The organism is Paenibacillus rubinfantis, from assembly GCF_001486505.1.
Lineage (GTDB): Bacteria > Bacillota > Bacilli > Paenibacillales > Paenibacillaceae > Fontibacillus > Fontibacillus rubinfantis.
In genome coordinates, this window is the sequence record NZ_LN909066.1 from 190,224 (window position 1) to 247,894 (window position 57,671).

Annotated in this window: 50 protein-coding genes and 1 pseudogene (2 of these 51 cut by a window edge); 1 reads left to right on the forward strand and 50 read right to left on the reverse strand. The window is 52.5% G+C overall.

Going from position 1 to position 57,671, the window contains the following annotated elements; all coding sequences use genetic code 11:
• The 12 genes from ymfI to dpsA form a co-directional block, all read right to left on the reverse strand.
• Nucleotides 1–564 carry the 5' portion of an elongation factor P 5-aminopentanone reductase gene (gene ymfI, locus BN3277_RS18420; protein ID WP_392396639.1) on the reverse strand. 204 nt of this gene lie to the left of the window's left edge, so the window shows 564 of its 768 coding nt (coding positions 1–564); its start codon is at nucleotides 562–564; its stop codon lies beyond the left edge, outside the window.
• Nucleotides 565–1,845, reverse strand: a complete 1,281-nt coding sequence (gene yfmH / locus BN3277_RS18425; protein WP_059045235.1) for an EF-P 5-aminopentanol modification-associated protein YfmH — start codon at nucleotides 1,843–1,845, stop codon at nucleotides 565–567.
• Between the two features lie 4 nt (nucleotides 1,846–1,849).
• Complete coding sequence (gene yfmF, locus BN3277_RS18430) at nucleotides 1,850–3,130, reverse strand: EF-P 5-aminopentanol modification-associated protein YfmF (RefSeq protein ID WP_059045237.1); 1,281 nt, start codon at nucleotides 3,128–3,130, stop codon at nucleotides 1,850–1,852.
• Between the two features lie 102 nt (nucleotides 3,131–3,232).
• Nucleotides 3,233–4,087 (reverse strand): spore cortex-lytic enzyme, encoded by an 855-nt coding sequence (gene sleB / locus BN3277_RS18435; RefSeq protein ID WP_059045239.1) that lies wholly within the window; start codon nucleotides 4,085–4,087, stop codon nucleotides 3,233–3,235.
• 140 nt (nucleotides 4,088–4,227) lie between these two features.
• A complete protein-coding gene (locus BN3277_RS18440) occupies nucleotides 4,228–6,915 on the reverse strand; it encodes an FtsK/SpoIIIE family DNA translocase (RefSeq protein ID WP_059045242.1) in 2,688 nt (895 codons plus the stop codon).
• Nucleotides 6,916–6,995: 80 nt separating this feature from the next.
• Nucleotides 6,996–7,220, reverse strand: coding sequence for a YlzJ-like family protein (locus BN3277_RS18445; RefSeq protein WP_059045244.1), 225 nt, complete (start codon nucleotides 7,218–7,220; stop codon nucleotides 6,996–6,998).
• Nucleotides 7,217–7,966, reverse strand: coding sequence for a ClpP family protease (locus BN3277_RS18450; RefSeq protein WP_059045246.1), 750 nt, complete (start codon nucleotides 7,964–7,966; stop codon nucleotides 7,217–7,219). Before BN3277_RS18450 ends, BN3277_RS18445 begins: the two co-directional genes overlap by 4 nt.
• Nucleotides 7,967–8,193: 227 nt before the next feature.
• On the reverse strand, nucleotides 8,194–9,873 hold the full coding sequence (locus BN3277_RS18455) for a ribonuclease J (RefSeq protein ID WP_059045248.1): 1,680 nt from the start codon (nucleotides 9,871–9,873) through the stop codon (nucleotides 8,194–8,196).
• Between the two features lie 467 nt (nucleotides 9,874–10,340).
• Nucleotides 10,341–11,207, reverse strand: a complete 867-nt coding sequence (gene dapA, locus BN3277_RS18460; protein ID WP_187380105.1) for a 4-hydroxy-tetrahydrodipicolinate synthase — start codon at nucleotides 11,205–11,207, stop codon at nucleotides 10,341–10,343.
• 93 nt (nucleotides 11,208–11,300) lie between these two features.
• Nucleotides 11,301–12,521 (reverse strand): aspartate kinase, encoded by a 1,221-nt coding sequence (dapG, locus tag BN3277_RS18465; protein WP_059045249.1) that lies wholly within the window; start codon nucleotides 12,519–12,521, stop codon nucleotides 11,301–11,303.
• 265 nt (nucleotides 12,522–12,786) lie between these two features.
• Nucleotides 12,787–13,380, reverse strand: coding sequence for a dipicolinate synthase subunit B (locus tag BN3277_RS18470; RefSeq protein WP_059045251.1), 594 nt, complete (start codon nucleotides 13,378–13,380; stop codon nucleotides 12,787–12,789).
• Nucleotides 13,377–14,276: a dipicolinate synthase subunit DpsA gene (gene dpsA, locus BN3277_RS18475; RefSeq protein WP_059045253.1), complete on the reverse strand. Its 900-nt coding sequence runs from the start codon at nucleotides 14,274–14,276 to the stop codon at nucleotides 13,377–13,379. The genes BN3277_RS18470 and dpsA overlap by 4 nt, the downstream gene beginning before the upstream one ends.
• 170 nt (nucleotides 14,277–14,446) lie before the next feature.
• Between dpsA and BN3277_RS18480 the strand changes: the two genes are divergently transcribed.
• Entirely contained in the window at nucleotides 14,447–15,880 is a 1,434-nt protein-coding gene (locus tag BN3277_RS18480; RefSeq protein WP_059045255.1) for a S41 family peptidase, read from the forward strand.
• Between the two features lie 191 nt (nucleotides 15,881–16,071).
• Here BN3277_RS18480 and dut read toward each other — a convergent pair whose 3' ends face one another.
• From dut to flhA, 38 genes and pseudogenes are all read right to left on the reverse strand, one after another.
• Entirely contained in the window at nucleotides 16,072–16,527 is a 456-nt protein-coding gene (gene dut / locus BN3277_RS18485) for a dUTP diphosphatase (RefSeq protein WP_059045257.1), read from the reverse strand.
• Nucleotides 16,511–17,764 carry a M16 family metallopeptidase gene (locus BN3277_RS18490; RefSeq protein ID WP_059045258.1) on the reverse strand — a complete coding sequence of 418 codons (1,254 nt, stop codon included), beginning with the start codon at nucleotides 17,762–17,764 and terminating at the stop codon, nucleotides 16,511–16,513. The genes dut and BN3277_RS18490 overlap by 17 nt, the downstream gene beginning before the upstream one ends.
• An 86-nt stretch (nucleotides 17,765–17,850) precedes the next feature.
• A complete protein-coding gene (locus BN3277_RS18495) occupies nucleotides 17,851–18,897 on the reverse strand; it encodes a polysaccharide deacetylase family protein (protein ID WP_059045260.1) in 1,047 nt (348 codons plus the stop codon).
• Nucleotides 18,898–19,065: 168 nt separating this feature from the next.
• The gene (gene pnp / locus BN3277_RS18500) at nucleotides 19,066–21,171 is read right to left on the reverse strand and encodes a polyribonucleotide nucleotidyltransferase (protein WP_059045262.1); all 2,106 of its coding nucleotides are present in this window, start codon (nucleotides 21,169–21,171) and stop codon (nucleotides 19,066–19,068) included.
• A gap of 246 nt (nucleotides 21,172–21,417) precedes the next feature.
• On the reverse strand, nucleotides 21,418–21,687 hold the full coding sequence (rpsO, locus tag BN3277_RS18505) for a 30S ribosomal protein S15 (RefSeq protein WP_018752384.1): 270 nt from the start codon (nucleotides 21,685–21,687) through the stop codon (nucleotides 21,418–21,420).
• 168 nt (nucleotides 21,688–21,855) lie between these two features.
• Nucleotides 21,856–22,803 (reverse strand): bifunctional riboflavin kinase/FAD synthetase, encoded by a 948-nt coding sequence (locus BN3277_RS18510; protein WP_059045264.1) that lies wholly within the window; start codon nucleotides 22,801–22,803, stop codon nucleotides 21,856–21,858.
• 51 nt (nucleotides 22,804–22,854) lie between these two features.
• Complete coding sequence (truB, locus tag BN3277_RS18515; protein WP_059045266.1) at nucleotides 22,855–23,772, reverse strand: tRNA pseudouridine(55) synthase TruB; 918 nt, start codon at nucleotides 23,770–23,772, stop codon at nucleotides 22,855–22,857.
• Nucleotides 23,769–24,749 carry a DHH family phosphoesterase gene (locus BN3277_RS18520; protein ID WP_059045268.1) on the reverse strand — a complete coding sequence of 327 codons (981 nt, stop codon included), beginning with the start codon at nucleotides 24,747–24,749 and terminating at the stop codon, nucleotides 23,769–23,771. Before BN3277_RS18520 ends, truB begins: the two co-directional genes overlap by 4 nt.
• A 76-nt stretch (nucleotides 24,750–24,825) precedes the next feature.
• On the reverse strand, nucleotides 24,826–25,179 hold the full coding sequence (rbfA, locus tag BN3277_RS18525) for a 30S ribosome-binding factor RbfA (RefSeq protein ID WP_059045270.1): 354 nt from the start codon (nucleotides 25,177–25,179) through the stop codon (nucleotides 24,826–24,828).
• A 14-nt stretch (nucleotides 25,180–25,193) separates the two neighbouring features.
• A complete protein-coding gene (gene infB, locus BN3277_RS18530) occupies nucleotides 25,194–27,842 on the reverse strand; it encodes a translation initiation factor IF-2 (protein WP_059045272.1) in 2,649 nt (882 codons plus the stop codon).
• Entirely contained in the window at nucleotides 27,835–28,164 is a 330-nt protein-coding gene (locus tag BN3277_RS18535) for a L7Ae/L30e/S12e/Gadd45 family ribosomal protein (RefSeq protein WP_082691523.1), read from the reverse strand. Before BN3277_RS18535 ends, infB begins: the two co-directional genes overlap by 8 nt.
• Entirely contained in the window at nucleotides 28,157–28,477 is a 321-nt protein-coding gene (gene rnpM / locus BN3277_RS18540) for an RNase P modulator RnpM (protein WP_059045276.1), read from the reverse strand. Before rnpM ends, BN3277_RS18535 begins: the two co-directional genes overlap by 8 nt.
• A gap of 15 nt (nucleotides 28,478–28,492) precedes the next feature.
• On the reverse strand, nucleotides 28,493–29,590 hold the full coding sequence (gene nusA, locus BN3277_RS18545) for a transcription termination factor NusA (RefSeq protein ID WP_059045278.1): 1,098 nt from the start codon (nucleotides 29,588–29,590) through the stop codon (nucleotides 28,493–28,495).
• A gap of 86 nt (nucleotides 29,591–29,676) precedes the next feature.
• Nucleotides 29,677–30,138, reverse strand: coding sequence for a ribosome maturation factor RimP (gene rimP / locus BN3277_RS18550; RefSeq protein WP_059045280.1), 462 nt, complete (start codon nucleotides 30,136–30,138; stop codon nucleotides 29,677–29,679).
• A 414-nt stretch (nucleotides 30,139–30,552) separates the two neighbouring features.
• Nucleotides 30,553–34,866: a PolC-type DNA polymerase III gene (locus tag BN3277_RS18555; protein ID WP_059045282.1), complete on the reverse strand. Its 4,314-nt coding sequence runs from the start codon at nucleotides 34,864–34,866 to the stop codon at nucleotides 30,553–30,555.
• Between the two features lie 178 nt (nucleotides 34,867–35,044).
• Nucleotides 35,045–36,496: a proline--tRNA ligase gene (proS, locus tag BN3277_RS18560; protein WP_059045284.1), complete on the reverse strand. Its 1,452-nt coding sequence runs from the start codon at nucleotides 36,494–36,496 to the stop codon at nucleotides 35,045–35,047.
• A gap of 78 nt (nucleotides 36,497–36,574) precedes the next feature.
• The gene (gene rseP / locus BN3277_RS18565) at nucleotides 36,575–37,849 is read right to left on the reverse strand and encodes an RIP metalloprotease RseP (RefSeq protein WP_059045286.1); all 1,275 of its coding nucleotides are present in this window, start codon (nucleotides 37,847–37,849) and stop codon (nucleotides 36,575–36,577) included.
• Nucleotides 37,850–37,968: 119 nt separating this feature from the next.
• Nucleotides 37,969–39,108 (reverse strand): 1-deoxy-D-xylulose-5-phosphate reductoisomerase, encoded by a 1,140-nt coding sequence (locus BN3277_RS18570; protein WP_059045289.1) that lies wholly within the window; start codon nucleotides 39,106–39,108, stop codon nucleotides 37,969–37,971.
• A 597-nt stretch (nucleotides 39,109–39,705) separates the two neighbouring features.
• On the reverse strand, nucleotides 39,706–40,506 hold the full coding sequence (locus BN3277_RS18575; RefSeq protein ID WP_059045291.1) for a phosphatidate cytidylyltransferase: 801 nt from the start codon (nucleotides 40,504–40,506) through the stop codon (nucleotides 39,706–39,708).
• 19 nt (nucleotides 40,507–40,525) lie between these two features.
• The gene (locus tag BN3277_RS18580; RefSeq protein ID WP_059045293.1) at nucleotides 40,526–41,293 is read right to left on the reverse strand and encodes an isoprenyl transferase; all 768 of its coding nucleotides are present in this window, start codon (nucleotides 41,291–41,293) and stop codon (nucleotides 40,526–40,528) included.
• A gap of 71 nt (nucleotides 41,294–41,364) precedes the next feature.
• Nucleotides 41,365–41,919 (reverse strand): ribosome recycling factor, encoded by a 555-nt coding sequence (gene frr, locus BN3277_RS18585; protein ID WP_059045296.1) that lies wholly within the window; start codon nucleotides 41,917–41,919, stop codon nucleotides 41,365–41,367.
• The gene (gene pyrH / locus BN3277_RS18590) at nucleotides 41,919–42,647 is read right to left on the reverse strand and encodes a UMP kinase (RefSeq protein WP_059045298.1); all 729 of its coding nucleotides are present in this window, start codon (nucleotides 42,645–42,647) and stop codon (nucleotides 41,919–41,921) included. Before pyrH ends, frr begins: the two co-directional genes overlap by 1 nt.
• Before the next feature lie 93 nt (nucleotides 42,648–42,740).
• Nucleotides 42,741–43,391, reverse strand: coding sequence for a translation elongation factor Ts (tsf, locus tag BN3277_RS18595; protein ID WP_059045301.1), 651 nt, complete (start codon nucleotides 43,389–43,391; stop codon nucleotides 42,741–42,743).
• A 202-nt stretch (nucleotides 43,392–43,593) separates the two neighbouring features.
• Entirely contained in the window at nucleotides 43,594–44,292 is a 699-nt protein-coding gene (rpsB, locus tag BN3277_RS18600) for a 30S ribosomal protein S2 (protein WP_059045303.1), read from the reverse strand.
• Between the two features lie 227 nt (nucleotides 44,293–44,519).
• On the reverse strand, nucleotides 44,520–45,134 hold the full coding sequence (locus BN3277_RS18605; RefSeq protein ID WP_059045305.1) for an MltG/YceG/YrrL family protein: 615 nt from the start codon (nucleotides 45,132–45,134) through the stop codon (nucleotides 44,520–44,522).
• Nucleotides 45,131–45,748: a hypothetical protein gene (locus BN3277_RS18610; RefSeq protein ID WP_059045307.1), complete on the reverse strand. Its 618-nt coding sequence runs from the start codon at nucleotides 45,746–45,748 to the stop codon at nucleotides 45,131–45,133. Before BN3277_RS18610 ends, BN3277_RS18605 begins: the two co-directional genes overlap by 4 nt.
• Nucleotides 45,749–45,784: 36 nt before the next feature.
• A complete protein-coding gene (locus tag BN3277_RS18615; protein WP_316244814.1) occupies nucleotides 45,785–46,099 on the reverse strand; it encodes a hypothetical protein in 315 nt (104 codons plus the stop codon).
• A gap of 68 nt (nucleotides 46,100–46,167) precedes the next feature.
• A complete protein-coding gene (locus BN3277_RS18620; protein ID WP_059045311.1) occupies nucleotides 46,168–47,577 on the reverse strand; it encodes a FapA family protein in 1,410 nt (469 codons plus the stop codon).
• Nucleotides 47,578–47,622: 45 nt separating this feature from the next.
• Nucleotides 47,623–48,411 (reverse strand): FliA/WhiG family RNA polymerase sigma factor, encoded by a 789-nt coding sequence (locus BN3277_RS18625; protein WP_059045313.1) that lies wholly within the window; start codon nucleotides 48,409–48,411, stop codon nucleotides 47,623–47,625.
• A gap of 15 nt (nucleotides 48,412–48,426) precedes the next feature.
• Entirely contained in the window at nucleotides 48,427–48,849 is a 423-nt protein-coding gene (locus tag BN3277_RS18630; protein WP_059045314.1) for a hypothetical protein, read from the reverse strand.
• Between the two features lie 2 nt (nucleotides 48,850–48,851).
• Nucleotides 48,852–49,349: a chemotaxis protein CheD gene (locus BN3277_RS18635; RefSeq protein WP_059045316.1), complete on the reverse strand. Its 498-nt coding sequence runs from the start codon at nucleotides 49,347–49,349 to the stop codon at nucleotides 48,852–48,854.
• Nucleotides 49,339–49,935: a chemotaxis protein CheC gene (locus tag BN3277_RS18640; RefSeq protein ID WP_187380120.1), complete on the reverse strand. Its 597-nt coding sequence runs from the start codon at nucleotides 49,933–49,935 to the stop codon at nucleotides 49,339–49,341. The genes BN3277_RS18635 and BN3277_RS18640 overlap by 11 nt, the downstream gene beginning before the upstream one ends.
• 36 nt (nucleotides 49,936–49,971) lie before the next feature.
• Nucleotides 49,972–50,433, reverse strand: coding sequence for a chemotaxis protein CheW (locus BN3277_RS18645; protein ID WP_059045320.1), 462 nt, complete (start codon nucleotides 50,431–50,433; stop codon nucleotides 49,972–49,974).
• 32 nt (nucleotides 50,434–50,465) lie between these two features.
• Nucleotides 50,466–52,538 (reverse strand): chemotaxis protein CheA, encoded by a 2,073-nt coding sequence (locus BN3277_RS18650; RefSeq protein ID WP_059045322.1) that lies wholly within the window; start codon nucleotides 52,536–52,538, stop codon nucleotides 50,466–50,468.
• 125 nt (nucleotides 52,539–52,663) lie between these two features.
• Nucleotides 52,664–53,787: pseudogene (locus tag BN3277_RS18655) on the reverse strand (protein-glutamate methylesterase/protein-glutamine glutaminase).
• Between the two features lie 30 nt (nucleotides 53,788–53,817).
• Nucleotides 53,818–54,705 (reverse strand): MinD/ParA family protein, encoded by an 888-nt coding sequence (locus BN3277_RS18660; RefSeq protein WP_059045324.1) that lies wholly within the window; start codon nucleotides 54,703–54,705, stop codon nucleotides 53,818–53,820.
• Nucleotides 54,702–56,126, reverse strand: coding sequence for a flagellar biosynthesis GTPase FlhF (gene flhF / locus BN3277_RS18665; RefSeq protein WP_059045326.1), 1,425 nt, complete (start codon nucleotides 56,124–56,126; stop codon nucleotides 54,702–54,704). Before flhF ends, BN3277_RS18660 begins: the two co-directional genes overlap by 4 nt.
• Nucleotides 56,123–57,671, reverse strand: the 3' portion of a protein-coding gene (flhA, locus tag BN3277_RS18670; protein WP_082691524.1) for a flagellar biosynthesis protein FlhA. Its footprint extends 488 nt past the window's final position; only the last 1,549 of its 2,037 coding nucleotides appear in the window; its start codon lies off the right edge, out of view; it ends in the stop codon at nucleotides 56,123–56,125. The genes flhF and flhA overlap by 4 nt, the downstream gene beginning before the upstream one ends.

A 57,671-nucleotide genomic window follows, 5' to 3' on the forward strand; every position in this document is an offset into this window, starting at 1 on the left:
GACGGTAACGCCCGAAGGAGCCAGTTCTTTGGCCAGCGCTTTGGTAAACGCGTTAACTCCACCTTTGGCTGCCGAATAGACCGCCTCGCAGGATCCCCCCGAAATCCCCCAAACGGAGGAAACGTTAATAATCCGGCCAAAGCGCTGACTGATCATATACGGCATAAATAATTGGCTGCAGAGAAACACGCTTTTTAAATTGACGTTCATGACGTCGTCCCATTCCGCTTCGGTCACATCGGACAGCATGGCATAATGCGAAATCCCGGCATTATTCACCAGGATGTCGGGATACAGGCCGTAATTCTCCAGCCTTTCTTTCATTCGCAGGATTTGCTCCTTGCTGCGCAGATCCGCTGAGACTGTGTAAGCCTTAGCCCCAAGATCCAGACACTTGCGTGCAACCTCGTTCGCCGCCTCGTGAGAGTTCATATAATGAATCACCACGTTCATGCCGACCGAAGCAAACCGCAGCGCCACCTCGGCGCCGATCCCCCGGCTTGCTCCGGTAATGAGTACGGTCATGTCCGCGATATTTTTACCTATCCCATGATCCATTGCCATTTACGGGCTCACCACAATCGATACGGCCAGCTGTTCCCAATCGATATGTTCACGCAGCCGAGCATTGATGTCCTCCAAAGTCAGTGACTCATAAATCGGAAGCACCGCAAACAGGTCGCCGCCGCGGAAATTATATCGAGTGAACTCGTGGGCGATGTTCTCCGGCGAGTTCAGCATGCGCAAATACCCGCCGATTTTCTTCTTGCGCGCCCGTTCGAAATCTTCCTGACGGAAACCGGAAGCGAGCAGCGCTTCAGTTTCTTCCTTGATCACAGCCAACATCCGATCCGGATCCTTCGTGTCCCCGCCAATCGCCGAAAACGCGTAATTCGGGTTGCTGTTGTATTCATGACCAAAGCTGTCGGAGATCAGATCCAGGTCATAGAGCTTTTGGTACAGCTTGGTGCTGGCACCAAACAGCAGATCGAGTGCCAGCTTCGTGGCGAGATCTCGGCGCAAGAGCTCCTCCCCGGTGAAACCCAACCGCGTCTCTTTAAAACCAAACAAGCATTTCGGCTGGGATACCGGCAAACGCGATTCCCGCCGTTTCTCGGAAACCTCTTGCGGCTCTGTCTCAAACAAACGATCGATCGTGCCTTGCGGTTTATAGTCCTTTTTGGCTTGATTATCCCGGACCAGCTTAAATACTTCCTCCGGATCAACGCCGCCAACGACGAACAGCAGCATGTTGCTCGGATGATAAAAAGCGTTGTAGCACGTATACAACGTCTCTTTCGTAATCGTTCCGATCGACTCCACCGTACCAGCGATGTCGATGTGGACAGGATGTACTTTGTACATCGCTTCAATCAGACCGAAATACACCCGCCAATCCGGATTATCCCGGTACATCCCGATCTCTTGGCCGATAATTCCTTTTTCCTTCTCAACGTTCTGGTCGGTAAAGTAAGGATGCTGCACGAAATTAACCAGCGTCTCCAGGTTAGCCGGAATGTTCTCCGTAGCGGAAAACAGATAAACCGTCTGGTCGAAGCTGGTAAATGCATTAGCGGAAGCACCTTGGGAAGCAAAGGTGGCAAAAATATCCCCCTGCGGTTCCTCGAACATTTTATGCTCTAAAAAATGGGCGATGCCGTCCGGAACCGAAATGTCCTCCTGCCCTTCGACCCGGAAATGGTTATCGATCGAGCCGTATTTGGTCGAGAACGTGGCGTACGTTTTCTGGAAGCCCGGTTTGGGCAGTACGTAAACCTGGAGACCGTTCTCCATCGTTTCGCGATACAGCGTTTCCTGCAAAGCGTCGTAACGTATCGTTTCCATCCGCCTACCCCTCCTTCTGGCCTGTCAAAAAGTATATCGTATCGAGCTGGACGGTTTCCGCGGCGGCGACGACGTCCTGCGGTTGAACCTGCTCCACTTGGCGGAGCAGTTCTTCCGCCGGCCGGTCTTTGCCGGACAAGACGCGGTTGAAATCATACGCGATCATCTCAAAGGCGGAGTCCTGCATCTCCAACAGGCTGTTGCGGATCATCGCTTTGGTCTGGGACATCTCCAGCTCGCTGATTTCCCCGGCGCGCATGCTGGCCAGCTGCGCTTCGATAATGCGAAGGGCCTTCTCGTAATTGGCGATTTCGATACCCGACTGAATGCCCACAATGCCTTTATGGCCGTCGTAACGGGAGGCGGCGTAATAAGCCAAGCTTTCTTTTTCCCGAACATTGATAAACAGCTTGGAATGCGGGTAGCTGCCGAGAATGCCGTTGTACAGCAGCAACGAAGCATAACGGTCATCGCCGTAGGTGATCGGTGTGCGGAGGCCTAAATTCAACTTGCCTTGATTGACATCAAGGGCTTCCTTAACCGTACGGACCTCGCCGCCCCGAATTTGAACCTGTTCCGGCTCATAATCCGGCGAAGTTGATCGATTGAGGCTAAAATGCTTGGCAACCAGCTCTTCCACCTCGGCCAAGGTCGTATCGCCTACCACATACAAGTCCAGGTGGGCTTGCTGCAACCAGCTTTGATAGGAGGCGTACAAAGCTTCAGGCGTAATTTCATCCAGTTCGCTCCGTTCCCCCAGCGGGTGCAGGCGATACGGATCGTCTTTAAACATCTCCTCCGTACAGCGCTCAGCGGCATATCGGATTTTATCGTTGATGATCCCTTCCAGCTTCTTGCGAACGGACTCCCGTTCGGAATTGACGTAGGCCGTACGGAAAACGCCGTTTTCCTTCGCCGGTTTGGTTACGACTTCACCGAGAAAGGCGAAGCTTTGTCCCAGTAGCGATTCGTTGCTCTTCACGAAGGAATCGTTGATGGTATCCATACGGAACTGAACCATCTGATAGTTGCCTCTTTTATATACATCAAAGCCAAAGCCTGCCCCGTACATATGCTCCAGCTGCTCGCGGAACTGCGTAGTTTCAGGGTAGGATTCCGTACCCCGGCGCAGCACGAAGGGAGTCAGGGCCGTTGCGGTTACCGTTTGCTCTTGCAGCGGCAAGCCCGCATAGAGAGATATCGCAAAAGTTTTGAATCGGTTGGTCGGCAGGACGTGCAGCCGAATATGGCCTACGGAGCCGCGCTCAAATCGCGTTTTGTTCAAAACCAAAACTCCTTTACAAGAAAGTCAGTTCCATTCTATACCAATTCAAAGGAAAGAAGCAACCTGACGAACAAGCGGCTGCTCCTTGATAAAATCAGCTATTTACATACAGAATATATGCTCCCCGATCGTCTTCACCTGCGGACGTGACCAAATCCATTTCGACGTTGCCGTTCTCGGGTTGAAATAGTAGATGCAGCCCCCTGTAGGGTCCCAACCGTTTAACGCCTGCTGCACAGCTTTGCGTGCTTGCTCGTTGGGCTCTAGCCAGATTTGTCCATCCGCAACGGCCGTAAAGGCTCCGGGTTGAAAAATGACGCCGGAGACGGTGTTTGGGAAGCTCGGGGATTTAACCCGGTTCAAGATGACCGCCGCGACAGCAACCTGACCTTCAAACGGTTCGCCGCGCGATTCCCCGTAAACGGCATTCGCCATGATGCGCAAATCGTTCTCCGATAGCCCCATAGCGTTGGAGGCGGACAGATCCGTAGCTTCCGCTTTGACTTTATCGCCGCCGCCAGTTCCGCCACCACTTCCGGTTTTATTGGTCGTCCCGGTTTGCGGTTTCGTATTCCCGCCGGCATTCGCATTCTCCATGCCCGGTTTCCAATTTTTCGTAGCGTTATAAAGCTTTAGTTTCGTTTTGGGGCCGGCTAAGCCGTCTACCTCCATCCCAAACTCCGACTGGAACCACTTAAGAGCATCCCGCGTCTTGGGGCCAAATGAACTGTCCAACTTGCCGTGATAAAAACCCAGATAAGCCAGACGGCCCTGCAATTCATACACGTCCTTGCCGTATGCTCCGTAATCGATCACCTGCTCACTAAATGCGGGCTGCGCTTTATAGGTATTGACTTTGCCTTCGTCAAGCGTATGCCGGAGCGTGTTCGCTCCATATCCGATTCCGAACAAAAGCAGCACTAAACCGGAGGCAAACCAGATCTTTGCTTTCTTCATACGTTTAGCTCTACCTCTCTTTTTAGAAGTTGTTCAACATGGATGGGTGACTTTAGTATGACAAGCGCTGTCCCTTCCTATGCACCCTAAGTTCCGAGCCACTTCTAAAAAGAAAGGGAAGGACTCCCCCGATCCGTAGATCAGGAAGAGATCCTTCCCATCTTGTATTGCTCAATCGACATAAGCACTTCCCGCGGCTTACTGCCTTCATACGGCCCAACGATCCCACGCGCTTCCATGGAATCGATCAAGCGTGCAGCTCGGGTATACCCGACGCGCATGCGACGCTGGAGCAGCGAGACGGAGGCCTGCTTCGCCTCCAGTACGATTTGGACAGCCTGGTCGTATAGCTCGTCCAGCACCTCTTCCGTCTCCTGCACTTCGTCATCCACCTCGGGAACCAAGCTCTCATCGTATTCGGCTTGTCCTTGTCCGCGCACATAACTGACGATGGCCTCGACCTCTTGGTCGCTCATAAATGCCCCCTGTACCCGCATCGGCTTGGAAGCGCCCATCGGCATGTAGAGCATGTCCCCCCGGCCCAGCAGCTTCTCGGCGCCCGCCATATCGAGGATCGTCCGAGAATCGACCTGGGACGATACGCCAAATGCGATCCGAGACGGGATGTTGGCCTTGATCACCCCGGTAATAACATCGACCGACGGCCGCTGCGTGGCGATGATCAAGTGGATGCCTGCGGCACGAGCCATCTGCGCGAGCCGCGCAATCGCATCCTCGACGTCGCTGGCCGCAACCATCATCAGGTCGGCCAACTCGTCCACGATAACTACAATGTACGGCAAGATCGCATCCGGATTCTCCGCCATCATGTGATTATAACCTTCAATGTTCCGCGCTCCCGATTTGGAGAACAGTTCATACCGTTTCTCCATCTCTACGACGATTTTCTTGAGCGCCAGCGAAGCACGCCGTGGATCGGTTACAACCGGGGTTAACAGATGCGGTATTCCGTTATAGACATTCAATTCGACCATTTTGGGGTCGACCATCATAAATTTGACTTCATCCGGTTTGGCCTTGAACAGGATGCTGGTAATGATGCCGTTAATGCACACCGACTTCCCGGAGCCCGTCGCCCCGGCCACCAGCAAGTGAGGCATCTTCGACAGGTTGCCGACGATCGTCTGGCCGGAGATATCTCGCCCGAATGCGATGCTCAGCTTGGACTCTGCATCCATGAACGTCGGCGTCTCCATCACTTCGCGCATCGTGACCAGCGAGACCTCGTTGTTTGGCACCTCGATGCCGATCGCGGATTTCCCCGGGATTGGGGCTTCCATCCGAATATCCTTCGCCGCCAGCGCCAAGGCGATGTCGTCCGTCAGATTGACGATTCGGCTGACCTTTACGCCGATATCCGGTTGAATTTCGTAGCGGGTTACCGCCGGGCCACGCACAACCTCCAGGACCCGGGCCCGCACGCCAAAGCTCTCGAGCGTTGCCTCCAGCTTGCGGGCGGTTTGCATGTAGTCAGCTTGGTCGCCGGATTTGCCCGCGCCAGCTGGTTTGGACAGAAGCCGGAACGAAGGCAGCTTGTACGGCTTAGGAGCCGGTTTCGGCGGAGGTGGCGGAGGAAGTTCCTCGCCATTCCCCTCTATCGTTCCTGCCGAAGGCTCCCCATTTCCAGGCTCACCGCCTTCTACTCCGGCGTTATCCCCATCCGGGAAGCCGGCTAATGCAGCATCAGAAACCTCGTAATTTGTTCCCTCTGGAAACCCATCGCCATGAAAGCCGGGAGATCCAAGTTCGCCCTCTTCCCCATCCTCATCCTGATGCAGGCTTTCCCGCTGAATATGGTCGAAGAAATCGCGGATAATCGGGCCGGTATCGTTGCCTCGATGATCCTCGTTCCCGCTTGGCTCCGCGCCTTCTTCCTTGCCGATATAATTCACGGCATTCCAGTTGATTCCCGCTTCAGGAGTTGGTTCAGCGGCTACGCCGCTCGCCTCCTCTTCCTGCGGGATCGGATCTTCTGCGGCCTGAGGCTCATCCGGTCTTCCTTTAAAGTTCAATAGCTGGAAGAACACCGGTTTCTTACGGGCCGATGCCGAGGCCGGTAACGGCTCGCCATCGATATCGTAACCCTCTTCCTCCGGTTCATCGTAAGTGGTAATCGCAGGGGCTGGTTTTTCTGCCCGTTTAGCTTTGCCGCGCACCGGTATTGGGCGCAGCATGCGCATTTTTTTCCCTAGACTCTCGCCCAACACCGCCAGTCTGGAACGCAGCATCCGAAATAGATCAACGTAGGATAATCCGGTTACCAGCATAAAGCTGATGGCCAACAGCACAATCATGATCAGCTTAGCCCCAGCCATTCCAAACAAAGAGTACAGGAAGGCGAATTCCAGAGCCCCGACATACCCCCCGCTAATGTCCAGCCCCAGCAAGCTCATCCCGGCGTCGCTCACTGCCGGCTGAAAGAGCGCGCCTTGCAGATCGCGATGAATCTGGCCGAGCACGTTACCTGCGGACAATGGCACAGCGGGCGCGAGTTTATGCTGCATCGCGGATATCGTACTCATCAGCGTCAGCGCTAATACGGCCAGCAGCACGCCGCTGCGGCGCGCGTTCCAGCGATTTGGCCATTTCCGATGGATCATCACAGCTAGTCCTATGTAAATGCCGATGACAGGGATCACAAAATAAAATTTGCCGAGAATCAAAGCGGCCATTTTCGATAACGTTCTTCCTACGGCAGCCTCCCCGGACAAGGCAATAATGGATAAGGTAATCAGGATGATTCCGTATATTTCGTATTTGAGCATGCTGCCAAGGGCAGCTTTCTTCTTCTTCCGTTTCCGTGGCAAACGAAAACACCCCCTAGATGAATATTATACCATAATCACCAAGGGGGGACCTAGAGAAGATACCGAAGACGGCATTTATCTCATTTGAATAAAGTTGGAAAAAAAGCGATTTGTCGTCCGGGCGCCAAATCCGGGTTTAAATAATCCTCAAGCTGACAGCGCAGCAGCCGTACGATCGTCGCTCGGTTGCCGGACTCCATCCGCACTTGCATCAGCACGCCGTTTAGTTCAATCTCACCGTAAGCCTCCTGATTCTCCGCATTTTCCCAATAAGCTTCCTCAGGCAGTATCGTGTAATGCGTCATTGCGTGATCCCTCCTGCTTGTCTTCGCGATTCAATCAACGAATTGAGCTGGGTTAACCCTTCGCCAATCCCGCCGATGGCATCGATCAACCCATGCTTCACGGCATCGCTGCCGCCAACTGCCGTACCGATATCGCGATTTAACTCCCCGGTCTTGAACATCAGCTCCTTGAACATCTCCTCCGAGATCCGTGAGTGCGTAGTGACGAAGCGAACAACCCGCTCCTGCATTTTCTCAATATACTCAAACGTCTGAGGCACTCCGATCACAAGTCCGGTCATGCGAATCGGATGGATCGTCATCGTCGCGCTTTCGGCAATCAAGGAATAATCAGACGCCACGGCGATCGGTACCCCGATGCTATGCCCCCCGCCGATCACGACCGTGACGGTTGGCTTGGACAGGGAAGCAATCATCTCCGCGATGGCAAGGCCTGCCTCTACATCGCCGCCCACGGTATTTAATATAATTAACAGTCCTTCGATCCGCGGATTCTGTTCAGCGGCTACAAGTTGGGGAATTAAATGCTCGTATTTCGTCGTTTTGTTTTGCGGCGGCAGCACCAAATGGCCTTCAATCTGACCGATGATCGTCAGGCAATAGACATTGGATTCCCCCGGAGTGGGCACTGCCGTTTGCCCCAGCTGCTGAATCATCTCCGGTACCGTGGCCTCTTTCTTCTCCGGTTCGTTTGGCGGCAGCTCAGATTCACTGCGTACGGTCGATTTGCTTAGATCTTTATTCATGGTTTCGTCTTCCTTTCGATGTCGGCATATTCGACGGAGTCTCGTTTCACTACGCAGCCCTTAGTATGCCGACAACCTTCTTCAGTCTATACCCAAACCATAGAGAATCTCCAATCAGATGAATGAGAAATCAGGCAACCTGCGGACACAAAAAAGCCTCTTCTCCTGCTGGAAACCGTCCAAATTACCGGCAGGAGAAGAGGCGACTGTGTGTGTGCAAATTAATCTTAAACTTCCATAATGATCGGCAAAATCATCGGTCTGCGACGCGTTTGCTCATACAAGAAACGGCCGAGCGCATCCTTGACGTTTGTTTTCAGTGATGCCCACTCGTTGACGTTCTCGCTCATCAGCTTCTCCAGCGTACTGGAGACAATTCGGTTCGCTTCATCCAGGAGACCTTCCGATTCGCGAACATAAACGAAGCCGCGGGAGATAATATCCGGACCGGAAACAATCGTTCCGTCTTGCTTGCTCAGCGTTACGACAACAACCAAAATCCCGTCTTGCGACAACAGCTTGCGGTCGCGCAATACGATATTGCCGACATCGCCTACGCCAAGTCCGTCAATCAGCACATTGCCGGCAGGCACTTTCCCGGCTTTCCGAGCAACGCCGTTCTGGATCTCGATGGTATCCCCGATGTCCACGAGAAAAATGTTATCCGGCTCCACGCCTACCGATTCACCAAGCAACGCGTGCTTCCGCAGCATGCGGTATTCCCCGTGGATCGGAATGAAATATTTCGGCCGCATCAGGTTCAGCATGAGCTTCAGCTCTTCTTGGCTGCCGTGACCCGATACGTGTACGCCGGAATTCGATCCGCTGTAAATTACTTCGGCCCCGAGGCGGAATAATTCGTCGATCGTCCGACCCACGTATTTTTCGTTGCCTGGAACCGGTGTTGCTGCAATGATAACCGTATCCCCAGGCAGGATATCCACCTTACGGTGTGTCGAGCGGGCCATCCGCGTCAGAGCGGACATCGGTTCTCCTTGGCTGCCCGTGCACAAAATGACAACGCGGTCCGCGGCCATTTTGTTAACTTCTTCCGGCTCGATGATAATCCCGTCCGGTACGTTCAAATAACCGAGCTCTTCGGCAATCGTCACAACGTTTACCATGCTGCGCCCAATAATGGTCAGCTTCCGGTCTGTTGCGTACGCTGCATCGATCACCTGTTGGATCCGGTGTACGTTGGAGGCAAAGGTTGCCACAACAACGCGCTGTTTCGCTTTATGGAAAATATCGCTGAGCACGATGCCCACGTTCTTCTCCGAAGGCGTAAAGCCGGGTCTCTCCGCGTTGGTGCTATCCGATAAAAGTGCCAAAACGCCGTTTTTCCCGATTTCGCCCATCCGGTGCAAATCCGCATATTGATCATTGACTGGGGTATGATCAAATTTGAAGTCGCCGGTATGAACCACATTGCCTTCCGGAGTTTCGATGCATACGCCAACCGAATCCGGAATACTATGATTCGTCCGGAAGAACGAAGCTTTCATCGTTGTACCCAGCTCGATCACAGAATCCGCGTTAATCAGGACGCGTTTCGTTTCGCCGAGCAGTCCCGCTTCCTTCAGCTTGTTCTCGACAAGCCCTAAGGTGAGTTTTGTCCCGTAAACCGGAACGTTCAAATTCTTCAGCACATAAGGCAAACCGCCGATATGGTCTTCATGCCCGTGCGTCAGCACGATGCCTCTTACTTTATCGCGGTTCTCCGTCAAGTAAGTAATATCGGGAATGACGATGTCGATGCCAAGCATGTCCTCCTCCGGAAACTTAAGGCCGGAATCGATGACCACGATATCATTGGCATATTGAACGACATACATGTTCTTCCCAATCTCTGCGACGCCGCCCAATGCGAAAATCGTCAATTTTTCATTATTCATTTTTTTAGACAAGTGAATCTAACCCTCCTAATTATTTTGGACGTCGTATTGAAAATTCCTATGGAAATGGCTCCGGCCGCTGCATTTTGAATTCCAAAGCTCGTAAATTGCAGGAACAAACAACCGCCTAGATTCAGACGGTCTAGCCGTTTCTCAAAGTCATCATCGTAAAATGGTAGTTCAATCAAGTTAAGGTAAGCTTCTCAGCTCCATCCAGCTCAAAGCGAATTGACATAACGAACTTCGCATTCGATTACTGATGTAAGCCAACTTCTTGAACGAGCCATTTAATTAAAAATTCACCGCACCCAGTCACTTGAACTCATTATACATGATTAAATTGGCAAAAAACAAGTCAGCGCTTTTACCTACGTTTAACGTTACCTTGCACCATGACAAAAAAACCGATGCCTGCGAATCAGGCATCGGTTTCTGGAAATACAGCACATATCTGGTTGGATAAATCAGCCGGGCAGCAACTAGAGGAAGTTGCGGATCCGTTGAGCCTCCTGTTCGTTTGGCGGCACGAGCGGCAGTCGTACCGAACCAACAGAGTGGCCAGTTTCATTTAACGCGTACTTCACTGCGACCGGATTTGGGCATTCGAACAACACCTTAAATAACGGCAGGAGCTCGCGATGCAGCCGACTTGCTTCGTTAACATTTCCGCGGTCAAAGAACTGCACCACCATCTCTTTAATCGAGCGGCCTGCGAGATGGCTGGCAACACTGATCACGCCGTAAGCCCCAACCGCCATCGCCGGCAGCGCCGAAGCGTCGTCTCCCGAGTAAACTTTGAAATGTTCCGGCGCCTGGGCCACGATCATAGCGATCTGGTCCAACGGCGCGCATTCTTTTGTTGCAACGACATTCGGAATCTGCGCCAACCGCAGCGTTGTTTCAACGCTCAGGCTGACAACCGTACGGCTGGGTACGTTATACAATATAATCGGCAGGCTCGTGACAGCTGCGATCGCTTCAAAATGGCGGAAAAGGCCTTCCTGATTCGGCTTGTTGTAGTATGGGGCGACCAGCAAGATTCCGTCAACGCCGCATTTCTCGGCCTCGCGCGTCAAATTCACGGAATGAGCGGTATCGTTGCTGCCCGTGCCGGCGATGATTTTGCAGCGGCCTGCCGCATGCTTCACCGCAAAGGCAAATAATTCAAGCTTCTCTTCATCCGTTAGCGTAGGGGATTCCCCCGTCGTTCCGCTCACGACCAAGCTGTCGGACTGCTGTTCCTCCACCAAATAGTCGATCAGGCTTGCGGTTTGGTCCCAGTCAATTTTCCCTTGATTATTAAAAGGCGTTACCATGGCTGTAATCATTCTTCCGAAATCAATCACGCCATTTCCTCCTTCCGTCTCCCGCTTCGCTTATTATTTACTGCCCTATCAGCATTCCCTGCCCTTTTCGAATCCGATCCAAGCTCTTCCGAGTTAACGGCCTAGCTCAAACTTGGCATGCAGCGCCCGAAGCGCCTGCACCATGTCGTCTTTATGCACCAACACCCAAATCGTCGTATTCGAATCGGCCGATTGCAGGATCTGAATCCCATGCTCGGTTAACGCCTCGACAATTTTGGCCATGATGCCGGGTACGCCATTAATCCCGCCGCCGATGACCGATACCTTGGCGCAGCCGGTGCAGATTTGCGGAGCGAGCTCCAACGATTTCAGCACCTCTTCCGCCTTGGCCGAATCTTTATCGAATACGGTATAACCGACGCCCTTTGGGGTCACATTAATAAAATCAACGCTAATGTCGTTCTCCGCCATCGCCTTAAACACCTGCAGCTGCAAGTTATCAGGGCCCTTGCCGGCGGATTCCACCCGGATTTGAGTCACGTTCGCCACGTAAGCAATCCCAGTCACGTAACGGTCCACAATGCCGAGCTGGACGTCCTTAAATCCTTCCGGATTGGCGACAAGCGTACCTTCGTCCTGCGAGAAGGTGGAGCGAACGCGGACGGGAATTCCCGACTGCATCGCGATCTCTACCGCACGGGGATGGATGACCTTCGCCCCTTGATGCGCCATGTTGCAGATTTCCGCATAGCTTACATACTCGAGTGGCTTTGCATCCTCTACAATCCGCGGATCCGCGGTCAAGATTCCATTTACGTCCGTATAAATATCGACCATTTCAGCGTGTAGTGCGGCTCCCAACGCCGTAGCGGACGTATCGCTGCCTCCGCGTCCCAGCGTCGTGAAATCGCCGCCTTGATTTTGTCCTTGAAAACCCGTTACGATCACGACATCCTTCTGCTGCAACTCTTCCAGCACCCTTGTTGGGACGATATCCAGAATTCTTGCATTTCCATACTGGCTGTCCGTTCGGAAGCCTGCCTGAGCTCCGGTTAAGACGACCGAAGAGATGTCTTTCTCTGCCAGCAGGCTGCATAGCTTGGCTGCGGAGATGATTTCACCGCAAGCCATTAGTAAATCCTGTTCACGAGGCGGTAAATAGCCCTCTCCCTCAGCAACCAACTCCAGCAAGGTATCCGTTGCGTAAGGATCGCCTTTTCGGCCCATAGCCGATACCACCACGACGAGCCGGAAACCGTTATCCAGTTCCCGGCGTACGTGTGAGATGACATGCTCTCTCGCTTCCTTTGTCGATAGAGACGTGCCACCGAATTTTTGCACCAAAATGCGCATGGGTATTCCTCCAGTTAATAAGTGCGGAGTAAAGCGATGACTTCATTCCGTTTTGATTAGCAAGTTTAACGAACCCAGAGCTTCGAAAACATACCCCTTCGCCGCAATGATCTCCGCGATTGTATACGGCATTCCATGCTGCGCCTTTGAGCAAATTGTTCCGATCCATCTAACCTATGTTGAGTCCGTCCTTTGAAGATCGCGGCGTAAAAATGGCCTGCAAGGGTTTTATTCCCACCTGGCAAGCAAGCCGACAGTTGCCGATTTACCCATGAAAACGTTCGATAATCAGCGGTTGCAGCTGTTTGCCTTCCAGTGCGGCATAACAAGCTTCAGGCACCAGTTCCATGTTCGCCACGAGCGAATTGGGTTTGCCGATCGGATTATCTTGCCCGAACGGAACGAAATACACATTTTTAGCCACGATTAACTTTGCGATATTCGCCAAATTAAATCCTAAACCGTCATTAGTCGACACCGCGATGACGAGCGGACGTCCGTTGCGCAGCTGGGCTTTCGCCGCCATCAGCACGGGACTGTCCGTTACGGCGTTTGCCAGCTTGCTTGTCGTCGTCCCCGTGCAAGGAGCGATAACCAAGACATCAAGCAGCTTGCTTGGGCCGAGCGGTTCAGCTTCGACAATTGAAGAAATAATATCATTCCCTGTAATATCTTTCAACTGTTTGCGCCAATCTTCCGATTTACCGAAACGGGTGTCGGTCATCAGCACCGACTGGGATATAATCGGCACAACCTTCGCCCCTCCGTCGACAAATCGCTGAACCTGAGGCATTACCTCAGCAAACGTACAATGCGAGCCCGTAATGGCGTAACCTACCGTTTTCCCCTGCCAATTCACTGTTCATCCCCCCGTAATTGATACTCATCCAAAATCGACTGACAAATCGTATTTGCCATGATAATTCCAGCCGTTTTGGGAGCGACGATTCCGGGAATGCCAGGGGCTAAAATCGCCTTAACTCCTCGCTTCTCGGCGAAACGAAAATCCGTTCCTCCGGGCGCCGAAGCTAGGTCGATAATCACCGCCGTACGGGGCAGTTTCGAGATGATTTGCGCTGTGACTATCATAGTCGGAATTGTGTTAAAAATCAAGTCAACATCCCCTACGTTAGCGGCCAAATCCCTTGTCGCAAAAGGCTTCCAGCCCATTTGCACCGCTCTGGCCACATCGTCCTCCCGGCGTACCCCAACCCTTACATTCGCTCCCAAACCCTGCAGCGTTCCTGCCAACGTAAACCCCGTTCTCCCAATCCCGAGCACCATGCAGGTTGAACCGTGAATCGTGATGTCCGTATTCTGAATCGCCATCATGATTGCGCCTTCTGCCGTCGGAATCGAGTTATAGATGGCGACGTCGTCTCGTTCGAGCACTTCAATGATCCGAAAACTGTGCTCGTCGCCCATTTGCTTCAAGAAGCTTTTGGCGATACCGGTATACACCAGCGTGCTTTTTCGGACAGATGCAAACCATTCCCGTTTGATGACCAGCTGTTCCGCAGAAAACGGCGCCGGAACGACACCGTGATCATCGCAACCGATTACCGGAAGGATGATCACATCGGCGCCGGCCAGCAATCCTGGACTTAACGTCTCCTGCGAAACTCCCTTCAGCGGCGTCTCCAACCGGTCGAAGCCAACAACCCGTACCGTAGCGTCTAGTTCCACACATTTGTTGATGACCTCCACCTGCCGGGCGTCACCACCGAGGAATACAATCGTTATTCCGGTCAGCATTCTTAGACGGCACTCCTTCCAAGCAACACAGTATAGACCATCTTATGCCGGGGCCTACGAAGTGGTGAAAGGGAAGAATGCCTAAGAGCCGAGGGTATGAAAATCGTCATAGCGTACCTGTCCGGTTCACAGGTACGATGTGTCCCATATTATGGAAGATGGTGATTAAGATGAAGAGAAGAGTAATTTTTACTACAATCACGGCAATTGGCTTCATCGTTGCAGGTCTGATTTTCGCCCTGGGTCGTCCGTTTGGAGAGCCCGAAGCTAGCAAAACTTCCTCGACACCTCCAACGGTCGAAGGGATTGCCGCGGACCTTCCGGCAGCCCCACTCCTCTCCTCCAACGAGATGATCGAAGATTTGGACTTTCTTGTCCGCACGCTGGAACAGGTTCATCCTAAACTGCTGGATGGATGGAGTAAGGAACAGCAGAATACGATTAAGGAGGTCTACCTAACCGCTTCCCAAGAACCGCTGCCGCTGGAACGCTTTTATTTCCTGGCCGATCAGATTGTGACTTTGCTCCAAGACGCTCACACGAATATCCTGCCGACGTCCTCGTCAACGTTATATTTGAACTTGCCGATCTATTGGGCAGCGGAAGGCCCTGTCGTGCTAAGACCAACTCAAGAGCTGCAAAAAGGAGATCTTCTGCTCGAATTAGGCGGGTACTCCCCTACCGAGTTATTGGATGAGTTGACCAAGGTCATCCCTGCGGAAAATGAGGGCTGGGTCAAAGTACAAGGCGTGGATATGCTGACCGGTCAAGCTTTTCTGGAGCGCCTGAACTTGTTAGTAGAAAACAAGGTTCATCTAAAAGTGGACCGGAACGGTGCCGAGATTGAGGTGGATGTACCCATGAGCCGTCAACCACGTGCTCTGGGTGTAGGCAATACCCCCTATGAGGTTGGGGGCCGTTTGTTTAATTATGTGATTGACGAGAAGCTATCATTAGGTCTGCTGCGTATCCATACCTGTGAAGTGAACAGCGAATACTTGGAGACACTAGCCAACTTCTTCGGCGAGGTCCGGCAAAAAGGGATCCGGCATGTTGCGGTTGATTTGCGGAATAATTTCGGGGGAGATTCCGCTGTGCTGGATGCTTTTCTCCGATATGTGGATGTGGACAGCTACCGAGGCTACGGTTCTCTCATACGCTTCTCCCCTCAGGCCATGGAGAAGTACGGATTTGACCAGGATAAGGGGATCCAGCACCATAACTCCCAAATCGAGTCTGTCTCCCCAAAAAAGAACCCGTTTACCGGCGACTTGTATGTCTTAACCTCTCCTCTCACTTTTAGTTCAGGAAACTGGTTTGCCGTCATACTTAAGGATAATGGGCTCGCAACGATCATAGGAGAACCTACGGGGAACCAACCTTCAAGCTACGGTGACATCCTTAGCTTTACGCTCCCCAGGTCCCGCTTGCCGTTGTCGGTATCATACAAGCAGTTTACCCGTCCGGATCAACGGTTGACCGACGCAACCTCCTTAGAGCCGGATATCTTTGTTCCTACAACACGCCAAGATATAATCGACGGCCGGGATGCTCAAATGGAGAAGTTGAAGGAGATTGTTGTTGCGGCGGATCAAGCAAACTAAAGGACATTTAGGGCCTTATTCCGGATTGAACCCGCCATATCCGCCACTTTCCTGAGCGATAAATGAAAATAAGGGTAAAAAAGTCCTTTATTTCGGCCAAAACCCTTGCCTAACCGAAAATAAGAACCTTTTTTACCCTTATTCTTTAGAACCTGAGTAAGATACGCAGGTTTACTCGCTCACTGCGAGCCTTACTTCGTCCCCGTATGTCCAAACCCGCCAGCGCCGCGAACGGTCTCAGACAGCTCGTCTACCTGCACAAGGTTTACTTCAGGGACGATCTGGAACACCATCTGCGCAATCCGTTCATTTCGCTGAATGACAAACGGTTCCTGCCCAAGGTTGATCAGCAGCACCTTGATTTCGCCGCGGTAATCGGCATCGATGGTCCCGGGCGTATTCAAGCACGTGATTCCGTGCTTATAGGCCAAGCCGCTGCGCGGGCGGATCTGCGCCTCTAAGCCCCCTGGCATCGCGATAGCGATCCCGGTCGGCACGAGGGCACGTTGTCCTGGCTGGAGCGTTAGCTCCTCCGTAACGGCCGCGTAGAGGTCAAATCCGGAGGCCAGCTCGGACATTTTGCGAGGCAGCTCAATATCTTCATTTCCTGCCAAACGATGGATTTGCACTTCAAACGACAAGTTCATCTCTCCTAACTCCCGATATCACGCGATCCGACGAGCCTACCATAGCCAGGGAAAACGGTTGGCTGAACATCCCCTTCAGCACCTGATTGACATCGTCCATGGTCACCGCCTCGATGCGGGCGATCATTTCATCCAAGGAATAATGTCTGCCGAGCATCAGCTCATTTTTACCCAGCCGGTTCATGCGGCTTCCGGTGCTCTCCAGGCTCAAAATCAAGCTTCCCTTCAGCTGTTCCTTCCCTTTGCTCAACTCGCTGGAAGTAATTCCGTTAACCGAGACATCGTGCAGGATCTCCTTGGTCAAATCCAACACTTCTTTGGTTTGCCGCGGCGCGGTTCCCGCATAGACCGTAAACAAACCGCTGTCGGCATGCGAGCTGTGGTAGGAATACACGGAGTACGCCAAGCCGCGTTTCTCGCGAATCTCCTGGAAGAGCCGCGAGCTCATGCCTCCGCCGATTGCATTGTTTAACAGCACCATCGCATATTGCTTATCTTCCCCCACCGGAAGGCCCGGGAAGGACAAGCAAATATGGTTCTGCTCTGTTTTCTTGCGGTGGAATTTCAAACCGCCCAAGAAGTCGGGCGCTTCTAGCGAGCTGGAGCTTCCCCGGTTCGAAAAATCACCGAAATACTTCTCCAGCAGTTCGATCACCTGATCGTCGATATTGCCGGCTACGCTGATCACCGTATTCTCGATCGTATAATGCTCACGCATATACTCCCGCAGATGCTCCGATTCCATGGCGCGTAGCTTCTCCTCCGTGCCCAGAATCGGCTGCGCCAGCGAATGCTCCCCGTAGGCCGCCTGCGACACGAGATCATGAACCATGTCATCCGGCGTGTCTTCGTACATGGAGATCTCTTCTACGATCACGTTTTTTTCTTTTCGCAGCTCTTCCCCATCGAACAAGGAACGGAAAAACATGTCCGACAACACGTCGACCGCAATCGGTAAATGCTCATCCAGCACTTTGGCATAGTAGCACGTATATTCCTTGGACGTAAACGCGTTTACATTCCCGCCGATCGCATCAAACTGCTCTGCGATATCCTTAGCGCTGTATCGCTCCGTACCTTTAAACAACATGTGTTCGATAAAATGCGAAATTCCGCCCCGTTCAGGGCTCTCATTGCGGGAGCCGGTTTTGACCCAAATGCCAAATGAGACCGAACGGCATGTTGGAATCTTTTCCATAACCACCCGAAGGCCGTTTTTCAATTGCGTTTTCTTCACGAAAGGCCCTCCTAAATGTTTTGCGTTGCATGGGTATTGCGTTGTTAATAAATGCATCCCTATCCTACCAAAAAAAGGCGGCAAGCTCAACTCTGCGGAACCGGGCTATCCACTCGGTCCGGCGACAGCGTCTGCTCCACCGTACCCAACTGCAGCCCGTTGGCCTGAATGGCTTGAATCATGCCCTCAAGCGCGTCCCGGCTCGACGGCGTCGGATGCATCAGAATCAGCGAGCCCGGCCCCACTTTGCTGCCGATCTTGCTTACGATGCTGGACGCCGGCGGGTTTTTCCAATCTACCGTGTCCACGGTCCATAAGACCGTCTTCAGCCCCTGCTCCGCCGCCAGCTTGACGGTTTGCATATTGTAATCGCCTGAAGGCGGCGCAAACCAACGGTTCTCCACGCCTAACTTCTCCTTCAACAGATCCTTCGTTTTGGAGATCTCCAGCCGGGCTCGGGTTACTTCCAGTTGACTCATATTCGGGTGCGAGTATGCGTGGTTTTCGATCTGATGGCCACGCCGCTTAATTTCCGCCGCCATCTCCACATTTTTCTTCAGCCAGCTGCCGTCGAGGAAGAAGGTTGCTTTCACCTTGGCCTTATCCAGCGTATCAAGCATCGGTACAAGATATTCGTTTCCCCAGGCCACATTGATCATCAGGGCGGCCATCGGCTTGTTTGGGTTCCCCCGGTAAATCGGCTGCGCCCCTAAATCCTCAAGATTCACTTTTGGCCGAAGCTCACGATATACATACTCGATTTCCGCCCCCTCCGGCAACTGTTTGGCCTTGACGTAGGTGCGCTCGATATCTACTTCACGCCCGTTATAACCGGGAATGGCTTTCCAGACCCGGTCAACTACAGCGTCAATCGGCTCGACCCGCCGCTTCTCGGACTCTGCACGGATATAAGTCAGCAAGGGATCCATGTCTTTCGCGGCCCCGCCGTTTTTCTGATCTTGCTTGCCTTGGGCACCTAAGTCCCCGGTCAGATCGTTGATCAGACGGAAAGCAAAACTGCCGCTTTCTTGCTCCGAGCTTTTGGCCACAAAAGCCCGAATCCCAGCAAACTGCCCCAGTATCATCACAAAGGCAATGCATATCGCGATGACCGCAAACTTGTTCCGACCCATGCTGAAGCTCATCCCCTCAAACGGTTTTTGTCCCCATCATATGTTGACAAGCCCAGGGATATGCCTTTCCGGATCGCCTGGCGAAGGTGAACACATTAAAAAAGAGCCAGAATTGATACATTCTGTCTCTTTTCCCGCAAGGATGTCCTGCGTCAAATTGCTGCTTTTTTAATTGGGGGATTTTTCCGTTTCTGCGGTAAGAACCGCTTTGCGGGAAAGATTGATCCGTCCTTGGTTATCGATCTCGGTGACTTTCACGGTTACCGTATCGCCGATCGCCACAACGTCCTCCACTTTCGCTACGCGTTCCGTCGACAGCTGGGAAATATGCACCAAGCCGTCCTTACCCGGCAAAATCTCGACGAATGCGCCGAATTTTTCGATCCGTTTGACGGTCCCGACATAGATCTCGCCAACCACAACTTCCTTGACGATCCCTTCGATGATCGAACGCGCTTTGCTGTTCATCTCTTCGCTGGTGGAAGCAATGTACACGCGGCCATCTTGCTCGATATCGATCTTCACGCCGGTTTCCTCGATGATCTTGTTGATGATCTTGCCCCCGGCCCCGATCACATCGCGGATCTTGTCCGGATTGATTTGCATGATCACGATCTTCGGCGCGTAAGGGGACAGGTGCTCCTTCGGCTTTTGGATACGCTCCATCATTTTGGACAGGATAAACATCCGGCCTTCTCTCGCCTGCTTCAATGCATCAGTCAGGATCTGCCGGTCGATGCCGTCGATCTTGATGTCCATTTGAATCGCCGTTACGCCATCCGAAGTCCCGGCCACTTTGAAGTCCATATCGCCGAGATGATCTTCCATCCCTTGGATATCGGTCAGAATCGAGACATGCTCGCCGTCTTTGATCAAGCCCATTGCGACCCCGGCAACCGGTGCTTTGATTGGTACGCCCGCATCCATCATCGCCAGCGTACTGGCGCAAATGCTTGCCTGAGACGTGGAGCCGTTGGATTCCAATACTTCCGATACGAGACGAATCGTATACGGGAATTCGGATTCCGGCGGAATGACCTTCGACAGCGCCCGTTCCCCCAAGGCGCCATGACCGATTTCGCGACGGCCTGGAGCACGCAACGGACGAGCTTCGCCTACGCTAAACGGCGGGAAGTTATAATGGTGCATGAAGCGTTTCGACTCTTCCAGGTCGATGCCGTCCAGAATTTGAACGTCGCCCAGCGCCCCCAGCGTACAGATGCTCAGCGCTTGCGTTTGTCCACGTGTAAACAGACCCGAGCCGTGCGTACGCGGCAGCAGATTGATGTCGCATTCGATCGGACGAATTTCGTCCAGTTTCCGTCCGTCAGGGCGCACTTTGTCATGGGTGATCAACCGGCGCACTTCTTCCTTGACGATGTCGTGCAAGACTTCCTTCACATCGGCAAGCAACTCCGGCGATTCTATGTATTTCTCTTCGAAATGAGCCACCGTTTCGTTGTTGATGGCATCAATCGCATCCTGACGTGCATGCTTCTCGGCAATCTTCACAGCTTCAACCAGGCGATCCTGGGCAAAAGCGCGAACTTCCCGATTCACTTCTTCATTCACCGCATGCAGCTTCACTTGCATTTTCTCTTTGCCGGCGACTTTCACGAGCTCTTCGATGACGGCAACGATGTTTTTGATCTCATCATGGCCAAACATGATCGCCTCAAGCATGACCTCTTCCGGCACTTCGTTCGCTTCCGCTTCCACCATCATGATGGCGTCTTTCGTCCCGGCGACAACCACGTAAATGTCGCTGGCTTCCTGTTGCGCTACGTTCGGGTTAATCACAAACTGTCCGTTCACCCGACCGACAGCCACGCCGCCGATCGGCCCATTAAACGGAACGTCGGAAATGCTAAGCGCTGCAGAAGTTCCGATCATCGCCGCAATTTCCGGCTCACAATCCTGATCCACGCTCATGACCAAATTCACGATTTGCACATCATTACGGAAGCCTTCCGGGAACAACGGACGAATCGGACGGTCGGTCAACCGGCTGGCCAGAATGGCTTTTTCGCTAGGACGTCCTTCCCGTTTAATAAAGCCGCCGGGAATCTTACCGACCGCATACAGTTTCTCTTCATAATTCACGGTTAACGGAAAAAAGTCCAAATCCTTGGGTTCCGAAGACGCCGTAACCGTACATAACACCGCCGTATCGCCGTAGCGCACCATGACGGCCGCATTGGCTTGCTTGGCCAATCGGCCCGTTTCCAGGATGAGAGGTCTTCCCCCCAAATCCATTTTCACTTGATTCTGCATGAAATCCCTCCTTATCACCAATACAAGTTCGGTACTGAGTTCATTATTTCCTGCTTTTCGGCAATTCATAATGATGAATGGCTTTCTGGCAGCAGAAGAATGTTCTCATAACAAAAGCTCCTGACGGAGCCTTTGGTAGAAGCTAATCGCGATAAGCCCTAATTTGTAAAAAGCAACCCGGCCGCACACCGCACGCTTTGCCAGCGTCCGCCATGCAACTAGGCTGCTTTTATCAAACATGTCCAATTAACGACGCAATCCAAGCTTCTCGATCAAAGCGGAGTAACGTCTTACGTCTTTGTTCTTCAGGTAAGCCAACAGCTTACGACGTTGACCAACCATTTTCAGAAGACCGCGACGGGAATGATGGTCCTTCTTGTGCGTGCGCAAGTGGTCCGTCAAATTCACGATGTTCTCCGTAAGGATAGCAATTTGCACCTCAGGGGATCCGGTATCGGACTCATGAGTTTTGTGCTCTTGGATCAATTGTTGTTTACGTTCTTGAGTCAATGCCATCCTGTTCACCTCCTTTATCTCAAATCGCCGTTAGCCTCGTCGCCGGCGGTGAAACCGCGCAACCAAGCCAAGGTTCTTGCTGCCCCTTGGAAAAACATGTTCTTCCGCGTGACAACGTTACATAGTATACCACAGCTGTTGGGCAAAGTAAATGCCAGTCCCGCTTAGTTAGCGGGAAGCCTTCAACAATCGTTTGGCCGTGTCGGCGTCCTGTCCGATTTGCGCGATCAGCTCTTCCAGCGAGCCGAATTTCCGCTCTTCGCGGATATAATGAACTAATTCGACGGACAAGCTCTCATCATAAATCTCTCCCGAAAACTCAAACAAATGAGCTTCCAGCCAAAAGATCTTACCATCCTCATGAAAGGTTGGCTTGACCCCTACGTTCATCACGCCGGAGTAGGTCGTCCCTTCGTGGGTCACTCGAACGGCGTATACCCCGCTGGCCGGCACAACGTAATGCTCCGCCAGCTTCAGGTTAGCCGTTGGAAACCCGAGCTGGCGCCCGCGTTTCTCGCCGTGCATGACCGTCCCCTTCAGCGCATACGTTCGTCCAAGCCAGCGATTGGCCAGCTCGATCTTGCCTTCCTGCAGCGCTTTGCGGATATCCGAGCTGCTGACCTTCTCCCCATCGATGAGGAACGGCGGCACCGTGTTCACGTCCAGGACGTTACCGCTTAATTCGCGCAGCATTCCCGCGTCCCCTTCGCCCCGGTAGCCATAGCGGAAGTCAAATCCGACAACCGCTGTGTGCACCTTCAGCGGCACGAGAATGCCGGATACGAAATTTTGCGGGCTTACGCGGGAGAAAGCATCGTTAAACTCGACGATATATACGTAATCCACGCCCATTTGGCGCAGGATTCGCTCCTTCTCCTCCGGAGGCGTCAAATACCCGTCATAATCGCCCTTTTTCATGACTTCCTTAGGATGGGGGTGGAACGTCATGACGGAGGCGGGAAGCCCCAACTCCCCAGCAAGACGCACAGCGGAATCGATCACGCTGGCATGTCCCAGATGAAGCCCGTCAAACTGGCCAATCGCCAGCACTTGGGGGCGGGCATGTTGTTCAATAAATCGTTCGGTTAGTGGATATGATAATCTTATCGTTTCCATGATCGTGTCACCTGCAATTTCCCTCGGAATGCGCATTTCATTTCATGAGGCCTATTCGGGTAAAAATACTTTGACGGCCTTCACCGCCATCGTCTCCTCTTCCACCCGGAAAATGCCTAAAAATTGCCGTTCTGGACTATAGAGGCGCAGCGTCTCCCCCCGCTGAACGGCCGGAGAGACTACAGCTGAGGATAGCCGCTGGCCTTGCAATGCGGCTTTGACCTTTTCTGCGGCGACGGTATGGGCCGGTAAATGCTCTACGGCTCGATCAACCGGCAGCAAATATTCCTGCAGCGATCCGTCTGCGGCATGACGTGCTACCTCATCTAGTGTTAAACAGTGTTCCTCCGTGATGCCGGCCGACATCGTCCGTTTCAGCTCGGTCATCGCCGCAGGTACTCCAAGAGCTCGCCCGATATCGACGCATAACGTTCGAATATAAGTGCCTTTAGAGCATAACGCCCGGAAAGAAATTCGCGGATGAGGTCCCTCTGGATGAAAAGCCAGCAGCTCCAGTTCATGAATCGTCACTTCCCGCGGCTTCCGCTCCACGGTTTTTCCTTCTCTCGCCAGCTCATACAAGCGCTTGCCGTCTTGCTTCAGCGCGGAGTACATCGGAGGAATTTGCGAGATCGTCCCAACAAAACGGGACAATGCGCGCCGTACTTCCTCTTCCGTAACCCGAACCTCTTCGATCTGTTCGATGATCTCGCCCGTCATATCTTCCGTATCGGTCGCTACTCCAAGAACCAGGGTCGCCTCGTACTCCTTCGGCAACTCCTGCAAGTATTCAACCATCCGCGTCGCGCGTCCCAAGCATAAAGGCAGCACACCCGTAACCGCCGGGTCCAGCGTCCCCGTATGCCCAATCCGCTTCATCTTCAGGATCCCGCGGCTCTTGGCAACCACATCATGCGAAGTAAAACCCGCCGGCTTGCGAATCGGCAAAATCCCTTCGTAGGACCTCATAGCTGTTGCCTCACTTGTTCCAGCACCTTAGGAATAATCGTGCCCAAGGTGCCCTCAATCCGAGCCCCTGCGGCCCGAACATGACCGCCGCCGCCAAAGCTCTGAGCGACCCGGGCGACATCCACTTTACCGGCGGACCGCATGCTCACCTTAACGGCTTGTTCGTTAATGACCTTAAACAGCAGTCCTACTTCGACCCCTTGAATATTCCGCGGATAATTCACGATGCCTTCCATATCTTCGTGAACCGCACCGGTCGCCTTCAGATCTTCGTCCGTCACAGACACCCAGCCAATCTTTCCGTCCTCCGTCAGCTCAAGACCGTTTAGGGCCCGAGTCAGCAAGCGCAGCTGCGGCAGCGTCATTTGCTCAAGCAGAAGCTCGGATAAACCGGGGCCGTCCACGCCGTATTCCAGCAGTTTGGAAGCGGCCGCCATAACCTTTGGCGATGTGTTGGAGTACCGAAACCCGCCGGTATCCGTCAGCAGTCCCGTATACAGCGCCGTAGCGACGGATTCGTTCAGCTCCAGCCCCATATCGTTGATGAGATCAAATAAGATCTCGGCGGTGGCCGCCGCATTGGGCACAACCAGATTCACCGAACCGTAATGATCGTTGGTCGGATGATGATCGATGTTCAGCAACTGAGCCCCTTCAGCAAAGTATTCATGCGTGGTGCCTACCCGTTTAAAATCGGCGCAATCCACGCAAATCACATGATCAAACTTGCGGTCAAGCGGCGTAACCGACAAATCGAGAATCTCCTCTGCATGCCAAAGGTAACTCATCCGCTTTGGGATCGGCCCTTCGTTGACCATCACGAATTTTTTACCCAGACATGACAGAAGCCAGCCCACCGCAAGGGTAGAACTGACTGCGTCACCGTCCGGCTGAACATGCGACACGATGAGGAAATGATCATTCCGAGTCAAGAACTCTTTGCTCTGACTCAGCTCCCGTTCATAGGTCGTCTGCATAGCCGTCTCCTTTTGAGGACATCAAAAACTCATCTTCTCGAGGGTGAGAAGCTGAGTTTTTGATTCCATTTCGATTTCATTCTTCGTGCTCGTGCGTGATTTCGCCGAGAAGCTTCTCGATCCGGCTGCCATAAGCGATGGATTCGTCGATTTTGAAAATCAACTCCGGCGTATGGCGCAGCCGAACTCGTTTCCCGATTTCGGTGCGCAAAAAGCCGGTCGCTTTCTCTAGCCCTTTTAAGGATTCGTTTTTCTTCTCCTCGTCGCCAAACACGCTGAGGTAAACTTTGGCCTGCGACAAGTCACTTGTCACTTCGACCCCGGTCACCGTGACAAAACCGATGCGCGGATCTTTCAGTTCGCTCTGGATGAGCACGCTAAGTTCTTTTTTAATCTGTTCGCCTACGCGGCCGGTACGATTTTTGGCCATTACAGACACCTACCTTACTTCGGTTGAACAGTTTCCATGACGAACGCCTCAATCACGTCGCCTTCTTTAAGGTCGTTGTAATTGTCAAGGGTAATCCCGCACTCGTAACCTTGCGCGACTTCCTTGGCATCGTCCTTGAACCGTTTCAAAGAATCGATCTTACCTTCGTATACAACGATTCCGTCGCGGACCAAACGCATCTCCGCAGAACGGGTAATTTTGCCGTCAGTAACCATGCAACCTGCAATCGTTCCGACCTTGCTGATCTTGAACGTATTGCGCACTTCAGCGTGACCGATGACAACTTCTTTGTATACCGGATCAAGCATCCCTTTCATGGCTTGCTCGATCTCTTCGATCGCGTTGTAAATGACGCGGTGCAAGCGGATATCGACCTTCTCTTGCTCCGCCGTTGCTTTCGTTTGATTATCCGGACGAACGTTGAAGCCGATCACGATTGCGTTCGATGCCGCCGCCAAAATAATATCGGATTCGGTAATCGCGCCGGCTCCGCTGTGAATGATCTTCACGCGAACGCCTTCGACCTCGATTTTCTCCAGGGCGCCTTTGAGCGCTTCGACCGAACCTTGCACGTCGGCCTTAATGATCACGTTCAGATCTTTAATTTCGCCTTCCTTGATATGGCGGAATAGATCATCCAGCGTAACGCGTGTATTGGAGCCCAGGTCGGACTGACGTTGCGTGATGGCTCGTTTGTCGGCGATCGAACGAGCTTTACGCTCATCTTCGAAGACCATAAACGGATCACCGGCTTGCGGCACTTCGTTGAGACCGGTAATTTCCACTGGTGTGGACGGTCCGGCTTCTTTCAAACGGCGTCCCCGGTCATTGACCATGGCGCGCACACGGCCGAAGCAGTTACCTGCAACGAATGCGTCGCCGACCTTCAATGTCCCGTGCTGCACCAGTACACGTGCAACCGGTCCGCGGGATTTGTCAAGCTCGGCTTCGATGACCGCGCCGCGAGCGCGTTTGTCCGGGTTGGCTTTGTACTCGTTAACTTCCGCTACCAGCAGAATCATTTCCAGCAGGCCTTCTAACCCAAGCTTTTGCTTCGCCGAAACATTGACGAAAATCGTGTCCCCGCCCCATTCTTCCGGTACAAGCTCATATTCTGTCAATTCTTGTTTCACTTTATCCGGATTAGCGTCCGGTTTATCGATCTTGTTCACCGCAACGATGATTGGCAATCCCGCCGCTTTGGCATGGTTTACCGCTTCGACCGTCTGCGGCATCACGCCGTCATCAGCCGCAACTACGATGATCGTAATATCCGTCAACTGCGCACCGCGAGCACGCATCGCCGTAAACGCTTCGTGGCCCGGGGTATCCAAGAACGTAATCTTCTTGTTGTTGATTTCAACTTGGTATGCCCCGATGTGCTGCGTGATCCCGCCAGCTTCGCCGCCGGTCACATTCGTGGAACGGATGGCGTCAAGCAGCGTGGTTTTACCATGGTCGACGTGACCCATGATCGTGACAACCGGTGGACGGTCTTTCAAGTCCGCTTCTTCGTCGACCTCTTCGATCGTTTCAAAACGGTCTTCTTCGACCGGAATCTTCACTTCAACCTCAACGCCGAAGTCCCCTGCCAGCAGCAAGATCGTATCGATGTCGAGCTCTTGGTTGATCGTTGCCATCACGCCAAGCAAGATCAGCTTCTTGATCACCTCGGAAGCGTCCTTATGCAGCAATTTGGCGGTTTCGCCAACCGTCATCGTACCGCGGACGATAATCTTCTTCGGCGTGTTGTCGATTTTCTCCCGTGGTGGCTGTTGCGGCCCTCTGCCACGTCCGCCTTTGCCGCCGCGGTTGTTTCTGAAATTAGAGCCGTTCCGGTTATCGTCATAACCTCTTTGGTTCCGGCCGCCATTGTTGTTATTGTTTCCTCTTCTTTGGCCTTGACCTTGACCTTGACCCTGTCCTTGGCCTCTGCCGCCGGCATTGCCACCGCCGCTGTTATTAGAGTTGCTTGGCGTAAAGCTGCGGTTTTGCTGTTGAGGACCACGGTTTGCACCGCCTTGACCTTGACCTTGGCCTTGACCTCCTTGGCGCTGACCGCCTTGGCTTGGTCCCCGGTTGCCTTGCGGATTCCGGTTCGCACCGGACGGATTCCGGTTCGCACCGGACGGATTCCCTCCGCCTTGACTTTGCGGACGAGAGTTTTGATGATTGCCGCCGTTTGGACGGCCCGATCTTTCTTGAACAGCCGTATTGCCGCTTGCTACATTTGAGTTTGGTTTTGGTTTATTATTCATGCTTACCTGCTTTTCCTGTTGATTTTGGTTTTTGACGGGTGCGTTTGTGCTGCTCTGTACATGGCGTCCTTGATCTCCGCGATGACCGGAAGTTTCTCCGGATGTAGCTTTCGGTGTTTGGCTTCCTCCTGCGGAAGCCGGTGCCGGCGATTTGGCAGGAGAATCGTTACGTCCCGAGTTTTCTCGTTTCGCCGCCGCGTTGCTCTTAATATCCTTGAAAAACTGTTCCACACGAGCGACCGTATCGTTCTCCATGACGCTCATATGATTGTTAACCGGGATATTAAGGCGCTTAAGAATGGTAATAATTTCTTTGCTGCTCATGTTGAGCGATTTGGCGTATTCATACACCCTGAGCTTATCTTGTTTTTCTTGTTTACTCAATATACTCCACCTCCGATGTTTTCAAGATCGCTTTGCGGATCATCTCGGTAAACCCTTGATCGGTTAAGGCCAGAACCACACGTTCCGGTTTGCCAACGCTCCCTCCGAGCGTTTCCCGGTCGAATCCAATCATTAGCGGGATCTTATAGCTCCCGCATTTGTCGCGGAATTTCTTCTGCGTATTGGCTGAAGCGTCGCCCGCCACAATCACGAGCTTGGCTTCCCCCGACCGAATCGCCTTCAGGACAATTTCGTCCCCGGTCACCAGTTTACCGGCCCGCATTGCGAGGCCTAGTCCGGACAACAACTGGACCCTACTCATCATCGTCCTCTTCCTCATTCCGCGCTTGCGCGGCGAGGAACTCTTCCTCCACAGCCAGGAAATCACGAGCGAGCTGCTCATATACCTCGGACCCTACCGGTGCTTTTAGCGCACGGTCCAGAGCACGTGATTTATGCGCGAGCTTGAAGCAAGCCGTTTTGCCGCACAGATAGGCTCCACGCCCTGATTTCTTTCCCGTCAGGTCGATCGACACCTCGCCCTCAGGCGAACGAACGATGCGAATCAACGTCTTCTTGGGCATCATTTCCTGGCAGGCTACGCATTTGCGCAGCGGTACTTTTCTTTGCTTCATCCTTGCCACCCCCCGTTAGTCCACGGAGATGGAATCCTGAGGCATTTCGCCCTGGTCGGTTTTTTCTCTGCCGAATTCCTCTTCCGCTTGGGTTTCGCTCTTAATGTCGATTTTCCAACCGGTCAATTTTGCAGCGAGGCGAGCGTTTTGTCCTTTAATCCCAATCGCCAGCGACAACTGGTAATCCGGCACGATCACGCGGGCCATCTTCTCCGCCTCAAACACCTGGACCTCAAGCACCTTGGACGGGCTCAGCGCGTTGGCCACGTACTCCTCTACGCTATCCGAATAACGAACGATGTCGATCTTCTCTCCGCGTAGCTCATTGACGATCGTCTGCACGCGTGTGCCTTTCGGGCCAACGCAGGAGCCGACAGGATCCACTTCGCTATTGCGGGAGTATACGGCAATCTTGGAACGGAAGCCGGCTTCGCGGGCTACGGAACGAATCTCCACCACACCGTCGAAAATTTCCGGAACCTCCAGCTCGAACAAACGCTTCAGTAAACCTGGATGCGTACGGGACAACAAAATTTGCGGTCCTTTCGTCGTGTTTTCTACTTTGGTAATGTACGCTTTAATCCGGTCTCCGTGCTTAAACTTCTCGTTTGGCATCAATTCGTTCAGCGGCAAATGGGCTTCAATCTTGCCGAGATCGACGTAGATGTTGCGCAGGTCCTGCCGCTGTACAATCCCGGTCACGATGTCTTCTTCCTTCTCAACGAACGCATTATAGATGAGTCCGCGTTCCGCCTCGCGAATGCGCTGCGTGACGACCTGCTTGGCAGTTTGGGCTGCAATCCGGCCGAAGTCGCGAGGGGTGACCTCGATTTCGGTAATGTCGTCGAGATGATAATTGGGGTTGATCTCGCGTGCCGCAGGCAGCGAAATCTCCGTGCGAGGATCGAGAACCTCCTCAACCACGAGCTTGCGTGCAAACACTTTGATCGCGCCGGTATGGCGGTTCATATCCACTCGCACGTTTTGTGCCGTATTAAAGTTACGCTTGTAACTGGAAATCAGCGCCGCTTCGATCGCTTCGAACAAGATATCCTTGCTGATCCCTTTTTCCCTTTCCAATTCATTCAAGGCTTCGATAAAATCCATGCTCATTTGCCTCGAGTTCCCCCTTTCATGATTCCCCGTAGGTCACACTAGAAGTATAATTTCAAAGAGTCAGGTGACTTTTTGAACTACTTCTAAAAGATGATAGCCAATCTTGCACTGGCAACTTTGTTATATGGAATGGCGTGACGCTTCTTCCCGACTTCGACGACCATTTCGTCGCCCTCGAAGGATAGAAGCCGGCCTTCAAACTCCTTCAGGCCGTCTACCGGTTCGTATGTAGTAACAAATACGTCTTTGCCAACCGCCTTGGATACATCCTCGGCTTTCTTTAAGGGGCGTTCTGCTCCCGGCGAAGACACTTCTAGAAAATAAGCCGACGGAATCGGATCGTTCTCGTCCAGCTTCTCGCTAAGGTATTCGCTGATCCGGCCGCAGTCATCGATATCGATGCCACCGTCTTTGTCGACGAATACGCGGAGGAACCAGTTGCTCCCCTCCTTGACGTATTCCACGTCAACCAGTTCAAAGCCGTTCTCCTCCAAATAAGGCGTGACCATTTGCTCTACGGTCGCTTTGATCTTTGGTGTGCTCAAGCGTACATTACCTCCAATAATTCAATCCTATATACCAAAGATTAAAGAGTGGGTTTCCCCACTCTTTAAACAACGGTTCTATCTTCATGATTGCCAAAAAAATTATAACATAGTACATACTGAGTGACAAGTAAAACACCTTTACTGTGTAAGGAGGTTTAAAAAGACATCTTCGGATCACGAAGTGGACACTGGCAGTTTATTCGACGGCGAATCTTGAATTCAGCCGGGCCTTCCGTTGCTCACGTAGGTTCGCCTACGCTCCGCTACTCAGCCCCTAGCTTCATCCAACCTTCTTGGTGCTCCAAACCTGTCTTTTTAAGCTTTTATTGAAACGGTTGTTTAAAAAGCATCTTCGGATCACGAAGCAAAAACAGGATGTAGATTCGACGGCGAATCTTGAATTCTTCATAATTAAAACAATGATAGCTGGTTGCTTTCTGGCAGGCCGCGGAAGCAGCCCATCGAACCCAGGAGCTCGACGATCGTTTTACTCGCCTTGGATTTCTGTTGGAAATCCTCCACCGACAAGAACTCGCCTTGCTCTTTCGCCGCAGCGATATTCTTGGCCGCATTCTCCCCGATCCCGGCAAGCGCCGAGAACGGCGGAATCAAGGAATCGCCATCGACGATAAACTTCGTAGCGTCCGAGCGGTATAGGTCGATCTGCTTGAAGTGGAAGCCGCGAGCGGTCATCTCCAGCGCCATCTCTAAAATCGGCAGCATATTTTTTTCCTTCGGTAGCGCTTGGAAGCCCTTCTGCTCGATCTCTTCGATTTTGCGGTAGATGGCTTCATACCCCTGACAGCACAGCTCGATATCGAAATCCTCACCGCGGACAGAGAAATACGTCGCATAGTATTCAATCGGATAATACAGTTTGAAATAGGCGGTCCGCACCGCGGAAATAACGTATGCGGCGGCGTGCGCCTTCGGGAACATGTACTGGATCTTAAGGCAGGAGTCGATGTACCATTGCGGTACTTTACACTTCTTCATTTCCTCAATCCATTCCGGGGTCAGCCCTTTCCCCTTACGAACGCTCTCCGTAATTTTAAAGGCCAAGCCGGCATCCATGCCTGCTTTATAAATCAGGAATAACATGATATCGTCACGACAGCCGATCACCGTCTTGATGTTACAGGTGCCGTTCTTGATTAGCTCCTGCGCGTTGCCTAGCCATACGCCTGTGCCGTGGGACAGCCCGGATATTTGCAGCAAATCGGCAAAGGAGGAAGGTTGCGATTCCACCAGCATCTGACGGACAAATTTCGTTCCCATTTCCGGAATCCCGTAGGTGGCCACCGGTGTGCGAATCTGCTCCGGCGCGACTCCAAGTGATTCCGTTGAGTTAAACATGCTCATGACCTTCGGATCATTCATCGGAATTGTCTGAGGATCAACTCCGGTCAAATCCTGCAGCATCCGCATCATCGTCGGATCATCGTGCCCCAGAATATCGAGCTTCAGCAAGTTCGCGTCAAAGGCATGGTAATCAAAATGCGTGGTTTTCCATTCCGCTCCCGTATCATCGGCCGGGAACTGTACCGGGGTAATATCTTCAACCTCGATATAATCCGGTACGACCACAATCCCGCCGGGGTGCTGACCGGTGCTGCGTTTGACGCCGGTACATCCGGTAGCCAGACGGTTCAACTCAGCTCCACGCCAATTTTTGTTATGCTCTTCCTCGTATTTCTTGGCGAACCCAAACGCCGTTTTCTCGGCGACCGTACCAATCGTCCCGGCGCGGAATACGTTTTTCTCCCCGAACAGCACTTTGGTGTAGTTATGGGCAACGGGTTGATATTCACCGGAGAAGTTAAGGTCAATATCCGGTACCTTATCACCTTTAAAGCCCAAAAACGTCTCAAACGGGATATCCTGGCCTTCGCCCTTCAGCTTGCCGTTGCATTTCGGGCAGTTTTTGTCCGGAAGGTCGAACCCGCTGGGCACGCTGCCGTCAAGGAACCATTCGCTATGCTTGCATTCGGGATTCTGGCAAATATAATGGGCCGGAAGCGGGTTAACCTCGGAAATGCCAAGGAATAACGCAACTACTGATGAGCCGACCGAACCCCGGGAACCTACGAGATAACCATCTTGGTTCGACTTCTTAACCAAACGTTCAGAGATTAGATAGTTCGCCGAGAACCCGTATTTGATGATCGGCTCCAGCTCTTTCTCCAACCGTTTGATGATCACTTCCGGCAAATCCTCGCCGTAAATCGATTTGGCCGTATCGTAACAGGTGCGACGGATTTCCTCGTCCGCCCCTTCAATGATTGGCGTAAACAGCTTGTCCGGGAACAACTCCAATTCCTCGAACTGGTCCGCCAGCGCCGCGGTATTGGTAACCACAACTTCAAAGGCCTTCTCCTGGCCGAGAAAAGCAAACTCCTCCAACATCTCCTCCGTCGTCCGGAAATGCGCATCCGGCTTGCGGATATCCTTCAGCGGACTGAAGCCGGTGATGCCATGAATCGTAATATCACGGTATAGCTTGTCCTTTGGATCCAAGTAATGCACGTTTCCGGTAGCAATGACGGGCTTATCCAACTTCATGCCGATCTCGACCACTTTACGGATCGCCGTTTCCAATTCTTCCGTACCGCCAACCAGTCCTTTTTCCACCAAATGCATGTACATCGTGAGCGGCTGGATTTCCAGCACATCATAAAATTCGGCGACAGCTTCGGCTTCTTCAACGGACTTGTTCAATACAGTTTCGAAGAATTCACCCTTCTCGCAACCGGATAGGATTAGCAACCCTTCGCGCATCTCCACCAGCTTGGATTTAGGAATACAAGGCACCCGCTTAAAATACTCGGTGTGCGACATCGATATGAGCTTAAATAGGTTTTTCTTGCCTACTGGATTCAGCGCGTAGATTCCGCAGTGGAACGGACGGGCATTGGATAAGTCCTTCCCGACCTTGTCGTTAAGGCGGTCCAACGATTTGTACCCTTCGATTTTGGCGGCGTCATCCAGCAATCCGTTCAAAATCTCGCCAAGCGCCAAGGTATCATCGATCGCCCGGTGATGGTTCTCTAGCGAAACTTTATATTTAGCCGCGAGCGTATTCAGCCGGTGATTTTTCATGGTTGGGAACAGCATCCGGGCCAACTCCAACGTATCGAGCACAGGGTTTTCCATGATGGGAAGCCCTAGTTCTTTTAGCTTCGCGTTGACAAAGTCATAGTCAAACCGGGCGTTATGAGCGACGAGAATCCCGTCTCCCGCGAACTCAACGAATCTCTTCAACACCGGTTCCACGTCCGGCGCGTCCTTCACCATGTCGTCGTTGATATTCGTCAGCTGTTGAATATGATAAGGGATCCGTTCATGCGGATTAACAAAGGTTGCGTATCGATCGATCTCTTTGCCCTCCTGCATTTTCACCGCGGCAATTTCAATGATTTTGTTCTGCGTCACCGACAAACCGGTGGTCTCGATGTCAAAAACGATGTAGGTCGCCGACTTCAAGTCATCGCCCCGAGGGTTAAGCACAACCGCCACATTGTCGTTTACGACGTTGGCTTCCACACCGTAAATCATTTTAATGCCGTTTTTCTTTGCCGCTTTCGCCGCATCGGGGAAGCTTTGCACACCGCCATGATCCGTGACGGCGATCGCTTTATGCCCCCATTTGGCGGCCATCTTCACGTAATCGCCAATCGGCGTTACGGCGTCCATCGTGCTCATGGTCGTATGCAGATGGAACTCGACCCGCTTCTCCGGCGCATTGTCCTTGCGTCCCGGCGGTGCGGAAACCTCGCATAGATCGGAAGGAATCATCACCAGCTCTGGGACCGGCATAAAGCGGTCCATTTCCACTTTGCCCCGCGCTTTGATCCACTTGCCGTTGGCGAGTTGCCCCATGACTTTTAAGTCTTCTTTATTTTTGGCGAACAATTTCAGCTGCAGGGAATCGGAAAAATCGGTCAGGAAAAACACAAACAACGTGTTGCCATTGCGCAGCTCCTTGCGGTCCAGGCCAAAGATCGTACCCTGAATCGTAATCTTTTTCTCTTCGTCCTGGATTTGCTGCATCGGTACCGGCGGTTCCTTGATGTCGTTCCCAAGCTGCAGCTTGATCACTTCTCCTTCAACTTCCTCCGGAGGTGCCTCAACCGTTATGCTCTCCATCATCTTCTGGATGACCTCTCGCTCTTCCTCCACGATCCGCTGCTGGAACTCCTCAAACGCTTCGACGTTCGTCTCGCCGGTTTGCAGCTTAATCCTTAACGGCAAGCCAAAATACGTTTCGTAATATGCCGTGATGGCTTTGTCGATTTGCTTTTTGCGTGCCAATTCCAGTGCCATCGCATCGCTAAACGTCACCGTCACCACATCACCGTCTACGTCAAACCCGGCTCTCGCCATCCAGCCGTTCACCGACGGAACTTGGCGTTTCACCCATTCGATAAACAGAGACCAATATTCCCCCACGATGTCCTTGGGGGACAAGCCGCCGTAATGAAACTCAAAGGTAATGATGGCGATATGCTCCATCCGCTCCCTGACCCGCAGGCAAAACGTACGGTAGGCCTGGGCCGGCACCAGCGTATCCTTCTGAATGGTGATTCTCCACTCCCGATTGCTGCGGCTGACCTCTACCTTTTCGATATGTCCGTCAAGAAAGTACGGATCGACCAGCGAAGCGGGCACCTCCGCCTGCTTCATCAACAGCTCCAGCCGGTTTCTCTTGTCTTGCGTCTCGGTCATGTCCTCTCCCCTCACCTTGCTAGCTGACTTATTGCCTTGGATCCAAAAAGAGCTTCCGGCGGTTGACCGGCGGCGTGAAAAGCCTGCAGGCGCTGACTGCCGAAAGCCCTCTTGTTGTTCTGTCGTTCGCCTGCGTCCCAAGTTCCCCAAAGCTCTTGCGGGACTCTAAGGCGACATCTTAATAGGCTCTGGCAAAAACGACGGTATGCTTTGCTTTATTCCCACAAACGAGGCAAGTTTCTTTCGTAGTGTCCGGATGGAACGGAATATTGCGGCTGGTCGCTCCCGTCTCTTCCTTCACTTGGCGTTCGCAAGCTTCCGAACCACACCAGCCGGCCAAGGTAAAGCCGCGTTTCTCTTCGATGCTTGCCTTCATTTCATCCAAAGTGTCGACGCTGTAGAAATGCTCTTCGCGGAAAGCTTTGGCCCGTTCGTACATTTCTTGATGGACCTGCTCCAGCATCGCTTGAACCTCTTCAACCAAACGGTCCTGCTGAATCACCTTCTTCTCGCCGCTGATGCGGGAGACAAGTACGCAGACGCCGTTCTCCATATCGCGAGGCCCGATTTCCAAACGAACCGGTACGCCGCGCATTTCGTATTCGTTAAACTTCCAGCCTGGGCGGAAGTCCGCACGATCATCGATGCCAACGCGAATGCCTGCTTTTTTCAGCTCGGCAAACAGCTCATCCGCTCTGCCTACGACCGCTTCCCATGTTTTTGGCGGGCCGATCGGAATGATCATGACCTGCTTCGGCGCAACCTTCGGCGGCAATGCCAATCCGCGGTCATCCCCGTGCACCATGATCAGCGAGCCGATCAACCGGGTGCTGACGCCCCAAGAGGTGGTATGAACATATTCGCGAACGTTCTCGCGGTTCAAATATTGAATATCAAATGCGGTTGCAAAGTTGGTGCCCAGATAGTGGGAAGTCCCGGCCTGTACAGCACGGCCATCCTTCATCATTGCTTCAATGGAGTAGGTATCCACCGCGCCGGCGAATTTCTCGGACGGTGTTTTTTGGCCGACGATCACCGGGATCGCCAAGTAATTTTCCACGAAATCGCGGTAAATTTCCAGCATCCGCATCGTTTCTTCGCGCGCTTCCTGCTCGTTTTCATGGGCCGTATGGCCCTCCTGCCACAGGAATTCGCTCGTACGAAGGAACGGCAACGTCCGTTTCTCCCAACGGACAACGTTCGCCCATTGGTTAATCAGCACCGGCAAATCGCGGTAAGATTGGATCCATTTTTCGTACATATGCCCAATCATTGTTTCGGAGGTCGGACGAATCGCCAGACGCTCCTCCAGCTTCTCACCGGCCGCTTCCGTCACCCAAGGCAACTCCGGATTAAAGCCTTCGACGTGTTCCTTTTCCTTCTGGAAGAAGCTCTCCGGAATAAACAGCGGGAAATAAGCGTTGCGATGGCCCGTTTCCTTAAAGCGGCGGTCCAGCTCGGCCTGGATATGCTCCCAGATCTCGTAGCCGTCCGGCTTAAATACGATACAGCCGCGGACCGGCGAGTAATCCATGAGATCCGCTTTTTTGATAACGTCGATGTACCAGCGGGAAAAGTCTACTCCCTGCGGGGTAATCTCCGTGACGAATTGTTTCTCCTCGTTTGCCATAAGAACCTTTGTCCTCCCGTAAAAACCACAAGTTTAATGTACTCGCGCGCCGATCGGCGGCTGCCTCCGTCAGCAGGATCAGCCGTGAATCAAGCGCAGTATGTCGTTATAAGTGACCGCGATCATCAACAGGAACAGCATCGCAAATCCGATGAAATGCACCATGCCTTCGCGGTTTGGATCGATCGGTTTGCCGCGCAGGGCCTCGACCCCAAGGAAAATGAGCCGACTCCCATCCAATGCAGGGATTGGCAGCAGGTTAAAGATCCCCAGATAAAGGCTCAAAATGGCGGCCCAATACGTTAATTGCACGATGCCTTGCTTCGCAATTTGGCCGGTAACCTCAAACGTGCGGACCGGACCTCCCAAATCGTCCATGTTAAAGCGGTTGATCAACTGCTGGAAGCCGAGGAAAATCGCTTTGGTCGTGTTGACCATATCTTCCCCCGCGACCTGGAACGTCTCCCCAAAGGATGCGCTGCGCGTCGGAAAAACCGTAATGATCGTACTTCCGATTTTGCCCGCTTCATTCTCTGCCCCTTTCGGGGTGATCGTGACCTGCAACGTCTCTTCGCCGCGTTTGACCGTCCATGTCATCGGCTTGTTTTTTGAAGCTTGGATCATTTCGATCATTTTATTCGCATCGGTCCCTACCGGAGTTCCGTTGATCGTTTCGATGATATCTCCCGTTTTCAAGCCAACTTCTTCAGCCGGCATCCCTTGCATCACCTCGCCGATTTGCAGGTGGCTCGGTTGCTCCAGGGGAATCCCCCCCATTTGCGTATGCAAGGCAAACAGCACAAAGGCCAAGATAAAGTTCATCAGCGGACCTGCAAAGATCGATAAGGCGCGCTGGCCCACCGTCTTGCTGCCGTACTGCCGATCTCTAGGGGCAATTTGCGTCTCTTTCCCCTTCGTCACCAACATCGCTTGCGGATGGACTTGGTAGGTCAGCGTCTCGCCGTCTACGTCCAAACGTACCTTGAGATCGTCTTCGAGATCGATATACTGTACTTCGCCGCGGATCACGTTTTTACGGCTGTCCAGCCGGTCCAGGTAAATCTTCCGAACCTGATCGTTCTCCAAACGCAAGGCGACGGTCTGTCCATCTGAGATTTGAACCAACTCCGGATCCTCGCCGGCCATCCGCGCGTAGCCGCCGAAAGGTAGCAAACGCAAAGTGAACTGGGTCTCGTCCCGTTTAAAAGACAGCAGTTTCGGGCCGAAACCGATGGCAAATTCCCGTACCAAAATGCCGGCACGCTTCGCAAAGAAGTAATGTCCCCATTCATGCACCGTGACGATGACAAAAAACATAAGCACCGTCAAAAATATGATTTTCAGCAATTCCAAGCGTAAGCATCCCCCTTCTGGCCACGGATCGTCCAACGTTACTTTAGATTAATATATTCTCCGATCAGGCACAAGAGAATACCGCCACCCCAGCTTTTGAGCACGAAGCGAAACAAACCTTACAACGTCTCGGCTAAAGCTCTAGCCCAGCGATCCGCTTCGCGAATCGTTTCCAGATCCGGATGAGCCTGCGCTTCATGTTTGGCTAAAGCTGTTTCGATAATGCTCTCGATCTGCAAGAAGGGAATATCCCCTTTCAAAAAGCGGGCAACGGCTGCTTCATTCGCGGCGTTATAAACGCTGGTTGCCGTACCTCCTATTTTACCACATTCGTAGGCTAGTCTTAAACAAGGGAACCGGTCAAAGTCCATCTCGCGAAAATGCAGCTTCCCGACCTCAGCCAACGACAACCGCTTTGCAGCAGACGTCCAGCGGTGTGGATAGGTTAACGCATATTGGATCGGCACGCGCATATCCGGAGTTCCCAGTTGTGCGATCACGCTGCCGTCACGATACTCAACGAAGGAGTGGATGATGCTTTCCGGGTGCAGCAACACTCCGATCTGCTCAAAAGGAAGATCAAACAGCCAGTGGGCTTCGATCACTTCCAATCCTTTGTTGACCATCGTGGCTGAATCGATGGTGATTTTAGCGCCCATCGCCCAGTTTGGATGCTTTAAGGCATCCTCCACCGTGACATCCTTTAGCAGTTCTCTTGACAGATCGCGGAACGATCCGCCGGAGGCAGTTAATGTGATTTGACCAACTTCTTCCCGATGCTCTCCATTCAAGCATTGAAAAATAGCCGAGTGCTCGCTATCCACGGGAAGCAACGCTACTCCCTTACGCCGGGCCAATTCCGTTACCAGATGTCCCGCCGTAACCAGCGTCTCCTTGTTCGCCAACGCGATATGCTTGCCTTCCTCGATAGCCGCTAACGTCGCAGGCAGTCCCGCGCTGCCGACAATGGCTGTCACCACCGTATCGGCATCGGTTCCCGCCGCCACTTCAATCAAACCCTGGTCGCCATAAAAAAGCTCCACGCCATCCGGCAGCTGCGGACGAATCCGGTCAGCCAACTCCTTGGTGGCTACAGATGCTTTTCGGGGCCGAAACTCGTGGACTTGCTTAGCAAACAACTCGATATTGCTGCCAGCCGCCAAACCTTCCAGCCGAAACTCCTCGGGATAAGCTCGGAGGACGTCCAGCGTTTGCGTGCCGATGGAACCGGTCGAGCCGATCAACGCGATTTTTTTCATGCTGCACCTCGTGTTCAAAGAGATTCAAAGGGATCCACAGAGATCCCTCACCTTCTAACGGACCGTAGCGCCGTTATTTATCTATTTCCCGATCATTTCCCGTTCTAACGGACTCCAGGGACTTTATCTGGAGCCAAAAGCACCAAACCGGATGCCTTTTACCCAAATAAGGTCTCTGAGGTCCGTTAGTTTGCGAACCCCTTCCTTTTTACAGCAATAAGGCCTCTGGAGTCCGTTAGCTCGCCTTGCAAAGTTTCTTCAGCACCGAGAAGGTTGGACGAAGCTAGGGACTGAGTAGCGCAGCGTAGCTGGAAGCTACGTGAGCAACGGAAGGCCCGGCTGAGTTCAAGATTCGACGTCGAATCCCCATCTCTGCATCCCCCTCGTGCGGGGAGGCCGATTCTCAATCGACCCGTTCAATAAAAGATTGAAAATCGGGTTTTCAGCACCGAGAAGGTTGGACGAAGCTAGGGACTGAGTAGCGCAGCGTAGCTGGAAGCTACGTGAGCAACGGAAGGCCCGGCTGAGTTCAAGATTCGACGTCGAATCCCCATCTCTGCATCCCCTTCGTGCGGGGAGGCCGATTTTCAATCTACCTTATTGAGGGAGAAGGGTGAGGATATGTATGAACGGGAACACCGCGATCCAACTATCGCACCGGTCCAAAATGCCTCCGTGGCCAGGCAGCAGCTTGCCGGAATCCTTAATGCCGTAGACACGTTTGTACGCCGATTGGATCAGGTCGCCGAATTGCCCTACCACTGCAGCGGAGATCCCGAGCAGGACGGCTCGTCCGACCGTAAGCAATCCACCGGAAGCAAACGCGAAGATCACGGCAACGATCACGGCTAGTAAGACGCCTCCCAGCGCCCCTTCCACGGTTTTGTTCGGGCTGATCGCGGGCCACAGCTTATTTTTGCCGAAGCGGCGGCCGGTGAAATACGCCCCCGCATCGCTGCTCCATATCGCCGCCAACATAAGAAACGTCCAGAACAAGCCATGGCCGTCAGCCGTATTGCGTGTTTCCGCTATCGCCGCAAATCCGATGCCGACGTAAACCATACCTAAATACAGCATGGCAACTTGGCCGATCGGCATCTCATTTTTGCTGATCACCGTCACAGCTAAAAAGAGCAGCATCCCCAACCACAACACCGCAGAATCGCTGAGCGGTTGGGCGATATCGAGCAGACGCCACGGAAACGTGAAATAGACCACACCGAGGTACCCCAGTATAGCGGGTCCTTGGAATGCCGGGATACGGGTCATTCGCACAAATTCGTAATATCCGATCAGAGCCATAAGCAAAATAAGTACATGATAGAGGGTTCCGCCCAACCAGCACATTCCGAGGAAAAAGCCGCCGGCGATGATGCCCGTAATCAACCGCTGTTTCACCAGTCAACACCTTCCATCGCTAGGTTAATCCACCGTATCGCCGCGTGCGGCGCTGATACTCTGCCACCGCTTCAACCAAATGATCTTTGTTGAAATCCGGCCAGAGGGTATCCGTGAACCACAATTCACTATAAGCCGTTTGCCAGAGCATAAAGTTACTTAACCGCAATTCTCCACTCGTGCGAATCAGCAGGTCAGGATCAGGCAACCCGGCGGACAGCAACCGAGATTCGAACGTTTCGGCCGTAATGTCTTTCACCGACAACTCTCCGGACTGAACCGCCTTGGCGATATCCTTTACACTTTCCGTAATCTCGCGACGGCTGCCGTAATTCAAGGCAAAATTCAAGATCAAGCCCGTGTTGTGCTTCGTCCGTTCAATCGCTTCCTTCATAGCGGCAATCGTATGCTTGGGCAATTCATCCGTATAGCCCATCATCCGCACCTGGACATTCTTCTCGACTAACTCATCCAGTTCGATCGCCAGAAACTCTTGCGGAAGCGACATCAGATAATCAACCTCGTCCTTCGGCCGTTTCCAGTTTTCCGTTGAGAAAGCATACAGCGTCAAGATGGAAATGCCAAGTTCATCCGCCGCAATCGTCGCCCGCTTCACGGCTTTCATCCCCGATCGATGGCCAACGATTCGCGGCATTCCCAGCTTGCGCGCCCATCTTCCGTTACCATCCATTATAATGGCGACATGGTTCGGGATATTGTCCGGGGACAAGCTGACGGATGCCCCAGGATTTTTCTTTTTCCGCCAGGGTTGAAATAGCTTGATCATTCCTTTTCCTCCAGCCGATGATGAAAAAGAGACAAAACCCCACCGTAAAAGGAGGGGCCGCTTTTTGTCTCTTAAACTTCCATGATCTCTTTTTCTTTCGCAGCGAGGACCTTATCCACTTCCGCGATAAATTTATCTGTCGTTTTCTGAATGTCTTCCTGATGCCGGCGCGATTCGTCCTCCGAAATATCGGTTTTCTCTAGCTTCTTGATGTCATCGTTCGCGTCACGGCGAATGTTGCGGATGGCGACCTTCGCCTCTTCGCCGAATTTCTTCGTCATCTTCACGAGCTCGACACGACGTTCTTCGGTCAAGGCCGGAATCGATAAGCGAATGGATGTCCCGTCGTTCGCGGGGGTTAAACCGAGATCCGATTTCTGGATCGCCCGCTCAATCTCCGATAACGACGATTTATCCCAAGGCTGGATCATCAACGTCCGAGAATCCGGCGTGTTGATATTGGCCAACTGGTTGATTGGGGTCGGCGAACCGTAGTAATCAACCTGAACGCGATCAAGCAGCGAAGGCGTAGCTCTTCCGGCGCGCAGCGTCGCAAGATCTCTTTTCAGTGCCTGAATCGCTTTGTCCATGCGTTCTTCAGCATGTTTCTTAATCGTTTGCGGCATTAATCTACACTCCCTTTGACGATCGTCCCGATTTTCTCACCGAGAACGACGCGCTTAATGTTCCCTTGTTCCGTAATTGCAAAAACGATCAACGGGATATCATTGTCCATGCATAGCGAGGATGCCGTGGAATCCATAACCCCCAGGTTCTTGTTCAGCACTTCCAAATACGTGAGGGATTCATATTTCACCGCGTTTGGATCCACAAACGGATCCGCGGAGTATACGCCATCCACCTTATTTTTCGCCATCAGGATCACTTCCGCCTCAATTTCAGCTGCACGAAGCGCGGCCGTTGTATCCGTAGAGAAGAACGGATTGCCCGTGCCCGCCGCAAAAATCACAACCCGGCCCTTCTCCAAATGGCGGATCGCCCGGCGACGGATGTACGGTTCGGCGATTTGTTGCATCGCAATCGAGGTTTGCACCCGGGTAGGCACCTCAATTTGCTCGAGCGCGTCCTGCAAAGCCAGGGAATTCATCACCGTGGCAAGCATCCCCATATAGTCCGCAGTAGCACGGTCGATGCCCTTGGCGCTGCCGGCGATCCCGCGCCAGATGTTGCCGCCGCCGCAGACGATAGCCACCTGCACGCCCAGTTCCACCACTTCCTTCACCTGTTCGGCGATGGATGAAATCGTTTCGGCGTCGATACCGTAACCGTTTTGACCGGCTAACGACTCCCCGCTGACCTTTAAGACAACACGTTTAAACACTGGCTGTTCCAAATGTATACCTCCACATCGAACTCATTCGCGGGTTAAAAAAGAAGGAACACGGCGTGTTCCAACTTTCCTTCACTTGTATGTGAGATGGTCTGCTTATTTATTGACTTGGGACATAACTTCTTCTACGAAGTTGTCGACTTTTTTCTCCAGACCTTCGCCAAGTTCGTAACGAACGAAACGACGGATGGAAATGTTTTCACCGATCGTGCTGATTTTTTCTTTCAGCAGTTGCTCAATCGTTTTGTCTGGGTCTTTAACGAAAGCTTGTTCCAGCAAGCAGAACTCTTCGTAGTATTTGCCGATGCGGCCTTCGACCATTTTCTCAACGATTTTCTCCGGCTTGCCTTCATTCAAGGCTTGAGCTTTCAAGATTTCCTTCTCTTTCTCGATTTCCTCTTGAGGAACTTCTTCCCGACGAACATAACGAGGGCTCATTGCCGCGATATGCATCGCAACGTCACGTGCAAATTCTTTGAACTGTTCATTCTTAGCTACGAAGTCCGTTTCACTGTTGATCTCAACCAGAACACCAATACGGCCTCCAGCGTGGATATAAGATTCAACAACACCTTCTGTAGCGACCCGACCCGCTTTGTTTGCAGCGGCAGCCAGACCTTTTTCGCGCAAGACCTCAATGGCTTTCGCCATGTCGCCGTTTGCTTCTTCTAACGCCTTTTTGCAATCCAGCATCCCTGCGCCCGTTTTTTCACGTAGTTCCTTGACCGATTTTGCATCAACAGCCATGTTTAATTCCCTCCATATCGATGTATAGGGTAAATCCCCTTCAACTCTCAAGATATAAAACCAACCGCCTATGTAATAACATCGTAATGACCCGCTGATTTTATACCGTCTTCTTCACTTTAAAAAAAGGGTAGTGAGAGGTTTGACACCTACCAACCACCCTTTTCATTTAATTTATCGATTTAGCATCTGGCTAAGGCCATTACGCTGTAGTTTGTTCACCTTGGTGAGCTTCGATCACGGCATCCGCCATTTTACCCGTCAACAGTTTTACGGCGCGGATCGCGTCGTCGTTACCCGGAATGACGTAGTCGATTTCGTCCGGATCGCAGTTCGTGTCGACGATACCTACAATTGGGATACCCAATTTGCGGGCTTCGGCAACCGCGATACGTTCTTTACGAGGATCGATCACGAACAGAGCGCTAGGCAAGCCCTTCATGTTCTTGATCCCGCCCAGGAATTTCTCGAGACGTTCTTTCTCTTTGCGAAGAATGATAACTTCTTTCTTCGGCAATACAGTGAACGTGCCGTCTTCTTCCCAAGCTTCCAGCTGTTTCAAACGGTCGATCCGTTTTTGAATCGTTTGGAAGTTGGTCAGCGTACCGCCCAACCAACGTTGGTTAATGTAGAATTGACCCGCGCGTTCTGCTTCTTCTTTCACGGAGTCTTGAGCTTGTTTCTTCGTGCCTACGAACAGAATGGTTCCATTCTCTTCAGCAATGCTCTTTACGAAGTTATAAGCTTCTTCCACTTTCTTGACCGTTTTTTGCAGGTCAATGATGTAAATACCGTTTCTTTCAGTGAAGATATAACGATCCATTTTCGGGTTCCAGCGACGAGTCTGGTGACCGAAGTGAACGCCTGCTTCAAGCAGTTGTTTCATGGAGATTACTGCCATCTTCACGCACCTCCTAAGTTTGGTTTTTTTGATGCTTCCTCCGCAGGTTTCATTTCCCACCAAGACTCCCTTTTATCCTAAAAAGCGAGCACCCTTGGCGAAATCATCCCGCGTGCGTTATAACACCGTCAATTAATATACCATAAGTAAAAAGGGGATGCAACCGAAGTTTGACGTAAATTGACGCAAAAGAAAAAGGCACTCGGGGTGCCTTTTGCATGTATCGTTTAATCGTTCTTGGAGGACTTAGGAGAGATTTTCGAAATGATCGAATCGAAATCCTCGCCTACTTCAAAAGTATACGTCCCCGCACGAACTTTATAGTTGATCTTCTTGGATACGGCCGTCTTCAAAAACGCACTCTTATCCGCGATAACCCCCGCCTGCTCCAGACCTTGAGCCACGCCGTCCAACGTCGTGCCGCCAACGATCTTGTATTCTACCGTGGCTGGCTGCGGCGACTCCGGAGTCACCGGTCCGTTAATCCCGTCAGTTTGAGCGTCGGGTGCCGCTTGTCCATCGTCTGTCCCCGGCTTGTCCGGATTTGCGGGGGCCGTTGGCGCAGCAGGCTGCTCAGGGACGACCGGCGTGATCGCGTCCCCCGTCTCATCTACAGGCGTACCCGTAGCTTGGCCAGTACGCTCCAGCCATTCTTCTTCAGTCAACAGCTCTTGATCCACCTCTACAACCTTTAATCCCGCCAGCACGGCAGCTCGTTCAATTTGCTCCTTCGTATAGAGCTCCTTGTTGCCGCCCTGCCCGATGAGCATCAGTTGGAGAAGCAAAGCCCCGGCGATGAGTCCGCAACCCAATCCCAGCATAAACTGGCGATTCTTCATCATCGGGACTCCTCCTTCTTGGCCAGTTGCAATATCAACTGGACCTCGCCGCGTTGAAGCCCCATCGTTTTGGCGATCATATCAATGGACTTTCCTTTATCATAAAGATCAAACAGCTCAGGATATCGATCCCGAACCTGTTCCTGCGCCGGCTCTGGTTCTTCTGGCAATGAAGGTTGGGCTAGAGGCTGGCTTTCGGACTCCGTGGCAGCTGCAACATCATCTTGAGGCGGCAGAACTTGGAGCGTCGCCCCCTGCCCTAGGGCAGCGGCACCTGCCGTCTGCTCCGCCATAGCGCTTTCCAGGAGAACGAGACGTGTTTCACACTGCTTCGCAGAAGCTTCTGTATCCCCTAAACGACGGCGCAGCTCAGCAATTTGCTCCTGCTGCGCCAGCTGCTTGGAGACGAAATCCTGCTTCATCTGCGCGACCATGTCGATCAATTCTTGGTTTTCGTTTTCGATTTCCGCCATGTATTGCTCCAAAGTGGCCTCCAGCTCCCTGGCCATTTCCGCTTTGGGTGCCGCCGCGGATTGACGACCCGGGAGCAGTAGAGCATAGACAAGCGCCGCCGCCCCAAGCAATACGATATAAAACCAAGGCTCTCCAAATGACAATGTAATCCTCACCTTTTTGCGTTGATGTGATCTCTTCTATAAAGACAGATCGATATGTCGGCCTTTATAGGGATGTTCCGCCTTATGCTCCTGTGCTTGCTCGTCCGGATGGTCCCCGGAATGGCCCTGCTCCTGTCCTTGCGCGAAAGAACCATTTCCATCCCGCCTTACGGTCGTATTCTGGGCACTCTCATCCACACCCGCACTGCGCCGGCGCTCGATCTCGCTGTCCTTTAAGGCTTGAGCCGATAACAGATTTTGGTCGAGAATAGGTCGATGTTGTTGATCATGTTGAACACGTCCCGCCTCGCTGGTCCGAGGGACCGCGATTTGCATTTCTACGGATTTCATATTCATGGGATCACCTCAAGTTAAACGAAGGAATGGATAATTCGAATATCGTTTGGATGAGTGCCTTTCTAGATGTAAGCCGACATGGAAATATCCCCTTCGCTAAAATAAAAGGACATGCGCGAAATGGGTTCCTTAATATATTTGGTATATCTCCCGATGACGATTTTGGATCCGCCGTAGATCATTTTCAGAACATCAACCCGGGCTTTCCCGGTATCCTCAAGCGCCTTTTCTATCGACAACATGCGCTCCTTCATCAGATTGAGCTCCTGCATGTTGGATTTCTTGGTCATATTCAGCTTCGAACGCATCTCCACCTTATCCGGCGTCAACTTGCCCATTGAAGCGAGTTGATCCAGCAGCGTAAGCGCCTTCTCCGTCTTGTCCAAATTAGCCAGCTGATCCTTCACTTGCTGACGCAGCTCTTGAAGCTCGTTACGCAGCTCAGGTAAGGCCCCAACTTCAATGGAAGTCGCTGTCGACATGGGGTTTCCGATCACGCGGGCAACTACTTTTTCCCCTGCCTGGATGTTGCCCCCCACGATCAAGCCTTTAGCACCGCTGCAAATCACGTCCCGGCCGGCACGGATATTGGAGTGCATAATGCTCTGCGAAACAAGCACGTCTTCCCCCGCCTGAACGTTACCGTCCTGGATAAACGAGCTCTTGATGTTATGGCCTGCCTTGATCAGACCCTTGTTGTAACCGATGATGCCTCCGGTAATTTCAATCGATCCGTCTGCAAACAATTCAGCCCCTTCAACCCCGCCAACAACGCGAATGTCCCCGGCAGCGCTGATCCGAAATCCTGTCAGCACATTCCCGCGGACAACAACCGTTCCTACGAAATCGATATTCCCAATACTGTAATCCACGTCCCCGTTAATCTCATAGACAGGGAATACATTCAGCTTGCCTTTATCCGTGCGCGTCACCAAACCGTCGATCGCTGCATACATCGCGGTCTGTTCCGGATTCAGCACGACGTTCTTTCCGACTTTGAACCGCGCTTCTTTACCTTCGCGGCAAGGGATCGGTTCACCGGTTACGGCCGTGCCGGGGCGACCTGGAACAGGGGGCACAAGCTCTGCGATCAGTTGCCCTTTGCGAATATTGTTTAACCGTGTGACATCTTTTAAATCCACCTTGCCGTCTTCCGATTCAACGGGCCGATGCTGATTGTCATCGTCCAGGGAAACCGCATGGCGGATAAACCCGTTTTCCCCTTGAATCGGTTCCTGTCCCATAGCAATCGGCGTCTTGCTGAAATAGTACTCTTTGGGGTTCGCCGCGAAGCGCTTGACGATGTCTTCCTGAATCCCGTATTTCAAGCCCTCGCTTTTTAGGAATTGAAGCAGCGCATCGGCCGTACAGGCAAAATCATCTTCCTTCTTTAAAAACTGCAGATAGGCCACCGTCTTATCATCGTTCAGCGTGACACTCAAAATCTGCTTTAAATCATCCAGAAGCTCCACGAAGCCGTTCCTCCCTCCATCATACACTCGCTAAAAATAAACCCGTCAATCTTCACGCATCAGCAGATCACGTTGCTTCTCCAAGCTGCCACGAAGGCGTAGGATCGCCTTGGAATGCAGCTGCGAAATCCGCGAGGGCGATAAAGACATGACCTCAGCGATTTCGCTTAAGGATAAATCCTCATAATATAGTAGGGAGACGACCGTACGCTCTTTCTCGGTCAATTTCTCGATCCCTTTGGCAAGGGAATCGCGCAAATAAAACTCCCTAACTTTATAATCCGGGTTTTTTGCTTTTTCGTCAACGAGTAAAGTCAGACGAGTCTCCGATTCTTCCTCGCGAATCGGATCTTCTAGGGAACAAAGCGTCATGACGGCAACATCTTGGAGCATGCTTTGGAATTCTTTCTCGCTGATATTTAAATACGAGCTCATCTCGGTATCCGTGACAGAGCGGAGATATTGCTGTTCTAAATGCTGGTATCCCTCTTCGATTTTCTTGGCTTTCTCTCGCACGGAACGGGGAACCCAGTCCCCTTGCCGCAGGCCGTCCAAAATCGCGCCCCGGACTCGCCAGGATGCATAGGTCTCAAATTGAAGACCCCGTTTATAATCAAACTTTTCGACCGCATCGATTAGTCCCATCACACCGTTGCTGGCGAGATCGTCCTTAGATACGTTTTTGGGCAAGCCAACGGCGAGACGTCCTGAAACGTAGTCGACAATAGGCAGATATTTCTCGATAAGTTGTTTCTTTGCCTCCAAATCGCCGTGCTCTTTCCAACTTTCCCAAAGGTCGGCATGATTCAGAGTGGATGTCTTCCGCTCGTTCAATTGCCTTCACCCTCCTTATTGTTCTGTCAGGTGACGAACGACCTTAACCAGCTCTTCAGGATCTTTGTCGTCAGGTGTCTTTACTAATTTTGGCGGATTCAGTGGCGCAAATTGCATTTCCACTTCCGAAGCGGCTGGAGCAGGTTTGATCAAATCGCCTAGCTGCTCGCTTTCATCCGGCGTCATCAGGTCAAGATTACTGCCTTTGCCTTCTTCGGCTGCCGCAATCGTCTCACTCGCGGTGGCGTAATCTCCCGGCATCTCCTTCAAAAACCCCAGCATCCAACTTACAGCAAAGGCAAGCAGAAACCAGACGGCAAAAGAAATGAGTCCTCGGATAAAGCTGGTCATGAACAAATTGTTCCCCGCCGAAACGGCAAAGGTAATTAAAAAACCAATCAAGCCCGACAACAAGTAATATCTCAATTTTCCTGGCATGGCTACAATTCCTTTATCCCCATTTGTACACTTCGCACATATAAGATTCCCGATACGCTGTCCAATTCAATCGTTCGGCCATAATTGCCGCCTGTATCTTCCGCGAGCAAAGGGATGCCGAGCTCGGACAGTTGTTGCTTGCAAGATTCTACATTCCGCGGACCGATTCGCATCGAATCTCCGCTGCTGGCAAAGGTAAACATTTGCGAACCGCCGGCCATTTTAGCAGCCAGGCGGCCCGGCGCCGCACCGAGTTCCAGCAACTTCCGGTACAGCGCCGGAATGGCGGTGTCCGCATACTTGGCGATATTCAGCGCCCCTTCCCGGGCGATATCCGAGGAAGGCAGCATCACATGTGCAAGTCCGGCTACTTTGAGTTGTGGATCAAATAAAGTCAGCCCTACACAGGAGCCCAGGCCAGTTGTTCGTATCAATCCCTGCTGAGTAATGACATTCAACTCGGCCATGCCTACCTTCACAATATATTGCTCATCGATCATGATCAGTGGGTACCCCAAGGGCGGCAAAGATTTTGGCGAATGAATCCGGATCCGGTATGAGGAAGAACTGTCCCTCCACCTCATGATGGCCCTCAATAAAAGTCGTATCAATCAGCAGGGCGGAATCCCCCATTTCACCAAACTGCAGGAGTCCGTAACTCAAAATTGCACCCGCCATATCAAGGGCCAGGGCAGGAACAGTAGGCGACATCGATAAGGAAGTGAAATCAGCCAACGACGACAAATACGACCCGGCCAAAATATTTCCGATTTCCGACAGCGCCGACCATTCCATCTCCGAAAAGGTTTCTTCATTCTCCACGGTGATACCAGCCAAGCGATGCAACAGCTTCTTCGCCGCCTCTGGGCTCAGGATGAAGAACAGATTGCCTGGTGCCTCCCCTTCCACGCGGAAGAATACTGCAAGCACCAGGTTCTCCGCACCGCCAACGCGATCTGCAATCGCCTCAAACGGAAGCATTTGGACTTTGGGAACGGCCATATCAATCGGCTTGTCCAGCAATTTGGACAGCGCGGTAGCGGCATTCCCCGCTCCGATATTGCCCACTTCCTTTAAAATGTCCATTTTAAAATCTTCAAACCCTCTGAACAAATCCACGACTTAGCCCTCTAAGCTTTCCAATTGAATGATTTCCTTCCGGCTTAGCACCTCGGACAGATTCAGCATCACGAGCAGGCGTTCCTCGGAAATCCGTGCTACTCCGTGAAGATATTTGGCTTTAATCCCGCCTACCACATCCGGCGGAGAGTCGATCAGATCGGAATTCAGATCGATGACGTCGTTAGCGGAATCTACGATGAATCCGACTTCCATCTCGTTAGCCGATACGATAATAATCCGGGTTTGATCCGTGTATTCTGCCTCTGGCAGTCCAAAACGACCACGCAGGTCGATGACCGGAATAACTACGCCGCGGAGATTGATGACCCCTTTGACAAACGCATACGTTTTGGGAACGCGGGTAATCGGCATCATACGCTCAATCGTTTGGACCTTGTCCACGTCGATACCGTATTCCTCATGACCCAATTTAAAAACGATGACTTTCAATTCCTCTCCCATGTGGAAACCCTCCTTAGAGTGTAAAACTGGCCTTATTTAATGAAAGCATTCGGATCGATGATGAGTGCAACTTGGCCGTCGCCCAAAATGGTTGCACCGGCGACCCCTTGTACATTCGGCAGATACTTACCGAGATTCTTAATAACGATTTCGCTTTGGCCGATGAAATCTTCTACCGTTAAGGCAGCTAACCGATCTCCCTTGCGAATGACGACGATTTCCGTTTCCTCCTCTTCATCTTCGGAGAAGCCAGGAATATCAAACAGCTTGGCGAGCGACATCAGCGGAATATGCGTATCGCGGTAGGCCACCATCGTATACCCGTGTACTTCCCGTACCTGATCGCGCCGGATTAAGCCGGTTTCGACGATCGAGGATAAAGGAATGGCGTATTTCTCTGTCCCGACTTTGATCAACATCGCCGAAATGATCGATAAGGTCAGCGGGAGTTGGACCGAGAACTTCGTCCCGGAACCCAGCTTCGAGTCGACGGAAACGACCCCGCTTAAGGATTCGATTTTGGATTTGACGACGTCAAGTCCAACGCCGCGTCCGGAAATGTCGGAGATCACCTCTGCGGTGCTAAAGCCCGGAGCGAACAGCAGCATGTACACCTGCTCGTCCGACAAAGCAGCGGCTTCACTTTCTTTCACAACGCCGTTCTTAATTGCTTTTTGCAATATCTTGCTGCGGTCGATCCCGTGTCCATCGTCCTCGATTTCGATAAACACATGATTGCCGCTATGGAAAGCTCGGAGCTGGATCGTTCCGGTTTCCGGCTTCCCTGCCGCAATCCGATCTGCCGTTGATTCTACCCCATGGTCTACTGCGTTCCGAAGCAAATGCACCAAAGGATCACCGATTTCATCGATCACGGTACGATCGAGCTCCGTTTCCGCGCCAACGATGTTCAGGTCGATTTTCTTATCCAACGATTTCGCCAAGTCGCGAACCATCCGCGGGAACCGGTTGAACACGGTATCGACCGGCACCATCCGCAGCTTCAGTACGATGTTCTGCAAGTCGCTGCCAACCCGGCTCATATGCTCGACCGTTTCAGTCAAGTCGCCGCGTTTGACTTCTTCGGCCAACTGCTCCAAACGAGCGCGATCAATCAACAGCTCGCTAAGCAGATTCATCAGCACGTCCAAGCGGTCGATATCGACCCGAATCGTCCGGGATGGAGCGGAAGCTCCCCCTGCAGGGCGTGCATTACTCTTGGCTTCGGCAACTGCAGACGGTTTGGACGGTGCTGCTTCGCTTGTGCTAGGAGCAGGCGCTACGGCTTCGGCCGCGGCGGCCGTCTCCTTCACCCCGGAAGTAAGCTGTGCCAGCGTCTCGTGGTCCAGCGTCACAACCTGAGCCGTATCGATTTCCGAAAGATTCAGAATCATGCTTTGAATCTCGGCAGCCTCTTTTTGGGTTATGTAATAAAGAGAGAAGCTGCGATCAAATTTTTCTTGCTCGATATCTTGAACGGATGGCGAGGATTTCACGATCTCCCCGTATCTTTCCAGAAGGTCAAAGACGAGGTAAGCGCGCGCCGCTTTTAATTGGCAGTCCTCCCGGATAGCGACATCGATGTATTGCACTTTATGTCCTTCCGTGATGGATTGTTCCAGTACGGAAAATTGATATTGATCCAATTGGATGGCGGTTGTCCCCGATGTGGATCCCCCCGCTGCTGCCGGCTTGCTTGCCGCCGAGTTGCCGCTTCCTCCGAAGTCCCCGCGTACGATCGACTGCAGCGAAGCGACGATCTCGCTAACGTCCGCTTTCCCTTCGCCGCCTTGGGTAATGTCCTGCACCATCATTTGCAGGGCATCCAAGCTCTTAAACAGGGTGTCGAAGATAAAGTCCTGCATTTTCAGCTTTTCGTTCCGGACCAGGTCCAGCACGTTTTCCATCTGGTGTGTAAGCGAGGACAAATCCTCGAACCCCATCGTCGCCGCCATGCCTTTCAGCGTATGGGCCGATCGGAAAATCACCTGAACGATGCTGATATCGTCAGGGTTGCTCTCCAGCTCCAGCATTTTTTCGTTTAATGATTGCAAATGATCGTTTGACTCATCGATAAACATGGATAGATACTGATTCATGTCCATGGTGAGGCACCTCCTCCAAGAGATTCCGTAATTTACATCTATAGAGGCTGTTCAAAAAGACTTGTCTTTTTGAAGCATCCTATTTTTAAAGTGGCGAGCCAAAAAAGTCAGGCATGGATCAGCGATCAATTGTTGACTTTTTTGGCTACCTCTTGTACTAGCTTGGGGCCAATTTCATACAGCGGTAATACATGGCTGACGCATTTCAATTCGATTGCCGAGCGCGGCATTCCGAATACGACGCAAGTCTCTTCGCTCTCGGCAATGGTGGAAGTCACCCCCGCGTCATACAACCGCTTCATGACTTTCGCCCCATCGCTGCCCATCCCCGTCAGCAGTACGATATGACGTTTCAACGCTTGCAGCGGGAGCAGCGATTCGTACAAGACGTCCACCGAAGGTCGATGTCCGTTGCGGAGTTCCGTCTTCGTCAAATGGACGCGGTAACTGCCTGCAGGACCAGACACGACGTTCATATGGAATCCTCCCGGAGCAATGTATGCCGTACCACTTTGCAATTCCTGTTCTTCCTCCGCCTCAACGACGTTTAATTCGCATAAGCTGTTTAATCGTTGAGCGAGCGACTTGGTGAAGTTCGGCGGCATATGCTGCACGATAACGATGGGTGCCGGAAAGTCGCCCGGTATTTTCTCCAAGACCGCTTTCAGCGCCTTGGGGCCCCCTGTGGAGGTACCGATCGCAACGAGATCGGTGAACCCCGCCAGAGCGCGGCCGCGTGAAGGCCGCCCTCTGGCGGCAGCGCCGCCCGCCGTCTCACGGGCGGCTTGCCCGCCGCAGGCGCCGGCGCGCTTGTATGCGCAGCCGTCCAAGCTTCACGCCGCTCCTTTGCCTGCATCGCGGCGTGAAGCTGCTCGCGCAGCTCGCGCCCCACCTGCTCGATATCATGCGAGCTGGTGGTTGCCGAAGGCTTGCGAATGAAGTCGAATGCGCCAAGCTCCAGCGCCATAATCGTCTCCCGCATGCCCTGCTCATTGATGCCGGATAACATGATCACCGGCAAGGGATGTTCCTTCATGATGACCTTAAGTGCATCCAGGCCGTTCATTTCCGGCATTTCCACATCCATGGTCACCAAATCCGGCTGAATCTTTGCGATTTGCTCAATCGCTTCACGTCCGTTTTTGGCCGTCGCCTGAACCTGAAAAGCCTCTTCCTGCTCGATGAGATCCGAGATGATCTTACGCATAAACGCCGAATCGTCAACCACCATCACTCGATAAGGCATCATGTTCCACTCCTGTTCCTTCTTCACGAAGAATCATTTTGCTAGCTTTAACCATTTATGCATAAATCCTTTGATTCCCGATAAAGTATCCCTCGGCTTGGTTTGCGGCACATTCAGATAAGCCAATGCCAAACGTTGAATGTCGCGGGTTGCCGAGCAACCGGGGAAAGCGATGGAGAAAGGAACCTGCTTCTTAACCGCCTGCATCACATGCGTATCATCGCTGAGATACCCCAACGTAGGGATCTCCATATCGAGGAAACGCCCGGCGACCAGTGAAATTTTGTCGGCCACCTGTTTGGCTTCATGCTCCCCGGAGACCCGATTAATGACCAAACGGAACGGCACCTCCGTCTCCATCCCATGTACGACCTTGATCAACGCATACGCATCCGTGATAGAAGTCGGCTCCGGCGTGGTCACGACCAGGCATTCGTCCGCAGCGGTAATGAATTTCAGCGTCTCCTTGGACAAGCCGGCTCCGGTATCGAAGAGAATGAAATCCATCTCCTCGGAAATCATTTCAATCTGTGAGGTGAAATAATTCAAATCGCCTTCAGATAACGAGAACAGATCGGCGAGTCCCGAGCCCCCTGCAATAAAAGGTAAAGCCTGCGAGCCGAACTCCACGATTTCCGTAATGTCCTTCTCACCCTTCAGCAAGTGGTACAGGTTATATCTCGGTCGGATGCCCATCAATACATCGATATTCGCCATACCGATATCTGCGTCAAACAGCAGCACCTTGCGTCCCAAGGACTTTAGGGCTAGGGCAAAATTCAACGTAAAGTTGGATTTGCCTACGCCGCCCTTGCCGCTGCTGATGGTCAAGATTCGCGCCGATCCCTTGCGTCCCCTTGAATCTGCCGAGCCTCCCTGTGACGATACCAGTTGTCTGAGCGCTTGGGCCTGGTCGCTCATAGCTTCCGTTCTCCCAGCAGAATGTCAACCAGCAATTCCCCGTCTGCCTGCAACAGATCATCCGGAACATTTTGACCATTCGTCAGAAACGATACCTTCAAGGGATACTCGTTAAGCAAGTTGTATATCGTACCTACCGATTCCGTTTCATCCAGTTTCGTAAAAATCACCTTATCCAGGTTGTATTTGCTAAAATGCTCGGTGATCCGTTTCATATCCTGCGTTTTGGAGGTTAAGCTTAGCACCAGATACGTTTCGCTAGCCGCTGAAGGGGCAAGCAGACTATGCAGTTCCGCTACGAACAGCTCATTTAAATAATTTCTCCCTGCGGTATCCATCAGGATCAGGTCGCAATGCTCCAATCGCTGCATTGCGCGCTGTACATCACCTGGCGATTGTACGACCTCCAGCGGAACGTTCAATATGGAAGCGTAGGTGCGAAGTTGTTCAATCGCTGAAATTCGATAGGTGTCAGCGGTGATGAACCCGACCTTCTTATGCAAGCGGAAAATTTGATCCGCCGCCAGCTTGGCGATGGTCGTCGTTTTCCCGACTCCGGTAGGCCCTGCGATGTAGACGATTTTCGTAAAGTTACCAATCCCCATACCGATACGGTCCTTTAGGAATCCGCCGACAAGGGTACGAATTTGAGCCCTCATGTCTTCATCGCTTAACATCTTGCCCGAGCTTACCCAGGCTTCGTACAAATCATCGACCCAAGCGTCGGCGAGCTCCGGGTTCACCTCTTGATTCATAAGCTGTTGTTGGAAGACTTGCAAGCTTGGCGGCATTTCGCGGCTATCGCCTTGCTTTTTAGCCAGTTGGCTAATCCACATTTTCATTTGCTGGACCTCCTCCAGCAAACGCTCTTCCTTAGCGGAGCGGGTGCTCTCTTGTGCAGACAGGGTCGAGGTGTGTTCCTTAGCCGTAGCGCTTTGAATTGCAGCCTCTAACCGGGCCGATGCCAAGCTTGGTACCTTTTCTACCGATGGCTGGCGCAGCTCCGGCTCAGGCGCTTGCAGCTTCGCCGCCGGAGAAATCGGGGTGATGATCGGATCTTCCCTCTCCTGCAAACCAACCGCTGCCAAAGTGGAAGAGTTTGTTGCAGCCTGCGGGGAAGAAGGCGGCTGAACCAATTGCGAAGATTTACGGTAGGCCTCCGGCACGGCTTGGCGTGCGACCGGAGCGGAAGCCGGCGGCTTGGCCGGAGTAGCCGGCATGGCCGGTTTCCCTTTAGGCGCTGGCGCGGCATCCCCCTCTGTAGCGGCGATGACCTCGATCTTCTTTTTCTGAAACATGCCGAGAAAACCGCCAATCTTCATTTCTTTCGTACTTAAGATGACGGCATCCGCCCCTAACTCGCTGCGGATTTTCAACATGGCATCAGGCATTGTGTCGACGATATACCGTTTCACTCTCATAAATTCACCACCCCGACACTTTGGATTTCAACATTCGGCTCCAACTCGCTGTAGGATAACACCGGAATATCCTGCATGCTACGCTCGATGACCTGCCGCAAATACATCCGGATCGTCGGCGAGGTAAGCAGAATCGGTTGGTGCCCGGTTTGCATCAAGCGGTTGATTTGCTCCGACAACTTCTGGAACACGGTTTGCGTTGAAGTTGGATCCAGTGCCAGATAACTCCCCTGCTCTGTCTGCTGTACGCTCTCGGCGATTTTCTTCTCCAGGGACGGTCCTACGGTGATCACGCGCATCGTTTCGCCCGGCTGGGTGAATTGCTGCGTAATTTGCCGCGATAACGCCTGTCTGACATATTCGGTCAACACATCCGGATCCTTGGTGTAAGTTCCGTAATCCGCCAGCGTCTCGAAAATGGTTACCATGTCGCGAATCGAGATCTTCTCTCTCAACAGCTTAGCCAGTACCTTTTGTACGTCACCAATCGACAATACCGAGGGAATTAACTCGTCAACAAGCACCGCATAATTTTCCTTGAGATTGTCGACCAGGGCTTTGGTCTCTTGACGGCCCAGCAGCTCATGCGCATGCTTCTTGATCAATTCCGTCAAATGCGTCGCCACCACGGACGGCGGATCGACCACGGTATAGCCGGACAGTTCCGCCCGATCCTTGGTCGCTTCGTCGATCCATAGGGCCGGAAGACCAAACGCAGGTTCGCGGGTCTCGATACCTGTAATCGTATCGTCATCCATCCCGGGACTCATGGCTAAATAGTGATTAAGTAATAATTCACCGCCGCCTACGACATTTCCTTTAATTTTGATGACATATTCGTTCGGTTTTAGTTGAATATTGTCGCGAATACGGATAACGGGGACAACCAGACCTAATTCAAGCGCACATTGACGTCGGATCATGATGATTCGGTCCAGCAAATCGCCGCCTTGGCCGGTATCGGCCAGCGGAATGAGGCCGTATCCAAATTCAAATTCGATCGGGTCCACCTGCAGCAGGTTGATGACGCTCTCGGGGCTTCGCACCTCTTCGATTTGCTGCTCCTCCTCCTGCTGTTCCTGTTCGATTTGCTGGCGGTCCATATTTTTCTGCATCCGGAAGCCTGCAAAAATCATTAATCCGGCGAACGGATAAGTTGTCCAAATCCCGATCGGCGTAAACGTGCCGAGTAAGGCGATGGTCCCGGCTACAATAAACAGCAGCTTGGGATACGTAAACAGCTGTCCCGTAATATCATCCGCCAGGTTCCCTTCCGAGGAGGCACGGGTTACGATTAAGCCCGCTGCCGTGGAGATCAACAACGCCGGAATCTGACTGACCAAGCCGTCCCCAATCGTCAAGAGCGAGTACGTCGAAAGCGCCTCAGGAAAAGACATGCCGTGGATCGTCATCCCGATGATAAAGCCCCCGATCAGGTTGATCAGGAGGATAATGATACTCGCGATGGCGTCCCCTTTTACAAATTTACTCGCACCGTCCATGGCACCGTAGAAATCAGCTTCCCGTTCAATCTTGGTGCGGCGC

What these genes read in the sequence shown, in the direction of transcription:
- yfmH (WP_059045235.1), bottom strand. Translation starts at nt 1,845, where the DNA reads ATGGAAACGATACGTTACGACGCTTTGCAGGAAACGCTGTATCGCGAA.
- sleB (WP_059045239.1), bottom strand. Translation starts at nt 4,087, where the DNA reads ATGAAGAAAGCAAAGATCTGGTTTGCCTCCGGTTTAGTGCTGCTTTTG.
- BN3277_RS18445 (WP_059045244.1), bottom strand. Translation starts at nt 7,220, where the DNA reads ATGACGCATTACACGATACTGCCTGAGGAAGCTTATTGGGAAAATGCG.
- BN3277_RS18450 (WP_059045246.1), bottom strand. Translation starts at nt 7,966, where the DNA reads ATGAATAAAGATCTAAGCAAATCGACCGTACGCAGTGAATCTGAGCTG.
- dapG (WP_059045249.1), bottom strand. Translation starts at nt 12,521, where the DNA reads ATGCGCATTTTGGTGCAAAAATTCGGTGGCACGTCTCTATCGACAAAG.
- dpsA (WP_059045253.1), bottom strand. Translation starts at nt 14,276, where the DNA reads ATGCTGACCGGAATAACGATTGTATTCCTCGGTGGTGACGCCCGGCAG.
- BN3277_RS18480 (WP_059045255.1), top strand. Translation starts at nt 14,447, where the DNA reads ATGAAGAGAAGAGTAATTTTTACTACAATCACGGCAATTGGCTTCATC.
- dut (WP_059045257.1), bottom strand. Translation starts at nt 16,527, where the DNA reads ATGAACTTGTCGTTTGAAGTGCAAATCCATCGTTTGGCAGGAAATGAA.
- BN3277_RS18495 (WP_059045260.1), bottom strand. Translation starts at nt 18,897, where the DNA reads ATGGGTCGGAACAAGTTTGCGGTCATCGCGATATGCATTGCCTTTGTG.
- pnp (WP_059045262.1), bottom strand. Translation starts at nt 21,171, where the DNA reads ATGCAGAATCAAGTGAAAATGGATTTGGGGGGAAGACCTCTCATCCTG.
- rpsO (WP_018752384.1), bottom strand. Translation starts at nt 21,687, where the DNA reads ATGGCATTGACTCAAGAACGTAAACAACAATTGATCCAAGAGCACAAA.
- BN3277_RS18510 (WP_059045264.1), bottom strand. Translation starts at nt 22,803, where the DNA reads ATGGAAACGATAAGATTATCATATCCACTAACCGAACGATTTATTGAA.
- truB (WP_059045266.1), bottom strand. Translation starts at nt 23,772, where the DNA reads ATGAGGTCCTACGAAGGGATTTTGCCGATTCGCAAGCCGGCGGGTTTT.
- BN3277_RS18520 (WP_059045268.1), bottom strand. Translation starts at nt 24,749, where the DNA reads ATGCAGACGACCTATGAACGGGAGCTGAGTCAGAGCAAAGAGTTCTTG.
- rbfA (WP_059045270.1), bottom strand. Translation starts at nt 25,179, where the DNA reads ATGGCCAAAAATCGTACCGGCCGCGTAGGCGAACAGATTAAAAAAGAA.
- BN3277_RS18535 (WP_082691523.1), bottom strand. Translation starts at nt 28,164, where the DNA reads ATGAGTAGGGTCCAGTTGTTGTCCGGACTAGGCCTCGCAATGCGGGCC.
- rnpM (WP_059045276.1), bottom strand. Translation starts at nt 28,477, where the DNA reads ATGAAGCAAAGAAAAGTACCGCTGCGCAAATGCGTAGCCTGCCAGGAA.
- nusA (WP_059045278.1), bottom strand. Translation starts at nt 29,590, where the DNA reads ATGAGCATGGATTTTATCGAAGCCTTGAATGAATTGGAAAGGGAAAAA.
- BN3277_RS18555 (WP_059045282.1), bottom strand. Translation starts at nt 34,866, where the DNA reads ATGACCGAGACGCAAGACAAGAGAAACCGGCTGGAGCTGTTGATGAAG.
- proS (WP_059045284.1), bottom strand. Translation starts at nt 36,496, where the DNA reads ATGGCAAACGAGGAGAAACAATTCGTCACGGAGATTACCCCGCAGGGA.
- BN3277_RS18570 (WP_059045289.1), bottom strand. Translation starts at nt 39,108, where the DNA reads ATGAAAAAAATCGCGTTGATCGGCTCGACCGGTTCCATCGGCACGCAA.
- BN3277_RS18580 (WP_059045293.1), bottom strand. Translation starts at nt 41,293, where the DNA reads ATGATCAAGCTATTTCAACCCTGGCGGAAAAAGAAAAATCCTGGGGCA.
- frr (WP_059045296.1), bottom strand. Translation starts at nt 41,919, where the DNA reads ATGCCGCAAACGATTAAGAAACATGCTGAAGAACGCATGGACAAAGCG.
- tsf (WP_059045301.1), bottom strand. Translation starts at nt 43,391, where the DNA reads ATGGCTGTTGATGCAAAATCGGTCAAGGAACTACGTGAAAAAACGGGC.
- rpsB (WP_059045303.1), bottom strand. Translation starts at nt 44,292, where the DNA reads ATGGCAGTAATCTCCATGAAACAACTGCTTGAAGCAGGCGTTCACTTC.
- BN3277_RS18605 (WP_059045305.1), bottom strand. Translation starts at nt 45,134, where the DNA reads ATGATGAAGAATCGCCAGTTTATGCTGGGATTGGGTTGCGGACTCATC.
- BN3277_RS18615 (WP_316244814.1), bottom strand. Translation starts at nt 46,099, where the DNA reads ATGAAATCCGTAGAAATGCAAATCGCGGTCCCTCGGACCAGCGAGGCG.
- BN3277_RS18630 (WP_059045314.1), bottom strand. Translation starts at nt 48,849, where the DNA reads ATGCCAGGAAAATTGAGATATTACTTGTTGTCGGGCTTGATTGGTTTT.
- BN3277_RS18635 (WP_059045316.1), bottom strand. Translation starts at nt 49,349, where the DNA reads ATGATCGATGAGCAATATATTGTGAAGGTAGGCATGGCCGAGTTGAAT.
- BN3277_RS18640 (WP_187380120.1), bottom strand. Translation starts at nt 49,935, where the DNA reads ATGGACATTTTAAAGGAAGTGGGCAATATCGGAGCGGGGAATGCCGCT.
- BN3277_RS18645 (WP_059045320.1), bottom strand. Translation starts at nt 50,433, where the DNA reads ATGGGAGAGGAATTGAAAGTCATCGTTTTTAAATTGGGTCATGAGGAA.
- BN3277_RS18650 (WP_059045322.1), bottom strand. Translation starts at nt 52,538, where the DNA reads ATGGACATGAATCAGTATCTATCCATGTTTATCGATGAGTCAAACGAT.
- BN3277_RS18660 (WP_059045324.1), bottom strand. Translation starts at nt 54,705, where the DNA reads ATGAGCGACCAGGCCCAAGCGCTCAGACAACTGGTATCGTCACAGGGA.
- flhF (WP_059045326.1), bottom strand. Translation starts at nt 56,126, where the DNA reads ATGAGAGTGAAACGGTATATCGTCGACACAATGCCTGATGCCATGTTG.